Origin of the sequence: Pusillimonas caeni, from assembly GCF_003545815.1 — a bacterium.
Lineage (GTDB): Bacteria > Pseudomonadota > Gammaproteobacteria > Burkholderiales > Burkholderiaceae_B > Pusillimonas > Pusillimonas caeni.
Genome location: NZ_PDUW01000010.1, coordinates 112,478 through 168,324, shown reverse-complemented (window position 1 = coordinate 168,324; position 55,847 = coordinate 112,478). Strand labels below are relative to the sequence as shown.

53 protein-coding genes (2 of these 53 running past the window's edge) are annotated in these 55,847 nt (G+C 63.6%); 36 read left to right on the top strand and 17 right to left on the bottom strand.

All coding sequences use genetic code 11. The annotated features are described in order from the left end of the window. On the bottom strand, window positions 1-578 hold the 5' portion of the coding sequence (locus CSC67_RS18930) for a VOC family protein (RefSeq protein ID WP_118996016.1). Its footprint begins 46 nt before the window's first position; only the first 578 of its 624 coding nucleotides appear in the window; it begins with the start codon at window positions 576-578; its stop codon lies beyond the left edge, outside the window. Window positions 579-837: 259 nt separating this feature from the next. Here CSC67_RS18930 and CSC67_RS18925 point away from each other — a divergent pair, with 259 nt between their 5' ends. Further along, window positions 838-2,481 carry an FAD-dependent monooxygenase gene (locus tag CSC67_RS18925; RefSeq protein ID WP_245220294.1) on the top strand — a complete coding sequence of 548 codons (1,644 nt, stop codon included), beginning with the start codon at window positions 838-840 and terminating at the stop codon, window positions 2,479-2,481. Window positions 2,482-2,519: 38 nt separating this feature from the next. Here the strand turns inward: CSC67_RS18925 and CSC67_RS18920 are convergent, their stop codons facing one another. Continuing rightward, window positions 2,520-2,852, bottom strand: coding sequence for a putative antibiotic biosynthesis monooxygenase (locus CSC67_RS18920; RefSeq protein ID WP_118996014.1), 333 nt, complete (start codon window positions 2,850-2,852; stop codon window positions 2,520-2,522). Window positions 2,853-3,032: 180 nt separating this feature from the next. Between CSC67_RS18920 and CSC67_RS18915 the strand changes: the two genes are divergently transcribed. Beyond that, complete coding sequence (locus CSC67_RS18915; RefSeq protein ID WP_118996013.1) at window positions 3,033-4,211, top strand: ABC transporter substrate-binding protein; 1,179 nt, start codon at window positions 3,033-3,035, stop codon at window positions 4,209-4,211. 45 nt (window positions 4,212-4,256) lie between these two features. On the opposite strand, the gene CSC67_RS18910 is transcribed toward CSC67_RS18915, so the two are convergent. Continuing rightward, window positions 4,257-4,721 carry an Lrp/AsnC family transcriptional regulator gene (locus tag CSC67_RS18910; protein ID WP_118996012.1) on the bottom strand — a complete coding sequence of 155 codons (465 nt, stop codon included), beginning with the start codon at window positions 4,719-4,721 and terminating at the stop codon, window positions 4,257-4,259. Window positions 4,722-4,877: 156 nt separating this feature from the next. Between CSC67_RS18910 and mdeB the strand changes: the two genes are divergently transcribed. Further along, complete coding sequence (mdeB, locus tag CSC67_RS18905) at window positions 4,878-7,553, top strand: alpha-ketoglutarate dehydrogenase (protein WP_118996011.1); 2,676 nt, start codon at window positions 4,878-4,880, stop codon at window positions 7,551-7,553. 68 nt (window positions 7,554-7,621) lie between these two features. Here mdeB and CSC67_RS18900 read toward each other — a convergent pair whose 3' ends face one another. The 3 genes from CSC67_RS18900 to CSC67_RS18890 are packed head-to-tail and all read right to left on the bottom strand — an operon-like array spanning window position 7,622 to window position 11,322. Further along, complete coding sequence (locus tag CSC67_RS18900; protein ID WP_118996010.1) at window positions 7,622-8,776, bottom strand: iron-containing alcohol dehydrogenase; 1,155 nt, start codon at window positions 8,774-8,776, stop codon at window positions 7,622-7,624. After that, complete coding sequence (locus CSC67_RS18895; protein WP_118996030.1) at window positions 8,773-10,248, bottom strand: aldehyde dehydrogenase family protein; 1,476 nt, start codon at window positions 10,246-10,248, stop codon at window positions 8,773-8,775. Before CSC67_RS18895 ends, CSC67_RS18900 begins: the two co-directional genes overlap by 4 nt. Window positions 10,249-10,293: 45 nt before the next feature. After that, window positions 10,294-11,322, bottom strand: coding sequence for an amidohydrolase family protein (locus tag CSC67_RS18890; RefSeq protein ID WP_118996009.1), 1,029 nt, complete (start codon window positions 11,320-11,322; stop codon window positions 10,294-10,296). Window positions 11,323-11,645: 323 nt separating this feature from the next. Here CSC67_RS18890 and CSC67_RS18885 point away from each other — a divergent pair, with 323 nt between their 5' ends. After that, complete coding sequence (locus tag CSC67_RS18885; RefSeq protein ID WP_118996008.1) at window positions 11,646-12,482, top strand: fumarylacetoacetate hydrolase family protein; 837 nt, start codon at window positions 11,646-11,648, stop codon at window positions 12,480-12,482. A 43-nt stretch (window positions 12,483-12,525) separates the two neighbouring features. On the opposite strand, the gene CSC67_RS18880 is transcribed toward CSC67_RS18885, so the two are convergent. The 6 genes from CSC67_RS18880 to CSC67_RS18855 all read right to left on the bottom strand — a co-directional run bounded on the left by CSC67_RS18880 (window position 12,526) and on the right by CSC67_RS18855 (window position 19,064). Next, window positions 12,526-13,452, bottom strand: a complete 927-nt coding sequence (locus CSC67_RS18880; protein WP_118996007.1) for a LysR substrate-binding domain-containing protein — start codon at window positions 13,450-13,452, stop codon at window positions 12,526-12,528. A gap of 10 nt (window positions 13,453-13,462) precedes the next feature. Beyond that, window positions 13,463-14,275 (bottom strand): ABC transporter permease, encoded by an 813-nt coding sequence (locus tag CSC67_RS18875; protein ID WP_118996029.1) that lies wholly within the window; start codon window positions 14,273-14,275, stop codon window positions 13,463-13,465. A 112-nt stretch (window positions 14,276-14,387) separates the two neighbouring features. Then, the gene (locus CSC67_RS18870) at window positions 14,388-15,632 is read right to left on the bottom strand and encodes an ABC transporter permease (RefSeq protein WP_118996006.1); all 1,245 of its coding nucleotides are present in this window, start codon (window positions 15,630-15,632) and stop codon (window positions 14,388-14,390) included. Continuing rightward, entirely contained in the window at window positions 15,617-16,684 is a 1,068-nt protein-coding gene (locus tag CSC67_RS18865) for an ABC transporter substrate-binding protein (RefSeq protein ID WP_118996028.1), read from the bottom strand. The genes CSC67_RS18870 and CSC67_RS18865 overlap by 16 nt, the downstream gene beginning before the upstream one ends. Then, the gene (locus tag CSC67_RS18860; protein ID WP_118996005.1) at window positions 16,681-17,802 is read right to left on the bottom strand and encodes an ABC transporter ATP-binding protein; all 1,122 of its coding nucleotides are present in this window, start codon (window positions 17,800-17,802) and stop codon (window positions 16,681-16,683) included. Before CSC67_RS18860 ends, CSC67_RS18865 begins: the two co-directional genes overlap by 4 nt. Window positions 17,803-18,011: 209 nt before the next feature. After that, entirely contained in the window at window positions 18,012-19,064 is a 1,053-nt protein-coding gene (locus CSC67_RS18855; protein WP_118996004.1) for a porin, read from the bottom strand. 256 nt (window positions 19,065-19,320) lie between these two features. On the opposite strand from CSC67_RS18855, the gene CSC67_RS18850 reads away from it, so the two are divergent. The 12 genes from CSC67_RS18850 to ptsP all read left to right on the top strand — a co-directional run bounded on the left by CSC67_RS18850 (window position 19,321) and on the right by ptsP (window position 31,139). After that, a complete protein-coding gene (locus CSC67_RS18850) occupies window positions 19,321-20,256 on the top strand; it encodes an ABC transporter substrate-binding protein (RefSeq protein WP_118996003.1) in 936 nt (311 codons plus the stop codon). Window positions 20,257-20,297: 41 nt separating this feature from the next. Beyond that, window positions 20,298-21,311, top strand: coding sequence for an ABC transporter substrate-binding protein (locus CSC67_RS18845; protein WP_167752963.1), 1,014 nt, complete (start codon window positions 20,298-20,300; stop codon window positions 21,309-21,311). Next, on the top strand, window positions 21,308-22,066 hold the full coding sequence (locus tag CSC67_RS18840; protein WP_118996001.1) for an ABC transporter ATP-binding protein: 759 nt from the start codon (window positions 21,308-21,310) through the stop codon (window positions 22,064-22,066). Before CSC67_RS18845 ends, CSC67_RS18840 begins: the two co-directional genes overlap by 4 nt. Further along, window positions 22,063-22,860 (top strand): ABC transporter permease, encoded by a 798-nt coding sequence (locus tag CSC67_RS18835; RefSeq protein ID WP_118996000.1) that lies wholly within the window; start codon window positions 22,063-22,065, stop codon window positions 22,858-22,860. The genes CSC67_RS18840 and CSC67_RS18835 overlap by 4 nt, the downstream gene beginning before the upstream one ends. Then, the gene (locus tag CSC67_RS18830; RefSeq protein ID WP_118995999.1) at window positions 22,857-24,209 is read left to right on the top strand and encodes a cytosine deaminase; all 1,353 of its coding nucleotides are present in this window, start codon (window positions 22,857-22,859) and stop codon (window positions 24,207-24,209) included. Before CSC67_RS18835 ends, CSC67_RS18830 begins: the two co-directional genes overlap by 4 nt. A 1-nt stretch (window position 24,210) precedes the next feature. After that, window positions 24,211-24,714 carry a MarR family winged helix-turn-helix transcriptional regulator gene (locus CSC67_RS18825; RefSeq protein ID WP_167752962.1) on the top strand — a complete coding sequence of 168 codons (504 nt, stop codon included), beginning with the start codon at window positions 24,211-24,213 and terminating at the stop codon, window positions 24,712-24,714. 377 nt (window positions 24,715-25,091) lie between these two features. After that, window positions 25,092-27,029, top strand: coding sequence for a threonine--tRNA ligase (gene thrS / locus CSC67_RS18820; protein ID WP_118995997.1), 1,938 nt, complete (start codon window positions 25,092-25,094; stop codon window positions 27,027-27,029). 35 nt (window positions 27,030-27,064) lie between these two features. Further along, window positions 27,065-27,613: a translation initiation factor IF-3 gene (infC, locus tag CSC67_RS18815; RefSeq protein WP_118995996.1), complete on the top strand. Its 549-nt coding sequence runs from the start codon at window positions 27,065-27,067 to the stop codon at window positions 27,611-27,613. 58 nt (window positions 27,614-27,671) lie between these two features. Continuing rightward, the gene (gene gshB / locus CSC67_RS18810; protein WP_118995995.1) at window positions 27,672-28,628 is read left to right on the top strand and encodes a glutathione synthase; all 957 of its coding nucleotides are present in this window, start codon (window positions 27,672-27,674) and stop codon (window positions 28,626-28,628) included. 1 nt (window position 28,629) lies between these two features. After that, window positions 28,630-29,031, top strand: coding sequence for a PTS sugar transporter subunit IIA (locus CSC67_RS18805; RefSeq protein WP_118995994.1), 402 nt, complete (start codon window positions 28,630-28,632; stop codon window positions 29,029-29,031). 60 nt (window positions 29,032-29,091) lie between these two features. Then, window positions 29,092-29,364: an HPr family phosphocarrier protein gene (locus CSC67_RS18800; RefSeq protein WP_118995993.1), complete on the top strand. Its 273-nt coding sequence runs from the start codon at window positions 29,092-29,094 to the stop codon at window positions 29,362-29,364. A 20-nt stretch (window positions 29,365-29,384) separates the two neighbouring features. Beyond that, window positions 29,385-31,139, top strand: a complete 1,755-nt coding sequence (ptsP, locus tag CSC67_RS18795; protein WP_118995992.1) for a phosphoenolpyruvate--protein phosphotransferase — start codon at window positions 29,385-29,387, stop codon at window positions 31,137-31,139. A gap of 251 nt (window positions 31,140-31,390) precedes the next feature. Here ptsP and CSC67_RS18790 read toward each other — a convergent pair whose 3' ends face one another. Then, window positions 31,391-32,617, bottom strand: a complete 1,227-nt coding sequence (locus CSC67_RS18790; RefSeq protein WP_118995991.1) for an ammonium transporter — start codon at window positions 32,615-32,617, stop codon at window positions 31,391-31,393. A gap of 11 nt (window positions 32,618-32,628) precedes the next feature. After that, the gene (locus CSC67_RS18785; RefSeq protein ID WP_118995990.1) at window positions 32,629-32,967 is read right to left on the bottom strand and encodes a P-II family nitrogen regulator; all 339 of its coding nucleotides are present in this window, start codon (window positions 32,965-32,967) and stop codon (window positions 32,629-32,631) included. A 569-nt stretch (window positions 32,968-33,536) separates the two neighbouring features. On the opposite strand from CSC67_RS18785, the gene CSC67_RS18780 reads away from it, so the two are divergent. Both CSC67_RS18780 and CSC67_RS18775 read left to right on the top strand, forming a co-directional pair. Next, window positions 33,537-33,944 (top strand): hypothetical protein, encoded by a 408-nt coding sequence (locus CSC67_RS18780; RefSeq protein WP_118995989.1) that lies wholly within the window; start codon window positions 33,537-33,539, stop codon window positions 33,942-33,944. Window positions 33,945-34,070: 126 nt separating this feature from the next. Beyond that, window positions 34,071-34,331: an accessory factor UbiK family protein gene (locus tag CSC67_RS18775; RefSeq protein WP_118995988.1), complete on the top strand. Its 261-nt coding sequence runs from the start codon at window positions 34,071-34,073 to the stop codon at window positions 34,329-34,331. Between the two features lie 70 nt (window positions 34,332-34,401). Here the strand turns inward: CSC67_RS18775 and CSC67_RS18770 are convergent, their stop codons facing one another. Beyond that, window positions 34,402-35,319 (bottom strand): LysR family transcriptional regulator, encoded by a 918-nt coding sequence (locus CSC67_RS18770; RefSeq protein WP_118995987.1) that lies wholly within the window; start codon window positions 35,317-35,319, stop codon window positions 34,402-34,404. Window positions 35,320-35,496: 177 nt separating this feature from the next. Here CSC67_RS18770 and CSC67_RS18765 point away from each other — a divergent pair, with 177 nt between their 5' ends. The 11 genes from CSC67_RS18765 to CSC67_RS18715 all read left to right on the top strand — a co-directional run bounded on the left by CSC67_RS18765 (window position 35,497) and on the right by CSC67_RS18715 (window position 46,861). Then, window positions 35,497-36,564 carry an aromatic ring-hydroxylating dioxygenase subunit alpha gene (locus tag CSC67_RS18765; RefSeq protein ID WP_245220292.1) on the top strand — a complete coding sequence of 356 codons (1,068 nt, stop codon included), beginning with the start codon at window positions 35,497-35,499 and terminating at the stop codon, window positions 36,562-36,564. Window positions 36,565-36,583: 19 nt separating this feature from the next. Beyond that, window positions 36,584-37,639, top strand: coding sequence for an apurinic/apyrimidinic endonuclease family protein (locus CSC67_RS18760; protein ID WP_245220291.1), 1,056 nt, complete (start codon window positions 36,584-36,586; stop codon window positions 37,637-37,639). Window positions 37,640-37,739: 100 nt separating this feature from the next. Next, window positions 37,740-39,131 carry a nucleobase:cation symporter-2 family protein gene (locus CSC67_RS18755; protein WP_209304352.1) on the top strand — a complete coding sequence of 464 codons (1,392 nt, stop codon included), beginning with the start codon at window positions 37,740-37,742 and terminating at the stop codon, window positions 39,129-39,131. Window positions 39,132-39,286: 155 nt separating this feature from the next. Then, entirely contained in the window at window positions 39,287-40,807 is a 1,521-nt protein-coding gene (locus CSC67_RS18750) for a YifB family Mg chelatase-like AAA ATPase (protein ID WP_118995984.1), read from the top strand. Window positions 40,808-41,120: 313 nt separating this feature from the next. Continuing rightward, window positions 41,121-41,318 carry a 50S ribosomal protein L35 gene (gene rpmI, locus CSC67_RS18745; protein ID WP_118995983.1) on the top strand — a complete coding sequence of 66 codons (198 nt, stop codon included), beginning with the start codon at window positions 41,121-41,123 and terminating at the stop codon, window positions 41,316-41,318. 22 nt (window positions 41,319-41,340) lie between these two features. Further along, window positions 41,341-41,700 carry a 50S ribosomal protein L20 gene (rplT, locus tag CSC67_RS18740; RefSeq protein WP_118995982.1) on the top strand — a complete coding sequence of 120 codons (360 nt, stop codon included), beginning with the start codon at window positions 41,341-41,343 and terminating at the stop codon, window positions 41,698-41,700. Window positions 41,701-41,775: 75 nt separating this feature from the next. Then, entirely contained in the window at window positions 41,776-42,798 is a 1,023-nt protein-coding gene (gene pheS / locus CSC67_RS18735; protein WP_118995981.1) for a phenylalanine--tRNA ligase subunit alpha, read from the top strand. Between the two features lie 46 nt (window positions 42,799-42,844). Continuing rightward, window positions 42,845-45,259 carry a phenylalanine--tRNA ligase subunit beta gene (pheT, locus tag CSC67_RS18730; protein WP_118995980.1) on the top strand — a complete coding sequence of 805 codons (2,415 nt, stop codon included), beginning with the start codon at window positions 42,845-42,847 and terminating at the stop codon, window positions 45,257-45,259. Between the two features lie 14 nt (window positions 45,260-45,273). Further along, entirely contained in the window at window positions 45,274-45,600 is a 327-nt protein-coding gene (locus CSC67_RS18725; RefSeq protein WP_118995979.1) for an integration host factor subunit alpha, read from the top strand. Between the two features lie 77 nt (window positions 45,601-45,677). Continuing rightward, on the top strand, window positions 45,678-46,070 hold the full coding sequence (locus CSC67_RS18720; protein WP_118995978.1) for a MerR family transcriptional regulator: 393 nt from the start codon (window positions 45,678-45,680) through the stop codon (window positions 46,068-46,070). Continuing rightward, window positions 46,070-46,861: a ferritin-like domain-containing protein gene (locus tag CSC67_RS18715; protein ID WP_118995977.1), complete on the top strand. Its 792-nt coding sequence runs from the start codon at window positions 46,070-46,072 to the stop codon at window positions 46,859-46,861. The genes CSC67_RS18720 and CSC67_RS18715 overlap by 1 nt, the downstream gene beginning before the upstream one ends. Window positions 46,862-46,927: 66 nt before the next feature. On the opposite strand, the gene CSC67_RS18710 is transcribed toward CSC67_RS18715, so the two are convergent. Beyond that, window positions 46,928-47,992, bottom strand: a complete 1,065-nt coding sequence (locus CSC67_RS18710; protein WP_118995976.1) for an anti-sigma factor domain-containing protein — start codon at window positions 47,990-47,992, stop codon at window positions 46,928-46,930. Further along, window positions 47,989-48,507: a sigma-70 family RNA polymerase sigma factor gene (locus tag CSC67_RS18705; RefSeq protein ID WP_118995975.1), complete on the bottom strand. Its 519-nt coding sequence runs from the start codon at window positions 48,505-48,507 to the stop codon at window positions 47,989-47,991. Before CSC67_RS18705 ends, CSC67_RS18710 begins: the two co-directional genes overlap by 4 nt. An 87-nt stretch (window positions 48,508-48,594) precedes the next feature. Here CSC67_RS18705 and CSC67_RS18700 point away from each other — a divergent pair, with 87 nt between their 5' ends. The 7 genes from CSC67_RS18700 to sufU form a co-directional block, all read left to right on the top strand. Next, window positions 48,595-50,391 carry an ABCB family ABC transporter ATP-binding protein/permease gene (locus tag CSC67_RS18700; protein ID WP_118995974.1) on the top strand — a complete coding sequence of 599 codons (1,797 nt, stop codon included), beginning with the start codon at window positions 48,595-48,597 and terminating at the stop codon, window positions 50,389-50,391. 129 nt (window positions 50,392-50,520) lie between these two features. Then, window positions 50,521-50,988, top strand: coding sequence for an SUF system Fe-S cluster assembly regulator (locus CSC67_RS18695; protein WP_118995973.1), 468 nt, complete (start codon window positions 50,521-50,523; stop codon window positions 50,986-50,988). 48 nt (window positions 50,989-51,036) lie between these two features. Beyond that, complete coding sequence (sufB, locus tag CSC67_RS18690) at window positions 51,037-52,485, top strand: Fe-S cluster assembly protein SufB (protein WP_118995972.1); 1,449 nt, start codon at window positions 51,037-51,039, stop codon at window positions 52,483-52,485. A gap of 12 nt (window positions 52,486-52,497) precedes the next feature. After that, window positions 52,498-53,268, top strand: coding sequence for a Fe-S cluster assembly ATPase SufC (gene sufC, locus CSC67_RS18685; protein ID WP_118995971.1), 771 nt, complete (start codon window positions 52,498-52,500; stop codon window positions 53,266-53,268). Next, complete coding sequence (sufD, locus tag CSC67_RS18680) at window positions 53,265-54,575, top strand: Fe-S cluster assembly protein SufD (protein WP_118995970.1); 1,311 nt, start codon at window positions 53,265-53,267, stop codon at window positions 54,573-54,575. Before sufC ends, sufD begins: the two co-directional genes overlap by 4 nt. Then, a complete protein-coding gene (locus CSC67_RS18675; RefSeq protein ID WP_118995969.1) occupies window positions 54,572-55,831 on the top strand; it encodes an aminotransferase class V-fold PLP-dependent enzyme in 1,260 nt (419 codons plus the stop codon). The genes sufD and CSC67_RS18675 overlap by 4 nt, the downstream gene beginning before the upstream one ends. Continuing rightward, window positions 55,828-55,847 carry the 5' portion of a Fe-S cluster assembly sulfur transfer protein SufU gene (sufU, locus tag CSC67_RS18670; RefSeq protein ID WP_118995968.1) on the top strand. 436 nt of this gene lie beyond the right edge of the window, so 20 of the gene's 456 nt are visible here — the first part of the coding sequence; its start codon is at window positions 55,828-55,830; its stop codon lies beyond the right edge, outside the window. The genes CSC67_RS18675 and sufU overlap by 4 nt, the downstream gene beginning before the upstream one ends.

The following is a 55,847-nucleotide window of genomic DNA, read 5'->3' as shown; positions in this document are numbered from 1 at the left end:
TCGCGCCACTGCGTATAGGGCTCGAACCCTTCGCTGTCTTCGCACAATTTTTTGGTGAGCTCGAAGATGTCGTCGTCGGCCTGGGTCAGATCGAGCGGAATCAGGAAGGGCTGGGTGATGTACCAGTCGGTGTCGACGAAGAATTCCAGGTTGTTGCCTTCGGGATCGTGCGCATAGATGCTCCAGGCGATACCGTGATTGGCGGGGAAAATGCTTTCGCCGCCCGCTGCGAGCAGGCGTTTGTGGATGTCGCGCAGGTCGGACAGCCCGCCCAGCTTGAATGAGATCTGGTTGATGCTGGGCCCGAACTGGGGATTGGCCGTATTGGCGGGAAGTTCGGGCGGGCGGCCGGACGCCAGAACGATCTGGTGATGGTCGAGCGGGTCGCGGGAAAGAAACACCAGTTGCATGCCGCCGGCGTGGCCGCGATCGGTGACGGTAAAGCCCAGCACCTTGGTGTAGAACTCTTCCATGGCCGGTATGTTCTTGACGCTGAGCCCCATATGGCTGAACTTCAGGTTGACGGCGGGCTCTTTCACTTCGGCGGAAGCGGCGTGATGTTGGGTTGCCACGTTCATGGTTGTGTCTCCTAATGTATTGCCCATGCGTCTCGCGCGGGATGCGGTTTCTTTTTTAGTATGGTGACGATACCAGTTGCCCCTGTCAATCCATTTTGGCCCGTTTTGGCGGCCTGGGGCGCAACCGGTTTTGTCCGGCTGATTACGGTTCGGCATCACCCGGATGGAATTGCCATCTTATGCCGCCAGGGTCGGCTCAGTAAATTTTCTCGCAGGGAAAGGCGGCAGCCGACGCCGGAAAGAACCGTGGAGAAAATACGTGAATACAGCCAAGATCAGCCGCACATCAACACAGGTGCTCGTGGTCGGGGCCGGCCCTGTCGGCCAGGGGCTGGCCATCGAGCTCGGACTGCGTGGCATCGATTGCCTCGTCATCGACAAAAACGATCGGGTAGGCGTCGCACCGCGGGCCAAGACCACCAACGTCCGGTCGCGCGAGCACTTCAGGCGCTGGGGGATTGCACAGGCGTTGCGCGACGCATCGCCGCTGGGTATCGATTACCCGTCGAATATTGTGTTCACCACCCGACTGTCGGGTTATCGGCTGGCGAGATTCGACAATGCGCTGTATTGCGCTCCGGGCCGCAATCCCCTGTATTCCGAGCATGCGCAATGGATTCCGCAATATACGGTCGAGCAGGTCATGCGCGACAGGCTGCATACCCTGCCTTCGGTGAAGCTGCAGCTGCAGTGCGAATTGCAGGGCTTCGAGCAGCGGGACGATTCCGTCGTGGCGCGCTTGAGCAATCTTGCGACCGGCGATCGATTCGAGATCGAGGCGCAGTTTCTGGTCGGGTGCGACGGGCCGCGCAGCCTCGTGCGGGATGCCATCGGCGCCCGGCTCGAGGGCAAATATGGCTTGTCCAGAAACTACAACTTCGTATTCCGGGCGCCTGGCCTGGCCAAGGCGCACATGCATGGCCCCGCCATCATGTACTGGCAGATCAACAGCGATGTCCCCAGCCTGATCGGCCCCATGGACACCGGCGACCGCTGGTTCTTCATGCCCACCGGCCTGGCGCCCGACGTCCGACTCACGAAGGAGGACGCGCCCGCCCTGATCCGCCGCGCGACCGGCGTCGACGTTCCCTACGAGATCCTCAGCGCCGATGAATGGGTCGCCAGCCGCCTGCTGGCAACCCATTATCGCGACCGCCGGGTCTTCCTGGCGGGCGACGCCGCCCACATGCACCCGCCATTCGGCGGCTTTGGCATGAACATGGGCATAGGCGATGCGGTCGACCTGGGCTGGAAGCTTTCGGCCGTACTGAAAGGCTGGGGCGGGCCGGCGCTGCTGGACAGCTATGAACGCGAACGCCGCCCCGTGCACATACACGTCATGGGCGAAGCGACCGCCAACCATAATCTCATGAGCAACGCCTTGCTCGAAGGCGATATCGAGGCGGACAACGAGCTGGGCGAAGCCGCCCGCAGGCGAGCCGCCGAACATATCCAAAGCGGCAAGCTTTCCGAGTTCTATACCCTGGGAACCATATTGGGCGACTGCTATGCCGACTCGCCGGTCATCGACCGGGCCGGCCGCGCCGACCCGCCACGCGATTTCCTGAACTACATACCCAGGGCCGAGCCCGGATGCCGGGCGCCGCATGCGTGGATGCACGACGGCAGTTCGCTGTTCGATCACTTCGGCCTGGGCCTGACCTTGTTGGTGTCATCGAAAGAGAAGCACGCCGGGGTGGCGGCGGCCGAGGCCGATGCGCGGCGCCTTGGCATACCGCTGGCGATAATACGGCCTGACGAGGCCGGTGTCCGCGGCCTGTATCCCCAAGCCCTGACGTTGGTCCGGCCTGATCAGCACATCGCCTGGACGGGCGACGTCTGGACGGACGATGTGCTTCCCATGGTCAGCGGCATGAGGGTTCTCGCCAACGCCGAGGCATGAAGGCATGGCCCGGCGCTGGATGCGCGCGGAGCCGCTCTTCAGCGCAGGTGTTCATCGGCGCTGTAGTTGATGTGCGTCACGACGCCCTGGAACAGAGGCAGCACTTGCTCGACGAACTGCTGCCTGAGTTGCTGGCGTTCCGGTGTCGCCAGCGCCGCATCGATGTCTTCGGGACGATCGAAGCTGAGCCTGATCGCGGCATAGACGTCGAGGGCCTCCGATTCGAAAAAATAGGGCCGCTCCAACTGGGCGGATCGGACGCCCGGCAAGGTTGCAAAGCCGGCTGCGACCGCGTTGAGCGCCTGCATGAACTGTTCGGATTTTCCTTCGGCCGGCCGACCGATGAAATAGGCATATCTTGTCGCGGGCATTGATGTCTCCTGGGGTTGAAGGCGCTTAAGCGCGCAATTGCGCCGGCAAGTGTATGCGCTGCGGCGGACTTCGGAAAGGGCGATGCGATTCGGGTATCGAGCTGGGCTTATTGTCATCTTCCCGAGCGATTGCGGCAGAGGTAGAGTGAAAACAAATATTTACACAACGGAGACAACACGATGGCGAACTGTTTCATACGCAATGCGATGGCTGCAGCAGCCATCATGGTGGGCGCTACGGCTTCCTCCCATGCGCAACAGCCCCTCAAGATCGGCTTCATGAATACCTTTTCCGGAGCGGTGGCTGTTCCGGGCGAAGAGCAATACAGGGCGTTCATGCTGGCGATCGAGCAGCGCGGAGGCAAGCTGGGCGGCGTGCCTGTGCAGGTTCTCAAGGAAGACGACCAGTTCAAGCCCGAGGTGGCGACGCAGGTCGTGCAAAAGCTGATGGAGCGCGACGAGGTTCCCATCATTGCCGGCATCACGGGATCCAACGTGATGATGGCCGTGGCCAAGCCGATCACCGATAAAGGGGTGTTCCTGATCAGCACCAACAGCGGCCCGTCACCCCTGGCCGGCGCCGGATGTTCGCCCAATTTCTTCTCCACTTCGTGGCAGAACGACAATATCGCCGAGGTGGTCGGCCAGTACGCCACCGATCAAGGCTACAAGAAGGTCGTGCTGATGACCGCCAATTTCCAGGGCGGGAAAGACCTGCTGGAGGGTTTCAAGCGTTTCTACGACGGCCAGGTGCTGGACGAGGTCTACACGCCCCTGAACCAGCTCGATTTCTCCAGCGAACTGACCCAGATCGCATCGCAGAAACCTGACGCGGTCTATGCCTTCTTTCCCGGAGGCATGGCGGTGACTTTCGTGCGCCAGTATCAGCTTGCGGGCCTGCTCGGATCCATCCCCTTGCTTTCCAGCGGCATTCTGGAACTGCCCATGCTCCGGGCACTGAAGGACAGCGCCGTGGGCGCGTTCGGCGGCCATTTCTGGGGCCCCGACATCGACAACGAGGCCAACAGGAAGTTCGTCAAAGCGTACGAAGAAAAATACGGCGTCATTCCATCGACGTGGGCGGCTCAAGCTTATGACGCCGCACAGCTGCTCGATTCGGCCATCGCGAAGGTAAAAGGAAACGTCGCCGACAAAGATGCGTTCAGGGCCGCCCTGAAAGAGGCCGACTTCGACTCAGTGCGAGGCGACTTCAAGTTCAACAACAATCACTTTCCCATCCAGAATTTCTCCATATACAAGGTGATCCAGGACGAGCAAGGGCGTTACACGGTGCGTACGGAAGCGACGCCGATGAAGGCCCACAAGGACGCCTATTACGAGCAGTGCCCAATGAGCTGACAGGCGGCTCCGGCGTTTTGCCGAGCTTCGATGCACAAGACAGCGCTACGAGTCCATCGGCAGCGCTGTCTTGTATTTGACCTGTTTCAGCGCGAAGCTGGAGCGTATTTTCTTGATGCCGGGGATCTTGGTCAGATGGTCGAGGATGAAGTGCTCGAGCGCCTGGATGTCGGGCACGACGATGCGCAATAGATAGTCTTCGTCGCCTGTCATCAGATAGACCTCCATGACCTCGCCGAAACGGCTGACTTCGTGTTCGAAGCGGTCCAGAGCGGCCGATTCCTGCCGGTCCAGGCTGACCTGGATGAAGACATTCATTTTCAGCCCCAGCGCGGCGGGATCGACCAGCCCCACATAGCGTGAAATGACCTTGTTCTTTTCCAGGTTCTTGACCCGCGCCAGCGTCGGCGAGGCCGACAGATTGATTTTCCGGGCCAGCTCTATATTGCTGATCTTGGCGTCGTCCTGCAGCACTCGCAGGATACGCAGGTCGGTTGCATCGAGCTCCATTTTTTCGTTCTCGCAAATTCAGCATGGATATGCCGCATTAAGTTCTTGTTTCGACATTTTATGCTGTTCCGTATGTTTTCTGAAGGCTGATTCAGTTACCTATTCGGCGTCTTCGGAATTATCCTATTCGGTACAAATTGAACCAGGAGAGAGGTCATGGAGATGTCGTCGATCAACTATCTGAGCCCCGCGGATGACGATGCGCAGGAAACGGCGGAGTGGCTGGACGCCTTGCGTGGCGTCGTGCAGGCCGCTGGACCCGCGCGGGCCCGGTATCTGATGACGCAATTGAGCGAGACCGCCAGAAGGCTGGGACTGCAATGGCGGGACTCACGCAACACTCCCTACGAAAACACCATTCGCGTCCAGGACGAACCGCCGTTTCCCGGCGGATCGGACGCGTTGGAGATCGAACAGAATCTGGCCAACATCATCCGCTGGAACGCGCTGGCGATGGTGGTGCGCGCCAACCGGGCGTATGGCGAGCTGGGCGGGCATATCTCCAGCTATGCGTCCGCCGCGGATCTGTTCGAGGTGGGCTTCAACCATTTCTTCCGTGCCCGCAGCGACGACTTCGGCGGCGACCTCGTGTACTTTCAGCCCCATTCCGCGCCGGGCATATACGCGCGCGCCTTTCTCGAAGGTACCCTCGGGGAACGGGAGCTTGCGCTTTTCCGGCAGGAAATCGAGGCCAGGAAACAAGGTGCGCGGGGCCTTTCTTCTTATCCGCACCCCTGGCTGATGCCCGATTTCTGGCAGTTCCCCACGGGCTCCATGGGTATCGGCCCCATCAGCGCCATTTATCAGGCCAGGTTCATGCGCTATATGGAGCATCGAGGCCTGCTGGCTGCGCAGGACCGCAAGGTATGGGGCGTGTTCGGCGACGGCGAGATGGACGAGCCTGAATCCCTGGCCGCCCTGAGCCTGGCCGCGCGCGAGCATCTGGACAACCTGGTGTTCGTGGTCAATTGCAACCTGCAGCGCCTGGACGGCCCGGTGCGGGGCAACGGCAGCATTGTGGACGAGCTCGAAACCTTGTTCGCGGGCGCCGGATGGAACGTCGTCAAGTTGTTGTGGGGCTCCGACTGGGACCCTCTTTTCGCCCGGGATCCGGCCGGCGAGCTGATCGAGGTGCTGGGCCGCACGGTGGACGGCCAGTTGCAGACTTTCGCCGCCAACGACGGGGCTTTCAACCGAGAGCATTTCTTCGGCCAGACGCCCGGCATGCGCGCCATCGCCTCCATGCTGACCGACGACGAGATCGATCGCCTGAAACGGGGCGGCCATGACATGAAGAAGATCCATGCCGCTTATCATGCGGCAGCCAATCATCGGGGACAGCCGACCGTGATTCTGGCGCAGACCAAGAAGGGCTTCGGCATGGGTGCGGCGGGCCAGGGCAAGATGACCACCCATCAGCAGAAAAAGCTGGATACCGACAGCCTGCTCGAGTTTCGCGATCGCTTCCGCCTGCCGATTTCGGATCAGGAGTGCGAAGCGCTGGCGTTCTACAAGCCCGCGCCGGACAGCGCCGAAATGCGGCATCTCATGCGGCGCCGCGCCGATTTGGGCGGTTTCCTGCCACGCCGCAACACGCGGCCCGCGACGCTTCCGGTTCCTGATATCCATTCGTACGCCCGCTTCGCGCTGGAGGCGCAGGGCAAGGAGATGTCCAGCACCATGGCGCTGGTGCGCATGCTGGGCGGCCTGCTGAAGGACGATGGCATCGGCAAGCATGTCGTGCCCATCGTGGCCGACGAGGCCCGCACCTTCGGCATGGCCAATCTGTTTCGCCAAGTGGGCATTTATTCTTCCCAGGGTCAGTTGTACGAACCGGAGGATATCGGTTCCATCCTGTCCTACCGCGAGGCCAAGGACGGACAGATCCTCGAAGAAGGCATCACCGAGGCGGGCGCTATCTCGTCGTGGACGGCCGCGGCCACCAGCTACTCGGTGCATGGCGTGCCCATGCTGCCGTTCTACATCTACTACTCGATGTTTGGCTTCCAGCGCATCGGCGACCTGATCTGGGCGGCGGCCGACCAGCGGGCGCGCGGCTTCTTGATCGGCGCCACGTCGGGCCGCACGACCTTGGCGGGCGAAGGGCTGCAGCATCAGGACGGAGCCAGCCACTTGATGGCGTCCACCATTCCCAACTGCATCGCCTATGATCCGGCCTACGCCTACGAGGTCGCCATCATTCTGCAGGACGGCATGCGCCGCATGGCGCACGAGCACGAGGACATTTTCTACTACGTCACGGTCACCAACGAGAATGATGCCCAGCCCAGCATGCCGGCAGGGGCGGAAGAGGGCATCCGGCGCGGCATGTACTGCCTGAACGCGCTGCCCGATCCGCAAGTGCGGCTGCTTGCGTCCGGCCCGGTACTGAAGGAGGCCATCGGCGCGGCGGCATTGCTTAAAGAAAAGCTGGGCATCGAGGCCGAGGTATGGAGCGTCACCAGCTATACCGAGCTGGCCCGCGACGGCGTCGCCTCGCAGCGCAATCAGCGCCTGGGGCATTCGGCCGCCCAGCCCTATGTAACGCAGGTTCTGGGAGACGGCGGCGCGCCGGTGATCGCCGCCAGCGACTATGTGCGGGCCGTGGCCGAAGGCATTCGCGCTTTCGTGCCGGGATCCTATACCACGCTGGGCACGGACGGATTCGGCCGCAGCGATACGCGCGCCAACCTGCGCGACTTCTTCGAGGTGGACGCGCGCTGGATAGCCTATACCGCCTTCAGCCGGCTGTCGGCGGATCCGGACGGCCCGCGCGCTTTCGCCCGGGCACTGGAACTGGATCTGGACAAGCCCATGTCGACCGAACTGTAATCGGTCTGTTGCGTCTAGCTCATGCCATGCGGCGCGCATTCGCCCGCGCGCCGGCTATTCCACCTGCCTCAAGGCTGAGGCACGGCCAACGATGCCGCCAGCATGCCGGCATACTGCTCGGATGTCGGTCTGAAGGGCGCAAACAGATTGAAATGGCTGCGCTGCGCCGCATCGGCAAGCGTCTGTATGCTGCCCGCCGAGTAGTCCAGCTCGGCCAAGGTGGCCGGCAAGCCCAGCTCGCGCATCAAGCCGGCGATCTCGTCCGCCAGCGAGGCGGCCGGCGCCAGGCCGAACGCCCGGGCTACGGCCTCCATGCGCTCCGGAACCTGCGCCGCGGTCGCATCCAGCGTGGCGACCAGCCCGATGCCGCTCAATACCCCGTGGTGGAAGCCCTGGTCGCTGCACGCCAGCGCCACGGCATGCGCCGGCCCCAGGCCCATGCCGATCGACACGCCCCCGGCATAAGCGGCAAGCATCATCGCCATGCGCGCGTCGGTATTCTGCGGATCAGCGACGGCGCACCGCAAAGAGCGGGCGACACGCCCGATGCCATCGAGGGCGATGGCCTTGCCCAGCGGCTGATCCTTGGTCGACAGATATCCTTCGATGCAATGGGATAGCGCGTCGATGCCGGTGGCGGCGGTGAGGCGGGCCGGCAGGCCCATGGTCAGGACGGGGTCGAGGATGGCGACGCGGGGAATGAGGTGGCGTGAACTCATTCCCAGCGCGGGCGCGGCGGCGTCGGGATGGATCGCGGCGGAGTGCGAGGCTTCGCTGCCCGTGCCGGCCGTGGTGGGAATGGCGAGCAGCGGCGCGGAAGCCTTGTGCGGCGTTCCCGGTTTGCCCGCATAATCGGCGATGTGCCCTGTATTGCCCGCCAGCAAGGCGATGAATTTGGCCGTGTCGATCACCGATCCGCCGCCCAGCGCCACGACGCCGTCGCATGATTGCCGCGCGTACAGGGCAATACCGCGGTCCACGTCGGAGAACAATGGATTTTCGGTGACGTCGTCGAAGACGATCATGGCGTCCGCATCGCCGTAGGCTTCGATGACTTTGGCCGCCAGGCCCGCGGCCAGTATGCCCTTGTCCGTGACCAGCAAGGGACGCCTGACGCCCAATGCGTCCAGCTCGGCAGCTAGGGCCGAAATGGCGCCGGCCGCGCACAATGTACGCGGAAGATGAAGGACCAGGGGGGCGGCGCCGGTGTCGGGGCGCATCATAATGGATACCTGCGCTTGTCGTTGCTGACGGTGATCAGGTTCAGGTCGCTGAATGTATCGATCGCCCACCTGCCGAAGCGCGCCCAGCCACTGTCCTTGACGCCGCCGAACGGGATCTGCGGTTCCCCGCCCATGGTGGGGCCGTTGACGTTGACCATTCCGGCCTGTACCCGGCCGCCCAGGGTGATGCCTTTCCAGACATCCGTCGTCATGATAGAGGCCGACAGGCCATAGTTGCTTCCATTGGCCTTGTCCACCGCCTCCTGTTCGGAGTCGAAAGGTTCGACGATCACCACCGGTCCGAATACTTCCTCGCAATAAATGGGTGCGTCTTCGGGCACATCCACCAGCACGGTCGGTTCGACGCAGCGGCCTTCGGAACCGCCGCCGGCCATGACGCGGGCGCCCTTGTCCACTGCCTGCTCGATGGCCCGCTTCATTTTTTCCACCGCCGCGTCGTTGATCAGGGGGCCGATCTTGCTTTGCGGATTGCTGGGATCGCCGGCCTTGATGTCCCGGGCGCGTGCCGCGAAACGCGTCAGAAAATCGTCGTAGCGCGAGCGTTCGACCAGGATCTTGCGGGTGTTCATGCAGATCTGGCCCTGGTGGAAGAAGGCGGCGAAGATGCCGGTATCCACGGCGTAATCGAGATCGGCGTCTTGCAGGACGACCATGGGGTTGTAGCCGCCCAGCTCCAGCGCGATGCGTTTGAGGTGCTTGCCCGCGCGGGCGGCCAGCAGCGCGCCCGTGGCCGAAGAGCCGGTGAAGTTGTACGCCCGGACCTTGCGGCTTTCGAACAAATGGTCCGCGATGGGGCCCACCGCGCCCGGCGCGTGCGTAATCACATTGACGACTCCCGGAGGAAAGCCGGCCTCGGTCATGATCTCGCCCATCAACAGACCCGCGGACACCGGGGCTTCTTCCGACGGCTTCAGGACTACCGTATTGCCGCAGGCGAGCGGCGCCACAATGGTGCGAAAGCCCAGGGCAAGGGCGCCGTTCCACGGCGAAATGCCTGCGACGACTCCCAGGGGCCTGCGTACCGCCATGGCGAAAACCCCCGGCGTGTCCGATTGCACGATCTCGCCTCCCGGCAGATAGGGATAGCCGGCGGCCTGGCGCAGCAGCCCCGATGCCCACTGAAGCTGAAACCGTGCGAACGGGGCGGCGGTGCCGGTTTCCTCCGCCATGATGAGCACCACTTCGTCCGCTCGGCGCTCCAGAATATCGGCGGCTTTCAAAAACAGCGCCTGGCGCTCCCGGGCTCCCATCGCGGCCCAGGCCGGGAAGGCCTTGTCGGCCGCCTCGATCGCGCGCTGCACGTCGGCGTCGCCGGAGGCGGGTATGCGGGCGAAGACCTCACCGTTGTAGGGATTGAGGTCATCGAATGCGGTGCCGCTGTCCGCGTCCACCCATTCTCCGGCTATCAACTGGCGGTACCGGCGGGTTTGGGTCGCTATCGCATGAGTCATTTCAAGTTCCTCGTTCATCATGTTGCCGGGAGCGGCTCCGGCCGCTCATTGCTTGCCGGTGCGCCGCATGCGCATCAGCCTCAGTGCGTTGCCGAAGTAAAGTTTGTCGGCGTCCTCCGGGCTCAAGTCCAGGCTTTCGATGGAACGTATGCCTTCGCGAATGAACATGGGGCCGCCTTCGGGGTCGAATGGGCAATCCGAAGCGAAGACAACATGATCGGCACCGAAGAAATCCAGGCCGCAGCGCAGCGCCGACGCCGAGCCGCCAAGCACCGTGTCGCCATAGAACATCTTGAAGTACTCGATGGGCGGCTTGGACAAGCGCTTGAGCACCTCGGCCTCGCCGCCATCGGCGCTGCGGCTGCCGAGCTGCGCCCAAAGTGTTTCGGCTCGGCCGGAGAAGTAGGGCAGCATGCCGCCGCAGTGGTGCGTGATGATGCGCAGACTGGGAAGCTTTTCGAGCATGCCCGAGAAGACGATGCGGGACATCGCCACCGATGTCTCGAAGGGCCAGCCCAACACTTGCCAGACTTCGTACTTCGAGCGCTCTTCGCCCTGGTAGTCGTTGACGGTACCGGGTCGGAACGGATGCATCCAGACCGGCAGGTCGTGGCGCGTGGCCATGGCCTCGAAAACAGGAAAGAACTCGGGGTCGTCGAGCGGCCGGCCATTCACATTGGTGACGACCTGGACGCCCCGCGCACCCAGGTCATTGATGGCGCGATCCATTTCCTTCAACGCCTCGGGCACATTGTTCATGGGCAGCGCCGCCACGAAAGCGGGAAACTGGTCGGGCCAGCGCCCGCAGATTTCCGCCATGCCGTCGTTCGCCACGCGGGCGAACTCCGGCGATTGCTCCGGCCCGCCCAGCATTTCAGGCGAGGGCTGGCTCAAGGTCAGAACCTGGACCACGTCGGGAAACTTCTCCGCCATCATGGCGGCGCGCGCTTCCAGGTCCCAAAGCATGCGCAGGCTCACCATGCGCTTGACGATACCCGCGTCCTTGGAGTGTGTCTTGACCAGTTCCAGATACTCTGGCGGAAGCACATGGTTGTATATATCGATTTTTTTCATGCTGGACTCATTGATCGGGCTTGTGGGCCGTATCGCCGAACGCGGCGGTGCGGTAAAGGACGAGCCGGCGCAACTTCGGCGCTGTTGTCTCACGGATTTTCTTTGCTCGAGTGTAGGCAAGAGGGATGTATCGCGACAGATGAGAAAAACATGCCGTTGATCTACTGAACGCATCATTGCCCATGCCCAACTGGAATCGATCTCTATAAGCGCTTGATTGATGGGGAAATTCTCGGCCCATTGGAGCAATCGACAATTTGTTGGCTTTGTGAAGCGCTATGTGTACGATGCAATGACTTTCAATCATTCACTAGGAAACCGCCATGAAACTACTCCGCTACGGCCCGGTTGGACAGGAAAAAGCCGGTGCGCTCGACGCGCAGGGGCGTATTCGCGACCTTTCTCTTCTGGTGCCCGACCTGACTCCCGACTGGCTGGCGCCGGAGCGTCTACGGGCCCTGGCCGCCATCGATCTGGAGCGTCTGCCTCTGGTCGACGAGTCGGTGCGCATCGGCGTGCCGGTCGCGGGTTCGCGTCAGTTCGTCGCCATCGGCTTGAACTATCGCAAGCACGCCGAAGAGGCCGGCATGGACATTCCCAAAGAGCCCGTTATCTTCACCAAGGCCATCACTTCACTGAGCGGGCCCAATGACGACATCATCCTGCCCGATGGCGCTCAAGAAGGAGACTGGGAGATCGAACTGGGTTTCATCATCGGCACGACGGCGCGCCAAGTGCCGGTTGAAAAAGCGCTTGAGCATATCGCCGGCTATTGCCTGGCGAACGATGTTTCCGAGCGCAACTGGCAGACCAAGCGCGGCGGCCAATGGAGCAAGGGAAAGAGCTTCGATACCTTCGGGCCCATCGGCCCATGGCTGGTCACCACCGACGAGATTCCGAACCCGCAGACTCTGGAGATGGAGCTCAAGGTCAACGGCGAAACCAGGCAGAAAAGCACGACGGCCGACATGATTTTCCCGGTTGCGGAAATCGTTTCGCATCTGAGCCAGTTCATGACTCTGCTGCCTGGAGACGTGGTCATCACAGGCACGCCTTCGGGAGTCGGCCTGGGCATGAAACCGCCGCAGTTTCTCAAGAAAGGCGACGTCATCGCGCTGCGCATGGACCAGCTCGGCACCCAGACGCAGAAGGTGGTGTAGTTCGAGCCACGGCGAACGGCAACGCGCCAGGTCGACGCCGGATTCACCGGGCCGTTCTGGCGGCGTTTCTTTCGTGTTCGATGTGGCCGCTGGCGCGCCGGATCATGTCGCAGAAGTACTCCGCCGCGGGGGTGAGCAGGATGTCGTTGCGGCGCACCAGGCAGAGCGGGGGTTCGGGCAGGGGCTCGGCTATCTGGATGACCTCCAGCTCGGCCCCGGCCATGGTCAGCTCGGCGAACTGCACGGGAAGCATGGCCAGGGCGTCCGAGGACACCATGGCCGTGACGAAGGACAAGGCGGAGTGGGCGCGGAATATCAGCCTGGGCTTGGGCAGGCCGTGCTGCGCAAACAAAGGCCCGAGTTCCTCTTCCGCTTTGAACGTGACGGACGTGGTGACCCATCCCGCGTCGACGAGCTCACTCAGTGACTTGGCCCCGGCCAATGGATGGCCCTTGCGGCAGATGATCCCTCGGGGATTGTCCAGCAGCTTTTCCACCGTCAGGTCGGGCGCCGACTGGTGATTGAGGATGGGGCCGATATACACGTCGAGCGTGCCGTTCTTCAAATGGGGCTCCATCGTGGGATACAGGCCGTCGCGCACGTGCAGCACGACGTCGGGATAGCGGGCGCGAAAGGCCTTTGCGGCGTAGGGAAACAGCGCAATCTGGGAAACCGTCGACACGCCCAGATGAATCACGCCCTTGGTAAGGCCGCGCATCTGTTCTATTTCTTCCTGGGCGCGCCTGACTTCATTATGAATGGCGTGGGCCCGGACAATAAAGCGTTTGCCGGCTTCAGTCAGGCGGACGCCCTTTGCCTGGCGCTCGAACAGAACGATGTCGAGCTCACGCTCGAGCTCTTGTATGCTGCGCGTCAAAGCCGACTGCGCAATGCCCAGGTGGCGCGCGGCGGCGCGCACACTGCCTTGTTCCGAAATCACCAGCAGATTGCGCAACTGTACGAGTTTCATGGCGTCTCCCTTATCGTCCCGCCTTGATTCGCTCCGAACGGCGGCGAAGAAGCTCCAGCGCGAGCAACAGGCAGATCGACATCAGGATGAGCAAGGTAGCCACTGCCAGGATGCTGGGATTGATCTGTTCGCGCAGCCCCGAGAACATGCGGCGCGGAATGGTGTTCTGCTCGGGGCCCGCCAGGAACAGCACTAGCACGACTTCGTCGAACGAGGTGACGAAGGCCAGCAGGGCGCCCGAGATGACGCCGGGCCGGATGACAGGCACCACCACGTCGAGGAAGGCGCGCAGGGGTGAAGCCCCCAGGTTGAGGCCGGCATGATAAAGGGAGCGGTCGAAGCCGGACAGCGTGGCCGTGACGGTCATCACCACAAAGGGCACGCCCAGCGTAGCGTGCGCAATGATGATGCCGCTGAAGGTGGCCACCAGGTTGAAGCGGGTGTAGAAGAAGAACATGCCCGCGGCGACGATGATCAGCGGCACGATCATGGGCGCCAGCAGCACGGCGGTAATGGGCCGCCGCCATGGCATGTCGGCGCTGGCCAGCCCCACCGCGGCCACCGTTCCCAGCACGGTGGCAATGACGGTCGAGCATACGCCGATGACGAGGCTGTTGCGTATGGCCATCATCCAGCTTCCGCTCGCGAAGACGGCGTCATACCACTTGGTCGAATAGGCGTCGGGATCGAGCCGCAGCATGCCGGAGGTGAAACTGAAAAAAGGCTCTGCATTGAATGACAGGGGGATGACCACGAGTATGGGCAGCATGAGGAAGGCCAGCGCCCCCCATGCCGCGACCCGAAGCGCCCATTGCCCCAGCATGCCGTTCCAGTCGGCCGCGCCGGCGGCGCCCGTCGGCGTTTCTTTCCCATTGCGGCCTGGATTGCCTTGATCGGCTGTTCGCGGGTTCATGCGCATGTCTTTTGTACCTGCCTCATGCCAGCCGAAGGTTGCGTGCGCCGACCAGGCGGTCGTACACCCAGTAAAGAATCACGATGACGATGAGCAGCAGCGTGCCCAGCGCCGCGGCCAGGCCCCAGTTGTTGGAGCGCTGCATGTGGAAAGCAATGATGTTGGAGATCATCTGTCCGTCGGTGCCGCCCACCAGCGCCGGAATGATGTAGTAGCCGATCGAGATGATGAACACCAGCAGGGCTCCGGCGCTGAGCCCCGGCATGCTCAAGGGCAGGAACACCCGCCAGAACGCCGACCACGGCGTGCTGCCCAGCGACTGGGCGGCGCGCGCATAGGCCGGATCGATGCCGCGCATCACGCTGTACAGCGGCAAAATCATGAAGGGCAGCAGGATGTGCGTCATGACGATGACCGTGGCCAGGCCCGTGTACAGCAGCTCGAGCGGCTGCCGGATGATTCCCAGCGAAAGCAGCACGGAATTGACGATGCCATGAGGCTGCAGCAGCGCGATCCAGGCGGTGGTGCGCGCCAGCAAAGAGGTCCAGAAAGGCAGCAACACCAATATCATCAGCATGCCCGCCATGCGCTTGGGCGCGCGGCAGAGATAGTAGGCAAGGGGATAGCCCAGGGTGACGCACATCAGCGTGATGGCCAGCGCCATGCCCAGGGTGCGGCTGTACAGCTGCACATAGATGCGCGCGGATTCGCGCGGTACGATGTCGCCTTGCTGATTGCGCTCCAGGTCCAGGGCCGTCAGGTAGTGGGTCAGCGTATACAGCTGTCCGCTGCGCTCGATGGCCCGCCATAGATCGGGCTCGTTCCAGCGGCCGTCGGCCTGGCGCAAGGCATCGGCCGCCTGGTCCGGCGCGATGCCTTCTTCGAGATTGCGCATGCGGCGCGCCGACGAGTTGATCAGGCTGGAGGCGCCCGGATAGGCCTGGTTGACGGCCGCGGCCAGGACACCGGCCTTGCGATCGGCCGAGAGTTTCTTGAGCTCCACCGCCATCGAGGCATAGGTCTCGGTGGACGGAAGCGCTGCGTCGCCCCATTGGCTCAATTGCTCCAGCGTCTCGGGAATCAGCTCGGCCAGGGTCGGGTTGTAGGCGCTGCGATACAGCATGTTGGCGATCGGCGCAAAGAAGGCGAACAGCACGAAGGCCAGCAGCGGGGCCACCAGCAGCAGGGCGGTGCGCCGGCGCCGCCGCAGCTCGCGCCGCTCGGCGCGGGCCTCGTCGGGGGTCAGCGCGCCTATTTCAGCAGCCATTCGTTGAACTTCTCGCTGAGGCTCTCGCCGTAGTCGGCCCAGAACACGCTGTCGACCTGCACGCCCTCATCCATGTGGGCACTGGGCAGGTGCCGGACGACGTCCTTGTCGACCAGGGCCAGGGACGACTTGCGCGGCGGGCCGTAGGCCACGTCCTGGAAGCCGGCCAGGGCCTTGGTGCTGGTGGTGTAGGCCACGAACTCGAGCGCCTGCTTCAGCTTTGGCGTGCCCTTCAGTATGGTCCAGGCGCCCAGGTCGTACATATTGCCGTCCCACACGATGGTGAAAGGCTTGTTCTCGTTGCGGATGGCATCGAAGATGCGGCCGTTGGCGACCTGCACCATGCTGACCCCCCCGTCGTTGAGCATCTGCGGCGCCTGCGACCAGCTGTCATACCAGACCACGTCGTCCTTGATGGTGTCGAGCTTGGCGAAGGCGCGGGCCTGGCCTTCCGGCGTTGCAAGCACCTTGTAGATGTCCTGGTCGGGCACGCCGTCCGCCATCAGCGCCCATTCCATGACGAATTGCGGCCTCTTGCGCAGCCCGCGCTTGCCCGGAAACTTCTTGGTGTCGAAGAAGTCCTCGACCGTGGCGGGACGGTTGTCGCCTATGGTCTTGTCGTTGTAGGCGTAGATGGTGCTGTAGACGATTTCCGCTACCGCGCACTCGCTTGCCAGCCCTTCGGGGATGAAGTCCTGTTCGGCCGGCGTGCCGTCGTCCCCGGGCAGGAGAATATCGCGCGGAATGATCTCGAGCAGGCCTTCGGAGCACGCGCGTTCCAGGTCGATGGTCTCCATGTCGACCACGTCCCACTGGAGATTGCCCGACTGCACCTGCGCTTTCATTTCGGCAATGCCGCCGCTGTAGGTTTCGAAGATGACCCGCTTGCCTGTTTCGGCCACGTAGGGATCGATCTGGTGTTTTTTCTGGGTGGCGCCGTACGCACCGCCGAAGGACACTACGGTCAAGGCCTCCTGCGCCGCGGCGGCGCCCGCCAGGCCCAGCGCCAGCAAGGCGCCCGTGATCAGTGGCAGGGCTGTTTTCTTCTTCATATGGCTTCTCCTTGAAGCGGTACGTCGGATTGGAATGCGAAGCTGTCGGCGGCGGACCAGCCCAGCGCGGCGGGCTGGCCATCCCGCAGCTGCGGCGCGCGGGTGTCGTTCAGCAGCTTGACGACGGCGCGTCCGCCGCCGGGCAGCTGGAAGTAGTAGCGGATGAAGTCCCCGACGTAATGGCGGGTGAGGAAGCCCACCGTCACCTGATTGTCGAACGCCTGCCCGGGCTGGACGATGGCGAGTTTTTCGGGACGGATCGAGAGCAGGCACCGCCGTGTGGCGGCGTGGCAGTCGCCGTTGCGCGCTTGCAGCGGGGTGCCGTCCGGCAGGGTGGTGCGGACCATGCCGGCGTCGTCGAGTTCGGGGCGTCCGGCCGCGATCAGGTTGTTCTCGCCGATGAAGTTCGCCACGAAAGCGTTGGCCGGCTGCTCGTAGAGCGCGTCGGGACCGGCATACTGCTGCACCTTGCCCGCGTTGAAGACGGCGATGCGGCTGGACATGGTCAGCGCTTCGGACTGGTCGTGCGTGACGTAGATGACGGTGAAGCCCAGCCGCCGGTGCAGGCGGGTGATCTCGAACTGCATCTGTTCGCGCAGCTTCTTGTCGAGCGCCCCCAGAGGCTCGTCCATCAGGACGAGGGCGGGTTCGAAGATGAGGGCGCGCGCCAGCGCCACTCGCTGGCGCTGGCCGCCCGACAGCTGGCCCGGATGCCGGTCGCCAAAAGGCTCCAGTTCGATGAGCTTGAGGTATTCGGCCACGCGCTGCCTGATCTGGGCGCCCGGCATGCGTCTTACCTTGAGCGGATAGGCCAGGTTCTCGGCCACCGTCATGTGCGGGAAGAGGGCGTAGTTCTGGAACACCATGCCGATATTGCGCTTGTGCGGCGCAATGCGCGTGATGGGCTGGCCGTCTATGGTGATATGGCCGCTGGTGACGTTCTCGAAGCCCGCCAGCATCATCAGTACGGTGGTCTTGCCCGAGCCCGACGGGCCCAGAAGCGTGATGAATTCGCCCTTGTCTACGGCCAGATTGAAATCGTCGACGACCAGGGTCTTTTGATCATAGGTTTTGCGGACATGGGAGAACTTGAGAAACGCTTCTGCGGTGTTTGGCATCTTTGTCCTGGTCGAAGGCTGCTGCGGATATTCCTCCAGGAAAGGCCCCGACGCTGCGCCTCTGGCTTACTTTTTAGCCGCTAGAGCATAGCAGTTTCGCCCTTGCCAGATAAGCGGGGTTTTCCCGCAAGGCCCAGAGCGAAACGGATCTGCCGCGCCGGAAGATGCTCTTTCGTCGCGGGAGATCCAATCTGCTTGCAGACGCCGGTTCAGAACCGATGGCGTATCCCCGCGACTACGCTCGTGCCCTCGTCCATGCCGGTGACCTTGTCGTACATGCCCAATAAATAGACATCGGTCCGTTTGGAAATGAAGTAGTCATATCCGGCCGTGGCGGTATTGCGCTTCAGCGTGTCGGTGCCGGTGTCCCGGCGGGTATTGGCCCAACTGATCATTACCTTGCCTTTCCCCAGCGGAGCGCTGGCCCCCAATTGCCAAGTCTTATCCTGCAGCGCCGTGTCGTGCTTGGCCTGCTGGTAGGTTGCAAACAGCTTGACGAAGTCAAAGTCGTAGCTCAAGCCGCCGAACCAGCTTGTCTCTTCCCTGTAGACGCCCGTGAAGGGCATGCCGCTCGGGTTGTTCAGTTTGACCTTCTGGCCGAACACGGTCGCTGCGAAGGGGCCGTTGCGATAAATGATGTTGGCTCCGACGTTGCTTCGGCTGTGTTCCGCCGAACCGAACTGGTATACGAGGTTGGCCGTGAGGCCGGCCATGCGCGGCGTCTGATAAGAAACGCTGTTGCTCCAGCCTGTGTCGCCATTGATGGAATTGGCCCACTTGACGCCGCGGTCTATGGTGGGGGAATACGAGTGCAGGAAGAGCGGCGAGAAGTTGAATGACGCGCCCAGCGGGTTGAAGAACAGCGAGGGAAAGAAGTTGGGCGCGGTGTTGCGGCCGAGCCTGATCGTTCCCCAGTTGCCCTTGAGGCCCACCGAGGCCTGGCGGGAAAAGAAAGTGTCGCCGGGCCGGGCACGAGACACCTCGCCGGTGTTGACGCGGAAAAAACTTTCCAGGTCGAAGACGGCGCTCAGGTCCGCTTTGAGCTGCTCCTCGCCGGACAGTCCGAACCACGAGGTCGTCAACCCGCCGTTGCCTACCGAGTTTTCCCGTCCCGACATGCCGCTGTATTTCACGCTGCCCACGTAGGCATCGACGAGTCCATGCAGGGTCACGCTGGTGTCGGCCTGGGCGCCCGTGCCCGAAGCAAGAAGCGCCGAGGCTGCCGCGGCCTTGGCCCAAAGCATGCTGCGCTTTGTCTTCATGAAAGTCTCCTGGTTGTTGATTTGAAGTATTCGCGTATGGATATGGATGATTTGTCCGCTCAGCGCATTACCTGTCTCGCTCTTCGTAATTGAGTGACAAAATCATGCAATAGTTTATGCATTATTGTTATTCCGCAAATATGCGGGTATTCCCGGCCTTATTCTTCAATAAAAAGAATGATAAAGTCATCCAAATTGAGAAATAACGGCGGCGATTTCGTCGTTTGAAACAAACCAAAAGAAGGATGGAATTTCCATGCAGCTCAGAATCGATGCTCACCCGGACCCCATGATGGGCCTGCTCCCCATGTTCACAGCCATTGAAATGGGGCTTTTCCGCAAACGGGGAATCGAGCCGATGTTTGTGCGACGAACCGCTGTGCAGGCCGTCGAGCAAATGCGGGATAATCTCATGGATCTTTCCTTCTCCGGCCCCACCTTCACCATCATGGCCAAAGCGCGTTTCGGACTGGCGACCAAGTTCATTTCCGCGGGTGCCCTGCGCGGCAGCCTTGGCGGCCGAAGCGGCGATTTCATGAACCTGATTGCCGCCAATCACGTGAAGATCGACAAACCGGCGGATTTTGAAGGAAAGACCCTGGGAGCCTTCGCCCTGGACGGCGGCATTACGCACTGCGCACCCATCTATCTGTTCCGGAAGTTCGGCGTGGACGAAACCCGCATCAAGTGGAAGACCATGCCTTTTCATCAGATGCCCGAGGCCTTGGAGGCGGGCGAGATCGACATCGCGATCTGCGTGGAGCCTCTGGTGACCGAAATGCAGCGGCGCGGCCTGGGCCATGCCGTGGACGAGGTGCTGGGCGGAACCTCGGTGGCGCTGGCCGCAACGGGCAACCCCTCGCTGGTTTCCAACTGGTGGGCCACCGCCGACAGCGTCGAGCGCCATCCCGAGCTCTTCGAGCACACGGCCGAAGCCCTGGCCGAGGCCGTCGATGTCATCTATGAGGACCCCAAGGCCGCCATGGACGCCATGGCTGTGCACACGGGCAAAGACTCATCCCTCTTGCGCGAGATCGGCTTCAGGACGGTATTCTTCCACGCCTTTGCCGCCAACGCCCCCGAGCTGCGGTCCATGTACGAGGCATGGGTGAAGGTGTTGAAGGGAGCAAGTCTTTTGGACGGCGACGTCGACGTCGAGGCTTTTTTTACGCAGGCGCAGGTATCCGGTTGAACCCCCTATGGCCTTGTAAGCTGATAACAACAGGAGGAGATATGTTAGGAAAACGTTATGTGGCGACGCTGCTGGCGGGCACAAGCCTGTTGGCCGGCGGCATCGTCGCGCCCTTGGCGCATGCGGAACAAGCCGAAGCCGACAAGGCAGTGCTGTATATCGGCTGGCGGGCCGAGGCCGAGTTCGGGGGCTTTTTCCAGGCCGTGGCCGACGGCACTTATAAAAAGCACGGGCTGGACGTCACCTTGCAGTTGGGCAGCCCTCAAAGCAACCCCACGCAAATGCTGCTGGCCGGACGCGCCGACTTCTCCACCGGCAGCAGCGGCACGGCCTTGAATGCCGTACGCGAGGGCGCGCCCCTGGTGACGGTGGCCGCCATTTTCCAGAAAGACCCCCGCATCCTCATCGCGCATCCGGGGCAGGGTATCGAGAAATTCGAAGACATCAAGAAGCACACGGTGCTGGTCGGCGCCCTGGGCAAAGCCACATTCTGGCCTTATCTGCGGGAGCGCTATGGGTTCGCGGACGAACAGACGCGCCCCTACACGTTTTCGCTGGCGCCTTTCCTGGCGGACAAGTCCCTGGTGCAACAGGGGTACGTCACCAATGAACCCTATGCCTTGAAACAGACCGGCGTGGACAATCCCGTCACCTTCCTGCTGGCCGACTATGGCTACAACCCCTATGCCGTCACGATCGCCACCACGCGCGATGCCATCGAGAAGAAGCCCGACTATGTCCAGCGTTTCGTGCAGGCGTCGGCGGAAGGGTGGCGCAACTACCTGTTCAAGGATCCGTCTTTGGGCAATGCGCTGATCCAGGAGAAAAACCCCGAGATGACCGATGAGGAGATCGCCTTCGCCATCGAAACCATACGCGAACGGGGCCTGGTCGCCGGAGGCGATGCGAGCCGGGACGGCATAGGCGCCATGTCCGACGAGCGCTGGAGGGACTTCTATGCGTCCATGGTCGATTCGGGCGTGCTGCCCGGCGGGCTCGAGGTCGAGAAGGCGTATACCTTGCAGTTCGTCAACAAAGGGCCCGAAGCAGAATGAGCGTTCCGACTTCCTCTCCCGTCGTCGCGCTGAGCAATGTAAGCAAAAGCTTTGCCAACGGTACGTTGGCAGTGCGCGACGTGACGCTGGCGCTCCAGCCAGGCAGCTTCACTAGCTTGTTGGGGCCCTCTGGCTGCGGCAAGAGCACCTTGCTGCGCTTGATGGCGGGCCTGTCCGAGCCCACGACCGGCTCGGTAACCCGCCCGCAAACAGTGGGCACCACCAGCTTCGTCTTCCAGGAACCGACCCTCATGCCGTGGGCCTCCGCGCTGGACAACGTGACCTTGCCGCTTGATCTGGCCGGCGCGCCCAAGGCCGAGGCCGCGGCCAAGGGACGCGAGCTGCTGGCCAGAGTCGGGCTCAAGGGCTTCGAGGGCTCCTACCCGCGCGAGCTTTCCGGCGGCATGAAGATGAGGGTCTCCATTGCGCGCGCGCTCGTCACCCAGCCGCAGGTGCTGCTGCTGGACGAGCCTTTTGCGGCCCTGGACGAGATCACCCGCTTCAAGCTCAACAACGACTTTCTGGAACTGTGGAAAGAACAGCGTTTCACGGCGATATTCGTCACACACTCCGTGTTCGAGTCCGTGTATATGTCCGAGCGTGTCCTGGTGCTCGCCGCGTGTCCCGGGCGGCTTGCGGCCGACCTGGCCATCCAGACCGAGCACGAAAGGGGAGAGCAGTTCAGAACGTCCGCCGACTACGCCCGGCTGTGCCGGCAAACTTCCGAGGCTCTTGAAAAGGCGATGAAGACATGAGTTCAGTCGATTCACAGAAATTGCTTCGCGTCCTGCTGCCGCTGGGCATGGGGATACTGGCCCTGGTGTTATGGCAGGCCGTTGCGCGCCTGGCGGGCTTTTCGCCCTATGTGCTGCCCGCGCCGACGGACGTGGCGCATACCTTGCATGAAGACTGGGGACTTCTTTCGGGGGCCCTGCTGGTCACCCTCAAGATCACGCTGACCGCCTACATCTGCGCCATTGTCGGAGGCGGCCTCATTGCTTTGCTGTTCAGCCTCTCCCGGTGGGTGGAGATCGCCTTCTTCCCCTACGCGGTCATCATGCAAGTGACGCCCATCGTGGCCATTGCGCCGCTGCTCATCATCTGGGTCGACAATCTGTACGTCGCCTTGCTGATCTGCGCCTGGCTAGTGGCCTTCTTTCCCATTTTGTCTAATACGGTGGTGGGGCTGAACAGCGCCGATCACAATCTGCGCGATCTGTTCAAGCTGTACGGCGCCACCAAGATGCAGACGCTGCGGCGCCTGCGCATCCCTTATGCCATGCCGTACTTCATGGCGGGTGCGAAGATCTCCGGCGGCTTGTCGCTGATCGGCGCGGTCGTCGCCGAGTTCGTGGCAGGTACCGGCGGGGTGGGGTCGGGCCTGGCCTACCGCATCCTGGAGGCGGGCTATCAATTGAAGACGGCCAGGATGTTTGCCGCGCTCTTGCTGATTTCGGTCACCGGCATCATTATCTTTCTGCTTACCACTTACGTTTCGCAGCGCATACTGAGCCGCTGGCACGAAAGCGCCCTGGAACGAGAATCATGAGGGAGGCGGCTGCGTATATCGACGCGAGCTATGGAAGCTATGTCCTGGCCAACGCCAGCGTGCCGGGTCCGCTTCTGGCGCAGCAGGCGGTACGGGGCGATGCCAAGGCCGAGATGGCGCGCGTCAACCTGGAAGTCGCCGACGGCTGCATAATCGGCATCCTGCCCGCGGGCCAATCCGGTGAACAGGCACGTCCATCCTTCGACCTCAAGGGTGCGCAAGTATGGCCGGTGTTCTCCGACCTGCACACGCATCTGGACAAGACCGGCACCATCCCGCGCATCTTTCCCGGCGGCTTCACCCTGGTCGAGGCCGTCATGGTGACGATGCGGGACAAAGCGCACTGGACGCGCGAAGAGTTATGGGCCCGGGCCGAGTTCGCCCTGACCTGCGCCTGGGTGCACGGCAGCGCAAACATGCGCACCCATGTCGACATTCTCGGTCCGCAGGCACAGGCCTCCTGGCCGGTGATGCAGGACATGCGCGAGCAGTGGAAGGGCAGGGTAACCCTGCAGACGGTCGCCATGGCGCCCATAGAGTTCTATCTTGAGCCGGCCGCGCGCGAGCTCATAGAGTGCGTGGCGGCCGATGGCGGCTTGCTGGGCGCAGTGACCAAGGTCGTGAGCGTGCAGGGAGAGCAGGCCGGGGCGCGCCTCAACGAGGCGCTTGCGGCCCTGTTTGGCTATGCCCAGGAGTTCGGCCTGGATGTGGACCTTCACGTGGACGAGTCCGGAGATCCGCAGGCCTGTTCCCTCGAGCAAGTGGCACGGCTGACGCAAGAGCACGACATGGGCGGGCGTGTCGTATGCGGGCACTGCTGCAGCCTGTCGGTGCAGACCGAAGAAAGGCAGGCGCAAACCTTGCAGCTGTGCAAAGAGGCGGGCCTGGCCATCGTCAGCCTGCCTCTTCTTAACACCTTCCTGCAGGACAGAAACCCCGAGTGCGCGCCGCAATGGAGGGGGCTGCCTCCATTGCAAAGAATCGCCGACATGGGGCTGCCCATAGCCCTGGCAAGCGACAACTGCCGCGACGCCTTCTACCCCTATGGTGACTACGATTTGCTCGAGGTGCTGCGCGAGACCGTGCGCGCGGGGCATCTGAACCGGCGCGCCTTCGAGTGGCTGGGAAGCGTCACGACCACGCCGGCCGGGTTGATGGGTGCTAATATTGGCCGACCCTTGAAGGCCGGGCAGGCGGCAGACTTCGTCGTCTTCAATGCCCGCAGCCTTGAAGAACTCTTTGCCCGGCCCCAGGCCGACCGCATCGTCGTGCGGCAGGGGCGCCGCATCAGCCAGCCGCTGCCGGCGTTTTCAGAGCTTGACAGCTTGTTCGACCTCGGTACTTCTTAATATGGCGACACGGAAACCCACGAAGACACGCAGCGCCGAGAGCCTGCCCTCGGGCCCGGCCCTGCCGGCCAATCTGCTCGCCCCCCGGGTCAATACACTCAGCAAGTTCCTCATCCGGAATGCGGTCAAGTTCGCCAAGGAAGAGTTTGCGCTGTCCCAGACCGAATGGCAGGTGGTGGCTTTGCTGGGGGTGCTTCAGCCCATCTCCATACGCGAGCTGGCTTATCAGGCTTTGCGGGACGCGGCGCAAATCAGCCGGGCCATCGCCAGCTTGGCCGAGCGCGGATATATCGAGCGCAAGCGCAGCGAAGCCGACAGCCGCGAAGCGCAGGTGTCGCTTTCCCAGGAGGGCGCGTCCGTGTACCGGCATCTGGCGCATGCCGCCATTGCGCGCAATGCGCTGCTGATCGAGGGCTATTCGCCCAGGCAGATCCAGCAGTTTGTATCGATGATGGACGTCTTCATCGAGCGGGCCCGGCAGGCCGTCGAAGAAGACGGCTTTTGAATCGCCGCATCCTCGCGCCCGAAAGGCCGCGGCGCCACGCCTCGTGTGCGGCAAGCATCGTTCAAGTCCGGCGATGCCCGCCTGTGTCGCGGGCCGTCATCGGAGCCCCGAGACTGTTGCGAGGTGGGGTTTTCACAACAGAAGGCCGCCCGCTGCGGCGGGAAGCGGTTCGCCGATGCCGATTTGGCCGGAGGAAAAGCCGTTAAGTGTTACACTGTGTAGATCATGAAAAGGGGTCCGCAATCCATGCACATTCCATTCGAGCGAACTACGACAACGGCTTGTTAGTCGTCGCCGCGTATCGATCACCAACAGACCCCAGCAGTGCATTTCCATAAAACGCGGCATAGGCCGCGTTTTTTGTATTAGGACGATTTATGCTTCAGATTACCCTGCCCGACGGTTCCAGCCGCGAGTTTCCCGGCCCGGTGTCCGTCCACGACGTAGCCAGCTCCATCGGAGCGGGGCTGGGACGCGCCGCGCTTGCGGGCCGCGTCACGCTGCCCGGCCAGGAGCCCAAGCTGGTCGATACCAGCTACGTCATCGGGCAGGATGCACAATTGGCCATCGTCACCGCCAAGGACTCCGACGGGCTCGATCTGATCCGGCATTCCACCGCCCACTTGCTGGCCTATGCGGTCAAAGAACTGTTTCCCGACGCGCAGGTCACCATCGGCCCGGTGATCGACAACGGCTTTTACTACGATTTTTCCTACAAGCGTCCGTTCACCCCGGAAGACCTGCAGGCCATCGAGAAGAAGATGGCTGAACTGGCCCGCAAGGACGAGGTCGTGACGCGCGAAGAATGGCTGCGCGACGACGCGGTCGAGTTCTTCAAGAGCATAGGCGAAGACTACAAGGCCGAGATCATCGCGTCGATTCCCTCCAACGAGCCCATCAGCCTGTATCGCGAGGGCGACTTCATCGACCTGTGCCGCGGGCCCCACGTGCCGTCCACCGGCAAGCTCAAGGTGTTCAAGCTGATGAAGGTGGCCGGCGCCTATTGGCGCGGCGACAGCAAGAACGAGATGCTGCAGCGCATCTACGGCACGGCCTGGGCCACCAAGGAAGAGCAGGCCGCCTACCTCACCATGCTCGAAGAGGCCGAGAAACGCGACCACCGCAAGCTCGGCCGCGAACTCGGCCTGTTCCATTTCCAGGACGAGGCGCCGGGCCTGATCTTCTGGCATCCCAAGGGCTGGACCCTCTGGCAGCAGGTAGAGCAATACATGCGGCGCGTGTATCTCGACAATGGCTATCAAGAAGTCAAGGCGCCGCAAATCCTCGACCTGTCGCTGTGGAAAAAAACCGGCCACTGGGACAACTATGCCGAGAACATGTTCACCACCGAGTCCGAGAACCGTACTTACGGGCTCAAGCCCATGAACTGTCCCGGCCACGTGCAGATCTTCAACGCCGGCCTGCACTCTTACCGCGAACTGCCCATACGCTATGGCGAATTCGGCCAGTGCCACCGCAACGAGCCGTCGGGTTCGCTGCACGGCATGATGCGCGTGCGGGGCTTCACCCAGGACGACGGCCACATCTTCTGTACCGAAGACCAGCTGCAGGACGAATGCGCCGCCTTCACCGCGCTGCTGCAAAAAGTCTATGCCGATTTCGCCTTCACCGAAATTCTTTACAAAGTGGCCACGCGCCCCGAAAAACGCATCGGCTCGGACGAAGTGTGGGACAAGGCCGAGCAAGCCCTCATCGAGAGTCTGAACCGCACGGGCTGCGAGTTCGAAATATCCGAAGGCGAGGGCGCTTTCTATGGCCCCAAGATCGAATACACCCTGAAGGACGCCATCGGCCGCCATTGGCAGTGCGGCACCATCCAGGTCGATTTTTCCATGCCGCAGCGCCTGGGCGCCGAGTATGTCGACGCCAGCGATCAGCGCAAGACACCCGTCATGCTGCATCGGGCCATCCTGGGCTCGTTCGAGCGTTTCATCGGGATCCTGATCGAAAACTATGCCGGTGCGCTGCCTCCCTGGCTCTCTCCCGAGCAGGTGGTGGTGTGCTGCATTTCCGAGCATTTTGCCGAGTATGCCGATGAAGTCGCCCGAAGCCTGAAAAAACAAGGGTTTAGGGCCAGCGCGGATTTGCGCGGTGAAAAGATCACCCGTAAAATCAGGGAACACAGCATGCAGAAAGTTCCCTACATTTTGGTAGTGGGTGAAAAAGAACGCGACACGGCCACTGTCGCGGTGCGGGTCCGCGGAGGAGGCGACCTGGGCAGCATGCCGTTGGCACAGTTTTCGCAGCGTCTTCAAGAAGACATCGCAACCCGGCGTGACGTCGGGGCGGCCTAGGGCCGCATTCTTACAACAACTTAGGAGTCGTAGATATCGCAACCGAAAAAGCACATCGCATCAATGGTGAAATCCGTATCCCCGAGGTGCGACTCATTGGCGTCGACGGCGAGCAGCTGGGTATAGTCAAGACCTCCGAGGCTCTCCGTCTCTCAGAAGAAAACGAAGTCGATCTGGTCGAGATTGCCCCCAACGCGTCGCCGCCCGTGTGCCGGCTCATGGACTATGGCAAGTTCAAGTACCAAGAGCAAAAGCGCCAGGCCGAAGCCCGTGCCAAGCAAAAAGTCATCCAGGTCAAAGAGGTCAAGTTCCGCCCTGGAACCGACGAAGGCGACTATCAGGTCAAGCTGCGCAATCTGCGCCGCTTCATCGAAGACGGCGACAAGGCCAAGGTCACGCTGCGTTTCCGCGGCCGCGAGATGGCTCACCAGGAGCTCGGCATGCGGGTGCTCGAACGTGTGCGCGACGATCTGGGCGAGCTCATCCAGGTCGAAGCCATGCCCAAGCTCGAAGGACGCCAGATGGTGATGGTGCTGGCGCCCCGCAAAAAGGCGGGCGGCAAGCAAAGCGACTCCGCCTCCTGATCCCCCACAGCGCCGCCCGGCCGGCCCCTTGGGCGGCCGGGCGCATGCAGAGCTTTCTATGCACGTATTGTTCGTTATCGACCCGCTGCCTTCCCTGAAGGCCTACAAAGACTCGTCCGTGGCAATGATGCGTGCCCTGGCTGCCAGAGGCCACGCACTCAGCGTCGCGCTGCAGGGCGACCTGTACATCGACGCCGGCGTGGTCAAGGCGCAGTGCCGGGCCATCCAGCTCGTCGAGGGAGCCGACCTCCACCAGCCGGGCTGGTGGCGCGACGGCGCCCAGGCGGACGTGCCGCTGAACGGCTTCGACGCCGTGCTGATGCGCAAAGACCCTCCATTCGACATGGAGTATCTCTATTCCACCCATCTGCTCGAATTCGCCGAGAAGCAGGGCGCGCGGGTCTTCAACACGGGCGCGGCCATACGCAACCATCCCGAGAAGCTGGCCATCACCGAGTTCGCCGAATTCACGTCGCCCACGCTCGTCAGCCGCGACATGGCGCGCCTGCGCGCCTTTCATGCCGAGCACCAGGACGTCATCGTCAAGCCGCTGGACGGCATGGGCGGCATGGGCATCTTCCGGCTTCAGAAGGCCGAAGCCAATCTGGGCGCCATCCTCGAGACGCTGACCGACAACGGCCAGCGCACGATCATGGCCCAACGCTATATCCCGGAAATCGTGGCCGGCGACAAGCGCATCCTCATCATCGGCGGAGAGCCCGTGCCCTATGCGTTGGCGCGCATTCCGCTGGCCGGAGAAACCCGCGGCAACCTGGCTGCGGGCGGCCGGGGCGTGGCACAGCCGCTGTCTGCGCGCGACGAGGAAATCGCCCGCTCGCTCGGCCCGAAGCTGGCCGGACGGGGCCTGTTGCTGGTGGGGCTGGACGTCATCGGCGACTACCTGACCGAAGTCAATGTCACGAGCCCCACTTGTTTCGTTGAAATCACCGAACAGACCGATTTCGACGTTGCCCAGGCTTTTGCCGTGGCGCTCGAACGGGCGGTGGGTGGCTGAAATGGTTCGGCTGGCCCTCGTCATGCACGCGCCGCTCGGAAGCGCCTTTGCCGATTGCGCCGCCCATATCCTGGGCCGCCAGCCCGACATCCTGGTGTTCGACGTGCATGCCGACGAGCCGCCGGACGACTCGGCCCAAAGGCTGGAAGGCCTGCTGGCCCCGCACCGCGAAGAAGGCGCCCTGATCCTGTGCGACATCTACGGCGCAACGCCTTTCAATATCGCGAGCCGGGCCGTGCGCGCCCTGACCGCCCGCGGCATGAACGTGGCGCTGGTCACCGGCACCAATCTTTGCATGGTGCTCAAGGCGCTTACCGACAACCAGGACAATCCCGAGGAACTCAGCGAGAAAGTCCGCCAGGGTGCCCTGAGAGGCATCGTGCGGGCCGACTGTATTCCCTGAGTCCTGGCTTGCTTTCGTTCAACGCCAGTCCATCATACGAACACTTCAAGTAGAACAAACATGCCGGCAGTCGATATCGTCATCAGCAATAAATTGGGGCTGCACGCGCGCGCGGCGGCGAAACTCACCCAACTGGCCTCCAGCTTCGCCAATTGCGAGATCTTCATCGCGCGCAAGGACAAGCGGGTCAACGCCAAGAGCATCATGGGCGTCATGATGCTGGCGGCCGGGCTGGGCGTGACGGTAACCGTCGATGCGGAGGGGCCCGATGCGGACCGGGCCCTGGCCGAGATACAGGCCTTGTTCGCCAACAAGTTCGGCGAGCACGAATAGCCGCCCTCCAGGATCGCCTCATGACCGCTGCCGAATATGCGCCCGCTGCCCTGAACGCCACCCTCTGCATGCGCGGGCAGGGCGTGGTCAAGGGCTACGCGATCGGGCGGGCGGCGGTGATGGGAGCGGCCGCACTCGAGGTGGCCCACTACCGCATACAGCCGGACGACGTGCCGGGCGAATGCCGGCGCCTGATCGAGGCCCTGGGCGCGGCGCGCGACGACCTGCAGAACATGGTGCGCAATCTGCCGGCCGACGCGCCCCGCGAGATGGCGGCGCTTCTGACCGTGCACAGCCTCTTGCTGGACGACCCGATGCTGGCCCAGCAGACCTGCGATCTCATCGCCGAGCGGCAGTACAACGCCGAGTGGGCGCTGACCACGCAGGGCCAGCTCCTGGCCGAGCAGTTCGCCGCGATGGAAGACGAATACCTGCGCGAGCGCGCCGCGGACATCCGCCAGGTCATCGAGCGCGTCCTGCGCGTGCTGTCGGGCAGCACGGCGCTCCTGCCGCAGCTCGACGCCGGCCAGGACGGCGAACCCCTGATCGTGGTGGCGCGCGACATTTCCCCGGCCGACATGCTGCGCCTGCGAGGCGCTCGCTTCGGCGCCTTTCTGACCGATCTGGGCGGCCCTACCTCGCACACGGCCATCGTTGCCCGCAGCATGAACGTTCCGGCCGTGGTGGGCATCGGCAATATACGCGCCCTGGTGCGCGACGGCGACGTGCTGGTCGTCGACGGCATGACCGGCGCCGTCATCGTGAACCCGCCCGACTTCGTGCTGCACGAATACATACGCCGGCAAAGCGCCTATGCCGATGCGCGCGCCGAGCTGACCCTGCTGCGCGATGCCGAGGCGCTGACGCTGGACGGCGTGGCGGTCAAGCTCGAGGCCAACATCGAGCTGCCCGAAGAGGCGGAGGAAGCCATGCGGGCGGGCGCCGACGGCATCGGCCTGTTCCGCAGCGAGTTTCTTTTCATGGGACGCAGCACGCTGCCGACCGAAGAAGAGCAATACCAGGCGTACGCCTCGGTGGTGCGCACCATGCAGGGCAGGCCGGTCACCATACGCACGCTGGACATCGGCGCCGACAAGACGCTGGACGGCGAGATCGCCGTGGCCACCAACCCGGCGCTGGGCCTGCGCGCCATACGGTATTGCCTGGCCAATCCGGAGATATTCGCGGCCCAGCTGCGCGCGCTGCTCAGGGCGGCCGTCCATGGGCCGGTGCGCATACTCATACCGATGATCTCCCACATGCACGAGGTGCGTGCGGTCAAGCAGGCCATCATCGCGGCGGGGCGCGAACTCGACGCCCGCCATGTGCCCCATGACAAGAACGTGGCGCTGGGCGCGATGGTGGAGATCCCGGCGATCGCCATCGCCATCGAGCCTTTCGTCGAGGCGCTGGATTTCCTCTCCATCGGCACCAACGATCTCATTCAATACACCCTGGCCATCGACCGGGGGGACAGCGACGTGGCCGACTTGTACGACCCCATGCATCCGGCGGTGCTGCGCCTGATCGCCCACACCATCAACGCCGCCGACCGCGGCGGCAAGCCGGTGGCGGTGTGCGGGGAGATGGCGGGCGACTCCAGCATGACGCGCATGCTGCTGGGACTGGGCCTGAAAGAGTTCTCGATGCACCCGCAGCAGTTGCTCGACGTGAAGAAAGAGATCCGCCTGGCCCATTCCAACGCCCTGCGGGTCAAGGTGGCGTCGGCGCTGAACCGCGCCGAGCGCATCGATCTGGCGTCGCTCGAGGGCTGATAGTTCTGTGTTCTTGAGCGCCGCTGGGGGTGGGCGAATCTGGGCTGGGCGTTGGAGGGCGCTGCCTCGGACCGCCCGACCGCCCGGCCTAAAACAGTTGCGCCTTCGGCAGCGCTCAAGAACCCAAACACGAACCGACAAGAAACCAAGGCCTACGTTAAGAACTCAAACACGATCCGTCCTCAAAAACCAAACCCCAAAAGCCGGACGCCAATCCGGCCTTTGGGGCGTATTACCTTATAACGACAGCATCAACGCTGATAAGCCGTCTCCCCGTGTTCGTGAACGTCCAGCCCCTGGCGTTCCGCGTCAATGTTGACGCGCAGGCCGCAAAGCTTGTCCGCGATCAGATAGGCCAGCCACGACACGATTCCGCACCATACGACGGTGATCAGGATGCCTTCCAGCTGTATCCACAGCTGATGAGGCACCTCGCTCATCGAGGCCAGGCCGGGGCCGCCCAGCGCCTGGGCGTTGAACAGACCCGTCAGCATTGCGCCCACGATGCCGCCCACCCCGTGGATGCCGAACACGTCCAGCGCGTCGTCCGCGCGCAGCAGGCGCTTGAGGCCGTTGACGCCCCACACGCAGGCCGCGCCGGTGACCACGCCGATGATCAGCGCGCCGCCCGGTCCCACCAGGCCCGCAGCGGGCGTGATGCCCACCAGGCCGGCCACGGCGCCGGACACCCCGCCCAGCAAAGAGGGCTTGCCCTTGTCCAGCCACTCCACGACGGTCCAGGCCAGTACCGCGGCGGCGGTCGCCAGCAGCGTGTTGAAGAAGGCGAGGGCGGCGGTTTCGTTCGCGCCCAGGGCCGAACCGGCATTGAAGCCGAACCAGCCCATCCACAGCAATGAAGCGCCGACCATGGTCAGGGGCAGGTTGTGCGGCGGCATGGCTTCCTGCCCGTAGCCGAGGCGCTTGCCGACATAGTAGGCGCCGACCAGGCCGGCGACGCCGGCATTGATGTGGACCACGGTGCCGCCGGCGAAGTCCAGAGCCCCGCGCTCGAACAGCCAGCCCCCGGGGGCCCACACCATGTGGGCGATGGGCAGGTAGGCGAAGGTGAGCCAAAGCGCCGTGAACAGCAGCACCGCGCCGAAGCGAGCGCGCTCGGCAAAGCCGCCCACGATGAGGGCGCAGGTGATGCCGGCGAACGTGGCCTGGAAAGCGGCGAAAGCCAGTTCCGGGATGCTGCCCGCCAGCTCGAAATTCATGGTGCTCAGGTCGGCCATGCCGCTGAACAGCACGCGCGAGAAGCCGCCGATCAGCGCGCCGCCTTCGGTAAAGGCCAGTGAATAGCCGTAGACGAACCACAGGATGATCGCCAGGCAGAACACGCTCAGCACTTGAGCCAGCACCGACAGCACATTCTTGGCGCGCACCAGGCCGCCATAGAACAGAGCCAGGCCGGGCACGACCATCAAAAGCACCAGAGCGGTGGAAACGCTCACCCAAACAAAATCCGCTTTATCCATGTTGTGAACTCCTATAGCGCCGCGTCGTCGTATTCGCCGGTGCGGATGCGCACGGCCTGTTCAAGAGGGGTGATGAAGATCTTGCCGTCGCCGATCTTGCCCGTGTGGGCCGCCGCGCACAGCGTTTCGATCGCCTGTTCGAGCATGGCTTCGGAGACGGCCATGTCGATGCGCAGCTTGGGCAGAAAATCGACGGTGTATTCCGCGCCCCGGTACAGTTCGGTGTGGCCCTTTTGCCTGCCGAAGCCCTTGACTTCGCTTACGGTCATGCCCTGGATGCCGATCGCGCCCAGGGCTTCGCGCACTTCGTCGAGCTTGAACGGCTTGATGATCGCGGTGATGAGTTTCATGTGAGGTGGTCCTTTTCAAAGGGTGGCTCTTGGCTGAACGCAACATCCATGCCAGTTTTTTCAGCCGAGGCAGGCCTGCGTCGAACCCGGTGCAAATACTGGATGTCGCGGTCGCGGGGCGCGCGGGCAGCCGCCCGGGACATGGTCCAGGGTTTCCGGCCGCATGGCGGCTGTAGGACCCCAGACATCATGAATGTCGCGTCCGGGCGTTTCCGCTGCCCCGTTGTGGTGCGTCGAGGACCATGGCGGTGCAATTTGCGTGATTGTCGCGAAGGGGCCCAAGCGGTGTAACAAGAGGTGGATGGCGTGCGGGTTTTGTGTCCTGATGTATGCCGACGAAAGGACCGGCGGCGGCCGCGGATGCTGTGTCGGCGCGGTTCGAGGCGCAAATGAGAGGCTGTTTCGCCAGCGACCGCTGTAATCACGATTTACACTAGCTTTAGGTGGTTTCCCGAATCGGTGGATAGACTTGTAACCAAGCCAGTTGTTACAAGCTCGCTACTGAACCGCTAGTCGCACCGGGATCAGTGTCAATCAAAACCGCGACTCTGGACAAAGTGAGGAAATCCATGAAGAAAACCCGTACCTACGTTGCTGTTCTGGCCATGGCCGCTTCCGTCAGCTTGCTGGCTGCATGCTCGAACGAGGACGACAACGCACCGCCGGCCGATACCGGCACCCCGCCGGCCGCCGCGCCCGCCGATCCGATGACGCCTGATGCGCAACCGGATACCGGCACCCCGGCCACGCCGGCTCCCGCCACTCCCGCCCCCAGCAACTCGATGAACGACACCGGTTCTACCGACGGCGCCGATAATTCGTTGAGCTCCGCGGGCACTACCCTTGCCGCCAAGGGCAGCGAACTGAAGGCCGACGCCGCGGATGCGGCCGAACGCGCCCGCCAGGCCGTTGCGGACGGCGCCGCCAAGGCCGATGCCGCCATCCAGGACAAGGTTGGCAACGGATCGTCCAACTAAGCCGTTCAGGCGCATGAAGAAACAGGCGGGCCGCCTTCAGCGGCCCGCCTGTTTTTATTCTGGGCCGTCCGAATTTAATTAAACTAGGGGTAGTTTCGAATCCGATTATTTTTCCTGGAGCGCATCATGGCCAACCGCAGCGATTTTTTTGAAGAATTCCAAAAAAACATCTCCGAGCTGATCGCAAAAAGCCCCGCGGCCGACATCGAGCGCAACGTCAAGGCGATGATGGCGCAGACTTTCTCGCGGCTGGACCTGATCACGCGCGAAGAGTTCGATACCCAGTCCGAGCTGCTGGAACGGGCCCTGGCCCGGATCGCGGTGCTGGAAGCAAAGGTGCAGGCCCTGGAGACTTCGGCCAGCCTCGGTGCGCCGCCGCAGGAATAGGGCGCAGGCCAGCCCGCAGCGCCCGCCTGCGACACCGGCCGGTGCGGCTGCCCCTTTAGCGTCAACAGCCCTAGAGCACGGGCGCGGGCGCCCAGTCCCTTCGCTTTACATAGTCGTGCAGAAAGCGCGCAAAGGCTTGTGCCGCCGGCGACAACGCCCGATGGCCGGGCTTGAAGATGGATATCTTGCGTGTAATGACCGGATCGACCAGCCGGCTGCCGTGCACCTGGAAGGCCGGCAGCGAGGGATGATTGTTCATGGGCAGCACGCTGACGCCGATTCCCGCGCCGACCAGGCTGAGCACGGTGGTGGCGAATGAAACCTCGTTGACGATATTGAGCCGCAGGCCGGCTCTTTGCACCGCGTTGTCGATGAGCTTGCGGATCGGGCTTTTGGACGCCAGGGCGATGAAGGGCAGCCCCTGCAGTTCAGACCAGGCGATGCGCCGGCGCTGTGCCAAGGGATGGTTCTGATCGAACAAGGCAATGAAGCGGTCGTCGAACAAATGCTCTTCGTCCAGGCCATGCTCCAGCTCGTTCGACGTGCCGATGCCGAAATCCACGCTGCCCGACAATACCATGCGCATGATGTCTTCCTCGGCCACGTCATGCAGGACGAACTGCATATTGGGATGCAGTTCCTTGAACTCTTTGAACGCCCTGGCCAGCAGGCCCGACGAAATGACGGTAGACGCCACCACGCGCACGCGGCCGGCCCTCAGCGAGGCCAGGTCGTGCAGGTCTGCCACGGCGCTGTCCAGGCTTCGCAAGGTCTTGTCGGCCTCTTGATGAAAGCGCATGCCCGCTTCGGTCAATTGGACCATGCGCGTATGGCGGTCGAACAGCCGCAGGCCCACGGCGGCTTCCAGCTCTTTGATCAAGGTGCTGAGCGCTGATTGCGTGATGTGCATATGCTGGGCCGCCTGAGTGAACTGGCCGGTCTGCGCCACCAGGATGAAGGCGCGCAATTGGCGCAGGGTCAGATCCATATTGCCTCCTAGATTTATCGTAATTTTCTATAAGTCTATCGAAATTAACAATTTGTGTGATGAGTTGGCTTCCTATTTAATAAAAAAACGGATCGCGAGCGGGACGCATGTGCTTTGCAGGAGCATGGCTTGGCGGCGGCGCGATCAGCAAGAGCAATGAGAACGGAGGACGCAGCAGTGAAAATCGAATCCGAAGCGCGCGACTACAGCCGCCATCCCTTGTACCTGACCATGCACCGGTTCTGGCATCCGGTGGCTTATTCGTCGGAGGTGGCCGACAAGCCCATGCAGGTCACCCTGCTGGACCAGCATATTGTGCTGGCGCGCATCGAGGGCCGCGTGGTGGCGCTGGCCGACCGCTGCGCCCATCGAGGCGCGGCCCTGTCGGTCGGCATGATCGTCGACGGGCAATTCGAATGTCCCTATCATGGCTGGCGCTACGACGCGGCCGGCCACTGTACGCGGATTCCCGCCCGCAACGAAATGGTGGCGGTGATGAAGCCGCGCATCCCCGCCTTCCATGTGTGCGAGTCCGCGGGCATCGTATGGGTCTGTCTGGACCCCGAGCCGAAATTCCCGGTGCCCGATTTTCCCGAGTTCGACGATCCCGCCTACCGCCTGCAGCAGGGGCCGGCCTACGACTGGGAAACCAGCGCGCCGCGGCGGCTCGAGAACTTCGTTGACTTCTCGCATTTCGCCTTTGTGCACGATGGCAGCATCGGCAGCCGCTCCAGACCCGAAGTGGACACGGTCGAGCCGTGGCGCGAGGGGCATGTCCTTCGTTTCGAGCGCCCTCCGATCAAAGAGCCCAGCGTGGGCCAGAAGCGTAAGATGCTGGGCATCGAAGGCGACGACTGGATCGCCGTGGCCAATTCCTATCGCGTCACCATGCCGCACACCGTGCACCTGCGTCGCAGTTTCGAGAACGGCAAGCATTATGTGCTGATGATGGCCGCCTCGCCCATTTCCGCCGTCAAGACGCGAAGCTTCTGGTGGATCGCCCGCGATTTCGCCACCGAGCCCGAGAACGACGACTTCCTGCTCGATTTCGAGCGCGTCGTGCTCGAACAGGACAAGCCCGTCATCGAGTCCCAGCAGCCAAAGCTGGCACCCATGGTGGGCGAGGAAGTCCGGCTGGAGCTGCCGGTGGGCGGCGCCGATGCCGTGACGCTGGCCTACCGGCGCTGGTATATGGAGCTGATCAAAGAAACCCAGAGCGGCGCCGTCGCGGCGACCGTGGCTTGAGGAAGAGGAAGACATGCACATGCAAAGGAAGGACCGGCGCGTCAAGCTGGGCTGTGCCGGGCGGGGCGTGCAGAATTCCAGCCCGTCCAATCCTGTTTCACTGCAGGAGCTGCCGGTCGACACCCAGTTTCGCATGGTCGTTGAGTCGGGCGTGTTCGACTTCTTCGATCGGCTGCCCCTGAGCGACAAGGTGGACGACTACATACGGGCGGTCGAGAAATACGACTTCCCGGTATGGGGCTCGGCCTGGACCTACCGCATCGGCGAGGAACCGCTCAAGGTGCTCAAGGGCCATCTCGTCAATTGCGCCGCCACCGGCGTGCGCTATCACAACATGATGGTGCTGACCCACCATGCCGACGGCCATGTGGTCAGCGACGAGGAAGTGGTCGATCTGTATCTGCGCGCCTATGAGCTGGGCCAGCGGTACCGGGTCGAGATCGGCTTCGAAGTGCACATCCTGATGTGGTCGGAAGATTTCCGGCGCGTCTCGGCGGTTGCCGAGAAAGTGCGTGGCCGGGGGGTGCGCTTCAATTTCGTCATGGACTACAGCCACTGCATATTCAAGATCGGCAATCCCGAAGAACAGGACATTTCCGGCATACGCGAAGATGTGGCGGCCGGCAAAGTGGTGCTCGACCCGTTCGAAGAAGGCAATCTGGCGGACGAGTGGCTGTCCATGAACATGGTCTGGTGGCAGCAGAACCGGCCCGCCGTGCCGAACGGACCCAAGAACATATGGGCCAAAGGAGACGACGGCAAGCCGGGACGAGGCGTGCAGTATCCTTTCGTTCGGCCTCGAAAAGGCGAATGGTATGACGAATGGCACGCCTATCTGCTCGAGCCCACGAAGGAAGTGGTGCGAAAGACCTTGCGCCATCACTTCGAGCATGACGACAGCCCGCTCGAGCTGATGACCGTCGACTACATCAACCTGCCGGACTATGGCCTGGGAGTTTGCTACGACACGTTCGAAAGCAGCGTCGCCGTGGGCCGATTCATTCGCCGGACATACGACGAGCTCGAACGCGAATATGCGGCGCGCGAATCGGCCCTGGCACAGGAAGGAGCTTGACCGCCGACGCATAGCAAACACCAAAAAAACACCACTACCCGAGACAAGACGCGACGAGCTCCGCCATGAAGAGCGGGCCGGCGCAACAAGGAGGATCATTATGGAAGCAATTGCCAGTGGGACCCGGGCCGGCATGGCCGAGCAAGCGGGGCAGCAGCCCAAGGTGGCGCCGGTGGATGAGGTGCTGCCGGCCAACAGGCTTTTCTTTTTCGGCTTGCAGCACGTGCTGGTGATGTATGCCGGCGCCATCGCGGTACCCATATTGATAGGAGGCGCGGCAGGGCTTTCCACCGAGGAGATCGGGCTGTTGATCAGCGCCGATCTTTTTGTCTGTGGCATCGCTTCCTTCATCCAGTCCGTCGGAATATGGAAGTTCGGCATCCGCCTGCCGCTCATGATGGGCTGCACCTTCGCCGCCGTGCCGCCGATGATGGCGATGGTGTCCAGTCCCGACATAGGCTTGCGCGGCATGTTCGGCGCGATCATTGCCGCGGGCGTCATTACCATGCTCCTGGCTCCGCTGGTGGGCCGCATGACCAAGCTTTTCCCGCCGGTGGTCACGGGCACGGTCATTACGGTCACGGGGCTCAATCTCATTCCGGTCGGCGTGGGCTGGGTGGCGGGCCGCGGGCCCAACGCGGGTGACCCCGTCAACCTGGGCATCACGTTTTTGGTGTTGTTCGCCATCATTGCCATCAACAAGTATGCACGCGGCTTCCTGCGCAACATCGCCGTGCTGCTGGGCATCGTCATAGGGTTCATCGTGACGGCGCTGCTGGGCAGGGTCGATTTCTCGCGAGTGGGCCAGGCGCATTGGTTCGAATTCATCGCGCCCTTTCATTTCGGCGCCCCGGAGTTCCATATCGCACCCATCGTCGCCTTGTCCATCGTCATGATCGTGGTCATGGTCGAAACCACGGGCATGATGCTGGCGGTGGCCGAAATGGTCGGCAAGAAGGTGACGTCTCGGGACGTGACGCGCGGCTTGAGGGTCGACGGCCTGGGCACTTTCATCGGCGGCGTCTTCAATACCTTTCCCTATGTCACGTACTCGCAGAACGTCGGCCTGGTAGGTGTCACCGGCGTCAAGAGCCGCTGGGTCTGCGCCACGGCCGGCGTCATCATGATCGTGCTGGCGCTGTTTCCCAAGCTGTCCCTCATGTTCGCCCTGATTCCGCAGGCCGTGCTGGGCGGCGCGGGCATCGTCATGTTCGGCATGGTGGCCGCCACCGGCATCAAGATGCTGGCCGGCGTTGACTACAAGCGGGACGAGAGCCGCCACAATCTGTTCATCGTCGCCGTCAGCGTGGTCGTGGGCATGATCCCCATGGTCAACGACAAGGTGTTCAGCGCCTTGCCCCAGTGGATGTCGGCGTTCACGCACAGCGGCATCGTCCTTGCCGCGGTCACGGCCCTGCTGCTCAACCTCTTCCTCAACGGCTACCAGGGCTCGCTGGCGGAAGACACCATCGCCAAGAAGGTGGGAGGCTGATTCAGCGCCGGTCGGTTTTGTGCGGGACAGGTGCAAGCCGGCCGATAGACTCGGGCGGACTACTACGGATGGGCAACTTCATCCGGCGGTGGTCCGCCTGAAAGCATTCCTGCCGCATACTGCCGCTCATCATCATTGCAGCGGAGTATGCGTCCATGTCCTTAGCGGTATTGGCCAGCCAGGCGCTGTGCGGACTGCAAGGCTTTGCCGTCCGGGTCGAGGTGCACGTGGGCCCCGGTCTTCCTTCCTTCGGCCTGGTCGGCCTGCCCGACACCGGGGTGCGCGAAAGCCGCGAGCGGGTGCGCTCGGCCATCATCAGCAGCGGCTACGAGTTTCCCGCCGGCCGCATCACGGTGAACCTGGCGCCGGCCGACCTGCCCAAGGAGTCCGGGCGCTTCGACCTGTCCATCGCGCTCGGCGTGCTGGCGGCCTCGGGCCAGATCGCCGCGCCGGCGGCTCGAGGCGGCGGGGCGCCTCCGGAGCTGGACGGATATGTATTCGCGGGCGAGCTTTCCCTCACCGGAGCCGTGGTGCCGGTGGCGGCGCCGCTGGCCATTGCGCTGTCCGTCGCCCGCAGCCAGCCCGGCGCGGCCCTGGTGCTGCCGGTCGCTTGCGCCGGGCTGGCCGCCCACGTGCCCGGGCTGCGGGTTTTGGCGGCAGGCTGCCTGCGCGATGTCGTCGAGCATTTTTGCGGCGGCGATCCCCTCGCGCCGGCGGCGGCGTCGCCGTGGGCGGTTCAGCACCCGCCATTGGCCTGCATGTCCGAGGTGCGAGGCCAGCCGGCTGCGCGCCGGGCGCTCGAAATAGCGGCCTGCGGCGGGCATAGCCTCTTGATGTCGGGCCCGCCGGGCGCGGGCAAAAGCATGCTTGCACATCGCCTGCCGGGCCTTTTGCCGGCGCTGAGCGACCCACAGTCCCTCGAGGTGGCCGCGCTGGCCAGTGTCGGCGGCAAAGAGCCGCGCTTCAGCTCATTGGCGCCATTTCGGGCGCCGCATCATTCGGCCTCCATGCCCGCGCTGGTGGGCGGAGGAGCGCGTCCCAAGCCCGGCGAAATCAGCCTGGCCCACCACGGCGTGCTCTTTCTGGACGAGCTGCCCGAATTCCAGCGCCACGTGCTCGAGGCCTTGCGCGAACCGCTCGAAACCGGCTGCGTATCCATAGCCAGAGCCAGCGTGACCTTGCAATTTCCCGCCGAGTTCCAACTCGTCGCGGCCATGAATCCTTGCCCCTGCGGCTGGCTGGGCCATGCCCGCATGCGATGCGCCTGCACGCCCGATCGCATCGACAAATACCGCGGCCGCATCTCGGGACCGCTGCTCGACCGCATCGATCTGCAGATCAGCCTGCCGGCGGCCGAGGCTGATTGGCTGGACGCGCCTCCCGGCGAGGCGTCCGGGCCCATACGGACCAGGGTGGAGCGCTGCCGCGCAAGACAGCTTGAAAGGCAGTCCGGCCTCAACGCCAAGCTGGACGTCGAAGCCATAGAACGCCACTGCGGCCTGAAGGACGATGCGCGCTCGCTGCTGCGCGAGGCCATGCGGCGCTGGAGCTGGTCCGCCCGGGTGGTGCATCGCGTGCTGCGCGTGGCGCGCACGCTGGCCGACATGGCGGAAGAAGATTCGATCGACGGCGGCCACCTGGCGGAGGCGGCCCGCTATCGGCAGCCCTGGGGCTGACCGCCTATTGCGAGACGCCCACCGCTTGCTCCAGGCCCGGCGCCACCGCAGCCTGCTGGCGCTTGCACGCCATGGCGGTCATGCACAGGGCGGCGATCCCTATGCAAAAGGCCAAGAATTATCTTATAATCAAGGGCTTTTCCCAGTTGCGCACCTTTTGCAAGTCGGGAAGAAACCCAAAAAATGGCTAAAAACGGGGCGATGCCTTGGCAGCGGCTTTTTGCTGTCCAGGCCGAGTTACCCCGGTGGGTTTGTCAAGTGCTGCCTTAGCGGGCAAGCCACCTGCGGCCATAAATCACAACAGAGTTTTATCATGCCAAAAATGAAGACCAAGCGAGGCGCTGCCAAGCGCTTCGTGGTTCGTGGTAGCGGATCCATCAAGCGCGGACAGGCGTTCAAGCGCCATATCCTTACTAAGAAGACCACCAAGAACAAGCGCCATCTGCGCGGTTCGGCGGCCGTGCATAAAGCCGACGTCGCCTCGGTCAAGGCCATGATGCCTTTTGCTTGATCACTAACGGAGATTCCCTACCATGCCACGCGTAAAACGCGGCGTTACCGCCCGCGCCCGTCATAAGAAAGTCATCAGTGCCGCCAAAGGCTACCGCGGTCGCCGCGGCAACGTCTTCCGCATCGCCAAACAGGCGGTCATGCGGGCCGGCCAGTACGCCTACCGCGACCGCCGCAACAAGAAGCGCACTTTCCGCGCTCTGTGGATCACCCGCATCAATGCCGGCTGCCGCGAACTGGGCATCACGTACAGCGCCTTCATCGCCGGTACCAAGAAGGCCTCTATCGAACTGGATCGCAAGGTGCTCGCCGACATGGCGGTGAACGACAAGGCGGGCTTCGCCGCCGTCGTCGCCCAGGCGCGCGCCGCTCTGGCTGCCTAAGCCGCCGATCACGATATTGTGTTGCTGCGAACGGGGCTCTTTGTGGGCTCCGTTTGCTTTTGGAAGCGATGATCCATGACCTTACCGGCTGATGACCTGATATCCCAGGCAAAAGAACTCTTCGCCCAGGCCGCCGACCCGGCCGCGCTCGAGAACGCCAAGGCGCGCTTTCTGGGCAAGCAGGGCGCGCTTACCGCCTTGCTCAAGGGGCTGGCCCAGCTCGACCCGGAACAAAAGCGCGAGCAGGGCGGACGCATCAACCAGGTCAAGCAGCAGATCGAAGGGCTGCTCAACCAGCGCCGCGCCGAGCTTGTACAGGCCGAACTGGACAAGCGCCTGGCCGCCGAAACCATCGATGTGACCCTGCCCGGTCGAGGCCGGGGAGCCGGCGGCATCCATCCCGTCATCCAGACATGGCAGCGGGTGCAGGCCATCTTCGCGTCGATCGGCTTCGACTCGGTCGAGGGGCCTGAAATCGAGAACGACTGGACCAACTTCACCGCCCTGAACAATCCCGAGAACCATCCCGCCCGGTCCATGCAGGACACCTTCTACGTGGACATGAAGGATGAAAGCGGGCTGCCGCTGTTGCTGCGCACGCACACCAGCCCCATGCAGGTGCGCTATGCGCGCATGAACAAGCCGCCGATCAAGGTCATTGCGCCGGGCCGCACCTACCGCGTCGACAGCGATGCCACGCATTCGCCCATGTTCCACCAGGTCGAAGGCCTGTGGATCGCCGAGGACATCTCCTTTGCCGATCTCAAGGGCGTCTACACGGATTTCCTGCGCGCCTTCTTCGAGACCGACGAACTGTCAGTGCGCTTTCGCCCCTCTTTCTTTCCCTTCACCGAGCCCTCGGCCGAAATCGACATGATGTTCTCTTCGGGCCCCAACCAGGGACGCTGGCTCGAGATCTCGGGTTCGGGGCAGGTGCATCCCCAGGTGGTGCGCAACTTCGGCCTCGACCCCGAACGCTATATCGGCTTTGCCTTCGGATCGGGGCTCGAACGCCTGACCATGCTGCGCCATGGCGTCAACGACCTGCGCCAGTTCTTCGAAGGCGACTTGCGCTTCCTGCGTCAATTCAATCGCTGAGCGCCGTCTGGACGCCAGCCGTTGCAAACGGATCTGACAATACATCATGCAATTCCCGGAATCTTGGCTACGCACGTTCGTTAATCCCGACCTGTCCACCGACGAACTGTCCCATCGCCTGACCATGGCCGGTCTCGAAGTGGAAGAAACCGAGCCGGTCGCGCCGCCTTTCAGCGGCATCGTGGTGGCCCATATCGTCGACGTCGAGAAGCATCCCGACGCCGACAAGCTGCGTGTGTGCCGCGTGGACGACGGTTCCGGCCAGCCGCTGCAGATCGTCTGCGGCGCGCCCAATGCGGCCGCCGGCCTGAAGGTTCCCCTGGCGCGCCTGGGCGCCGTGCTGCCCGGCGGCATGAAGATCGGCAAAGCCAAGATGCGCGGGGTCGAGTCCTTCGGCATGCTGTGCTCGGCGCGCGAACTGGGCCTGTCGCAGGACCACGCCGGGCTGCTCGAACTGGACGCGGGCGCCACGGTCGGCCAATCGCTGCGCGAGGCGCTCGATCTGGACGACACGCTGTTCACCCTCAAGCTCACGCCCAACCGGGCCGATTGCCTGTCCATCCTGGGCGTGGCGCGAGAGGTGGCGGCCCTGACCGGCGCGCCGCTGGCCTTGCCCGAGGCCGCGCCGGCAGCGGTCGAGATCGATGACCGCCTGCCGGTCGACGTGCAGGCGCCCGACCTGTGCGGCCGCTTCGGCGGGCGCGTCATCCGGGGGGTGAACGCGCGCGCCAGGACGCCGGACTGGATGGTGGCGCGGCTCGAGCGGGCCGGCCAGCGCTCCGTCTCTGCCCTGGTGGATATTTCCAACTACCTGATGCTGGAACTGGGCCGTCCGACCCATGTCTTCGATCTGCAGCGCATACAGGGCGGCCTGACGGTGCGCTGGGCGAAACAGGGCGAGAAGCTCGAGTTGCTCAATGGCCAGACGGTGGAACTCGCCCCCGACGTGGGCATCATCGCCGCGGGCGAGATCGTAGAAAGCATGGCCGGCATCATGGGCGGCGAAGCCACCGCCGTGACGCTCGACACCACGGACATCTACGTCGAAGCGGCGTTCTGGTGGCCCGACGCCATCATGGGCAAGGCCCGCCGTTATAAATTCAGTTCGGAAGCCAGCCATCGCTTCGAGCGCGGCGTCGATTTCCAGAACGTGGTGCGCGACCTCGAGCGCATCACCAGCCTGATTCTGCAGGTCTGCGGCGGCAAGGCAGGCCCCATCGACGACCAGGTGATCAATCTGCCCGAGCGCAAGCCGGTGCAGATGCGCCTGCAGCGCTGCCATCGCGTGCTGGGCGTGCCGGTCGAACAGGCCGAGGTCGAGCGCATCTTCGACAGCCTCGACCTGTCGTGGGAATGCCGGGACGGCATCTTCAGCGTGGTGCCGCCCTCGTACCGTTTCGACATCGAAATCGAAGAGGACCTGATCGAAGAGGTGGCGCGTATCTACGGCTTCGAGCGCCTACCGGACGAGCCGCCGCGCGCGCGCGCCCGGATGCGCGTCGACGCCGAGAATCTGCGCGGACCCCACGCCTTGCGCCATGCCATGGCCGCCATGGACTATCAAGAGGTCGTCAATTTCTCCTTCGTCCAGGAAGACTGGGAGCGCGAGTACGCCGGCAACGCCGATCCCATCCGCCTGCTCAATCCCATCGCCAGCCAGCTTGCGGTCATGCGCTCGAGCCTGATCGCCGGCCTGGTGGACAACATCCGTCACAACGCCAACCGCAAGCAGCCTCGGGTGCGTGTATTCGAGCTGGGCCGCGTCTTTTACCGTGACGCCTCGGTGCGTAACGGCGAGCTTGCGGTCGCGGGAGTGGCGCAGCCGCAGCGCCTGGCCGGCGCCGCCTGGGGGCCCGCCCTGGAAGAGCAGTGGGGCGTTCCCACACGCCAGGTCGATTTCTACGATGTGAAGAAGGATGTCGAGACTCTGTTGGGAGGGCGCGCCGCGCACTTGCGCTGCGAGTCGGCCGAGCATCCGGCCCTGCATCCCGGCCGCAGCGCCCGCCTGGTGCTGGAAGGGCGGGCCGTGGGCTGGATAGGCGAACTGCACCCGCGCCTGATACAGCAGGCCGACCTGGCGCATGCGCCCGTGGTGTTCGAAGTGGACGTACAGGCCATCGAAACCCAGCTCATGCCTCATCCGCGCGAGCTTTCGCGCCAGCCCGTGGTCGTGCGCGACCTGGCTTTCTGGGTCGGCGCCAACGTCTTGTATCAGGATTTACTGAACACGCTTACCCAAACCATTGAATCTGATGCTACTCTTGGCATTATCCAGGACATCAGGCTGTTCGACGTATGGCGCGATCCCGCCCAGGCGGCCGGAGGCGGCGACAAGAGCATGGCGCTGCGGTTCTGGCTGCAGGACGACCAGGTCACTCTGGATGACGCCCGGGTCGAGCAATGCATGAACCGGTTGCTGCAGGCGCTCGTCGACGCCCACGGGGCGCGCCAGCGCGCTTAAGGAGCTTATCAAGTATGAACTCAGACTCGCGTACCTTGACCAAGGCCGAACTGGCCGAGCTGCTGTTCGAGCGGGTGGGGCTGAACAAACGGGAAGCCAAAGACATCGTCGACACCTTCTTCGAAGAGATCCGCGAATGCCTGGCGCGCGGAACCGAAGTCAAGCTGTCGGGTTTCGGCAATTTCCAGGTGCGCGACAAGCCGCCGCGCCCGGGCCGCAATCCCAAGACCGGAGAAGTGATTCCCATCGAAGCCCGGCGCGTTGTTACTTTCCACGCCAGCCAGAAGCTCAAAAGCGTGGTCGAACAGGCCGGGGCCGCCCCGCAGCGCCAGTCCGACTGAGCTGCGAAAGCCGGCCGCGCCTTCGCGCCGGTTCGTCCCGATCGAGCCCCGCCATCAAAACCACATAACTTCCGCCCATGAGTTCCACTGAAACTTCCGTCACCTTGCCGCCGATTCCGGCCAAGCGCTATTTCACCATCGGCGAGGTCAGCGAGCTGTGTTGCGTCAAGCCGCATGTACTGCGGTACTGGGAACAGGAGTTCACGCAGCTCAAGCCGGTCAAGCGGCGCGGCAATCGCCGCTACTACCAGCATCACGAAGTCCTGCTCATCCGCCGCATACGCGACCTGCTTTACGAGCAGGGCTTTACCATCAGCGGGGCGCGCAATCGCCTGGGCGACGCCCAGGCGCCTTTCGACCAAGAGGCCGCGGTACGCCTCAGCGGCCACGAACTGCAGACGCTGCGAGCCGAACTGCAGGCCGCGCGCGACGAACTGGCTCAGGTTCTGGGCGCCTCCGGCGGCAACTGATGCGGGCGCAAGCCCTGGCGGCGCTGCTTTGCCAGGCGCCGGCCGACAAGGTGGCGGCCGTGGCCGCCATCGATTCATCGCAGAACGTGGACGCGGCGTGGCGCGCGGCCGAACCGCCCGGCATACCGGGGCGTCCGGCCCGCCCCGAACTGGTGGGGCCGTTCAAGGTCAAGCAGCGTTCCGCGCACACCGCGGCGGGCAGGGCGGCGCTGATCCACTCATTGGCCCATATCGAATTCAACGCCATCAATCTCGCCCTGGACATCGTCTGGCGCTTTGCCGGCATGCCCGCGCGGTTCTATCACGACTGGCTGCGCGTGGCGCGCGAGGAGGCCCATCACTTCAGCCTGCTGGCCGGCCATCTGCGCGGCATGGGCCACGAGTACGGTGATTTTCCGGCCCATGACGGCCTGTGGGAGATGGCCCAGCGCACCTCGGACGACCTGTTGGCGCGCCTGGCCCTGGTGCCGCGCACGCTCGAAGCGCGGGGACTGGATGCCTCGCCGCCGATCCGCGCCAAGCTGGCCGAGGCGGGCGACGAGCAGGCAGCGGCCATCCTGGACGTGATCCTGCGCGACGAGATCGGGCATGTGGCCATAGGCAACAAATGGTATGGGCATTTGTGCCGGCAGCGCGGGCTCGATCCGGTGGCGCAGTACCGCGATCTGGCGCGGCATTATCGCGCGCCGCGCCTGCGTGGCCCTTTCAATATGCAGGCCCGCCGCCAGGCGGGGTTCAGCGAAGCGGAGTTGCAAGCCTTGCAAGAGCAGGATGCGGCCGCTCCGCACTGAAGCGCCGCCGCGGGAAAGGCGGCCGGCCTGACGAGGGAGTTCCGCCTGCAAAAGATGCGAAGGCCCTCAACCGAGACTGACCGTGCGTCCGATGAACAGTATCGGCCCGTCGGGCTCTTGGGGCGGGGCGATGCTGGGCTCTTGGGTCATTTCAAAGATCTGCCCGGGTCTGACTTCGCCGGTCACGTCCACGGGCAGGGTCAGTGAGCGGGCGGGGTCGACCACGCCCAGAAGCCGCGGATGAGGCGATTGCTCGGTGTAGGTCCATAAGTACACGGATTCCGATTCGGGCACGACGATGTCCACCTGGGGCGCCAGGACGAGATTCTGCCGGCTGTCCACCGTCAAGACCCAGCCCGGAGTGGAGCTGAGGCCCGGCGCCTGCATGATGGCGATCTGGACGATCTTGGGCGCCGGCGCCGTGGGCGGTTGAAGCGAGGCGCTCAGCGCGGGATCGTGCTTGAAGGTGTCCTTGGGCAGCACCAGCACGGCGGCGAGTATCGCCAGGGCCGCGCTGAGGGCGCGCCAGAACCACAGGCTGCGCCAGATCGCCCGTCGGGACGGGACACGTGCGCCGGCCTCGGGCCTGAAGGCCTCGATGGGATCCGGCGGCGCGGCGCGCACCCTTGCGGGTTCGGGTGCCGGCGCGTCGGAAACGGCCGGAGCTTCACGGCGGGCGGTGGCGGCGCCGGGCGCTTCCGCCGGGCGCGCGGATCGGGGCGGCCGGGCGGCCTCCGGGGGCTTCGAGGCGGCGTCCGGCCTGATGAGCCGGGGTTCGAAGTCCATGGCCATCCCCGATTGCGCGGTGGAGGCGGGCGGCGCCGATGGCGGCGGAGCAGGCGCGCGGGCGGGCCGGGCCGCCGGCTCGGGTGCGGGCCGCGGTGGCGCCGCGGGGACGCTGCGCGGCAGGCCCAGGGTGTCCTGAATGCGGCCCAGCAGCGCGCCGGGAGGATTCAGCGGGGTGAGCGCGTCGGTCAGTTCGAGCAGCCGGGCTTCCCATTGCAGGGCCGATACCACGGCGTTGTCGTCCGCCCCAAGCAAGGAGTGGGCTTGCGCGACTTCGTCCGGATCGAGCAGGCCAAGGGTATATTCGGCGATGAAAAAATCGTCTTTGTGATGCAGCGCAGTCATGCCGGTTCGCACTCCCGCAAGGCGCGCAGGCAGGAGCGCACGCGATTGCGCAGCTCCGCCACCGAACATCCCAGCCGGGCGGCGATGTCGGAGTAATTCATGCCGTTGTAGAAGGCCATCAGGACTGGCTTGCGAGAGCCGTCGGGCTGCTGCTGCAGCGCCGCCGCCACGCCGGCGGCACCGTCTTCATGAGCAGGCAGGACGCTGGGCGTGACCGGCGCGGAGGCGGCCGGCGCCGGGCTGCGCCGCAGCATGCTCAGGGTGCGGTAGCGCATGATGCTGTAGATCCAGGCGCGGGCGCTGCCGGTGCGCGAATCGTAGCTGCCGGCATTCTTCCACACCAGCACGAAGGCGTCATGGACGGCGTTTTGCGCGGCGGCCTGGTCGCCCAGCATGATGTTGGCCAGGGCCAGCATGCGTGGGGCTTCCTGGGCGTACAGCCGCTGCAGCGCCGCGGGATCGCCTTGCGCGCAGGCGGACAGCGCGGCGTGGTAGTCGAAGGACGAATCGACCATGAGTTCTCCGGTTTCTTGATTGCGGGTTTATTGTATAAGGTGTTGCCTGCGCCGCCGTGCGCAGCCCTTCATTTTTCATCATTGTTCATGAGCAGAATCCACTACCGGGGCCCGGCCCCTTCCAATCGCGACGACATCAAGACGATACGTTCGCTTCTTCCCTTCGTATGGCAGTTCAAGTGGCGTGTCGTGTTCGCCATGACCTGTCTGATCGCGGCCAAGGTCGCCAGCGTGATCACGCCGCTCTATCTCAAGGAACTGGTCGATGGCCTGAGCCTGCCGCAGACCCTGCTGGTGCTGCCTGTGGCCGCGCTGCTGGGCTATGGCTTTGCCAGGCTGGCCACCAGCGTGTTCGGCGAATTGCGCGACGCGCTTTTCGCACGCGTCACGCAGGGCTCGATCCGGCGCATCGCCACGCGCCTGTTCGAGCATCTTTTTGCGCTGTCGATGCGGTTTCATCTGCAGCGCCAGACCGGCGGGCTGAGCCGGGACATCGAGCGCGGCACGAAGGGCATCGGCTTCCTGCTGAACTTCATGGTGTTCAATGTGCTGCCGACCTTGCTCGAGATAGGCATGGTGGCGGCGATATTGCTGTGGCGCTACGACCTTCTGTTTGCGCTGGTGACATTGGGCACCATCGCCTCGTACATTGTCTTTACGCTGCTGGTGACCGAGAAGCGCATGGTGTACCGGCGCAGCATGAACGACCTGGACAGCCAGGCCAACAGCAAGGCCATCGACGCGATCCTCAATTATGAGACAGTCAAGTATTTCGGCAACGAAGCCTATGAACTGGACCGCTACGATCGCAACCTGAACCGCTGGGTCGAATCGGCGGTCAAGAACCAGGTGTCGCTCAACCTGCTCAACATGGGGCAGGGGGTCATCATCACGGTGGGCGTCACGGCCTTGCTGTGGCTGTCCGCCAGCGGCGTGGTCGAACAGACCATGACGGTGGGCGACGTGGTGCTGGTCTCGGCCTATCTCACGCAGCTGTATGCGCCATTGAACTTCCTGGGCTTCGTCTATCGCGAGATCAAGCATGCCCTGGCCGACATGGAGCGCATGTTCGGCTTGCTGGACCAGAACCTGGAAGTGGCCGACAAGCCTTCGGCGCGAGTGCTGAATACACGCAGCGCCTCGGTGCGATTCGAACACGTGGACTTCGGCTACGAGCTGAACCGCCAGATATTGTTCGATGTCAGCTTCGAGATTCCCGCCGGCCACAGCCTGGCGGTGGTGGGCGCCTCCGGCGCGGGCAAGTCGACCTTGTCGCGCCTGCTGTTCCGCTTCTATGACGTGACGGAAGGCGCGATCGAGGTCGACGGCATCGACGTCCGCGATCTCGAACAGGCGAGCCTGCGGCGCCATATCGGCATCGTTCCACAGGACACGGTGCTGTTCAACGACACCATCCTGTACAACATCGCCTACGGCAATCCGGACGCCAGCCGCGAGGACATCGTCGAGGCAGCCAGGGCGGCCCGCATCCATGATTTCGTCATGAGCCTGCCCGAAGGCTATGACACGCAGGTGGGGGAACGAGGCCTGAAGCTGTCGGGCGGCGAGAAGCAGCGCGTGGCGATCGCGCGCACGCTGCTGAAGAACCCGCCCATACTGGTCCTGGACGAGGCGACCAGCGCGCTGGACACCCGCACCGAACGGGCCATCCAGGACGAGTTGCGCCAGATCGCCCGAGACCGCACGACCCTGATCATCGCGCACCGCCTGTCGACGGTGGTGGACGCCGACGAGATCCTGGTGCTGGACCACGGCAGGGTGATCGAGCAGGGCTCGCATCGCGAGTTGCTGCTGCAGGGAGGGCGCTATGCGCAGATGTGGATGCTGCAGCAGGCGGGGGACGACGAGATTTCTTCAGGTTGAGCCTGTTGCAACCCCATCGCCCGTAGGGTCATGCTTGACTGATACAGTACCGCAGAGGTACGGTATACGAAACGGTGGAAAAAGCCGGGTACGAGCTGCCCGCCATCGAGACATTGATTGGAGCCCATCATGTTGCGCATCAGCAAGATCATGGATTACGGCACCCTGGTGCTTACCTATATGGCCGGCTGCCCCGAACGCCTCTGCAGCGCGTCCGAGCTGGCCAGGGCCCTGGGCCTCAATCCTCCCACCGTCAGCAAGGTACTGAAGCTGCTGGGCCGGCACGGCCTGGTGCGCAGCGTGCGCGGCGTGCAGGGCGGCTATGCCCTGGGGCGTCCCGCAAGCGAGATATCGATCGCCCAGGTCATCGACGCGCTCGAAGATCAGCCCTTCGGGCTGACGGAGTGCACGGCCATCCCCGGAAGCTGCGATTTCGAAACCGGCTGCACGCTGCGCGAGAACTGGCAGCGCATCAACGCCATCGTGCGGCGCACGCTCGAGGACGTCTCGGTGGCCGACATGGCGCGACCCCAGCCGATGCCGCTTTCCCGCTCCGGCGGAGCGCAGGCCGTGGTGCGCAGGCAACCGGTCGTTTGAATGGTTTGACGATGCGCGCGCGGCGCGCTTTCTCTAGAGGGATATCAAATGGATAATGCTTCTCCCAACATCGGATCGTTTCTCGATCGCGAGTACGAAGCGGGCTTCGTGACCGAAGTCGAGTCCGTCTCCTTGCCCAAAGGCCTGAACGAAGAAACCATCAGGCAGTTGTCGGCCCGCAAGCGCGAGCCGGAGTTCATGCTGGAATGGCGGCTGCAGGCCTATCGGCGCTGGCTCGAGATGGAAACCCCCGAGTGGGCCATGGTTCACTTTCCGCCCATCGACTTCCAGGACATCGTCTATTATTCCGCGCCCAAGAGCAAGGCCGACGGCCCCAAGAGCCTGGACGAGGTCGACCCCGAACTGCTGCGCACCTACGAGAAGCTGGGCGTGCCGCTGCACGAGCGCGCGCGCCTGGCGGGCGTCGCGGTCGATGCCGTGTTCGACTCGGTGTCGGTGGCCACCACCTTTCGCAAGCAGCTGGCCGAGGTCGGAGTCATCTTCTGTTCTTTCTCCGAGGCGGTGCAAGAGCATCCGGAACTGGTGCGCAAGTACCTGGGCACGGTGGTGCCGCCCGGCGACAATTTCTACGCCGCGCTCAACTCGGCGGTGTTCTCGGACGGCTCCTTCGTGTTCATACCCAAGGGGGTGCGATGTCCGATGGAGCTGTCCACGTATTTCCGCATCAATGCGCGCGATACCGGGCAGTTCGAACGCACGCTCATCATTGCCGAAGAGGGCGCCAGCGTCAGCTATCTCGAAGGCTGCACCGCGCCCATGCGGGACGAGAACCAGCTTCACGCCGCGGTCGTCGAACTGGTTGCGCTGGACGACGCCAAGATCAAGTACTCGACGGTGCAGAACTGGTATCCGGGCGACAAGGACGGCAAGGGCGGCATCTACAACTTCGTCACCAAGCGCGGCGATTGCCGCGGCGCCCGTTCGCGCATTTCGTGGACCCAGGTGGAAACCGGTTCGGCCATTACCTGGAAATACCCGAGCGTGGTGCTGCGCGGCGACGATTCAGTGGGCGAGTTCTATTCCGTGGCCCTGAGCAATCATCGCCAGCAGGCCGACACCGGCACCAAGATGATCCACATGGGCCGCAACACCTCCAGCACCATCATCTCCAAGGGCATCTCCGCGGGCCACGGCAGCAATACCTACCGGGGCCTGGTGCGCGTCACGCCTAAGGCCGAGAACGCGCGCAACTACACGCAGTGCGACTCGCTGCTGATAGGCAAGGAATGTGCTGCCCATACGTTTCCGACCATCGAGGCGCAGAACCCCAGCGCCCACGTCGAGCACGAGGCCACCACATCGCGGGTCAGCGAGGACCAGCTGTTCTATGCGATGCAGCGCGGCTTGTCGGCCGAGGATGCGGTGTCGATGATCGTGAACGGCTTCTGCAAAGAGGTCTTCAAAGAGCTGCCCATGGAGTTCGCGGTGGAAGCACAGAAATTATTGGGCGTCAGCCTTGAAGGCAGCGTCGGCTAAGGAGAAACGTCAATGTTGGAAATCAAGGATCTTCACGTCAAGATCGGTCAAAAGGAAATACTGCGCGGGCTCGACCTATCGGTCGGAGCGGGCGAGGTCCACGCCATCATGGGTCCGAACGGATCGGGAAAGAGCACCTTGGCCCAGGTACTGGCGGGGCGTGAAAACTTCCGGATCGAAAGCGGCTCCATCAGCTGGAACGGGCGGGACCTGACCTCGATGCCGATCGAAGAGCGCGCCCGAGAGGGCCTGTTCATGGCCTTCCAGTATCCCATCGAGATACCGGGCGTATCCAACGCCTATTTCCTGCGGGCCGCGGTCAATGCCGTCCGCCGCCATCGAGGCGAAGCCGAGTTGGACGCCATGGACTTCCTCACCCTGGTCAAGGCCGAGATGAAGCAGGTGGGCATGAAAGAAGAATTCCTCTACCGTTCGGTCAACGAGGGATTCTCGGGCGGCGAGAAAAAGCGCAACGAGGTGCTGCAGATGTCGCTGTTGCAACCCAGCCTGGCGGTGCTCGACGAGACCGACTCGGGCCTGGACATCGACGCCCTGCGAGTCGTGGCTGAAGGCGTGAACCGCCTGCGCTCTCCGGATCGCGCGCTGATCGTCATCACCCATTATCAGCGCCTGCTCGACTACATCGTGCCCGACCACGTCCACGTGCTGTCCGGCGGACGCATCGCCCACTCGGGCGGGCGCGAACTGGCGCTCGAGCTTGAAGAGCGCGGCTATGGCTGGATCAAGAAGGAAGCCGTCCAGGACAAGGAGGCCAGTGCATGAGCGAGCTGCTTCAACCCTGGTTCGAGCGGGCGCAAGCCCAGCGGCCCGGCTTGCCGGGCGCGCGCGCGCCATGGCTGGCGAGCGCGCGCCAGCGGGCCCTCGATCGTTTCATGGCCGAGGGGTGGCCGACGACGCGCCACCCGGATTGGCGCCATACCTCGCTGACCTTTCTGCAGCAGCAGAAGTTCGATGGCGCGCGCGGCGCTCCAACAGGATTCGATCTCGAGACGTTGCGTCAGGGGCAGAAAGGGCATTGGATGGTCTTCGTGGACGGACGGTTCGAAGCCGGCCTGTCCCGCATCGGCAACCTTCCCGATGGAGCGCGTGTTGCGCCGCTGGCCCAGGTCCTGGCCGGCGATGCGGCGCGGCTCGAAGCCAGCTTGGGAGAGGCCGACGAAGGCGGAAGCCCGGCGGCCCTGAATCTGGCCCTGGCCGCCGACGGCGCCTATGTCGAGTTGTCGGCGCGCACATCCCTGGACGAACCTCTGCATGTCGTGCACATTGCAGCCGGCGCCGGCACGGCCAGCTTCCCGCGCAGCGTAGTGCTGCTGGGACAAGGCGCCCGCGCCACGCTGGTAGAGCACTATATCGGGCATGCGCAGTCGTCCACGCTGACCAACACCGTACTGCGCGGCAGACTCGAGCGCGATGCAAGCCTGATCCACCTGAAAGTGCAGCAAGAGCATGCAGAAGCCTTTCATCTGGCATCGGTCGACATCCAGCAGGACGAAGGCTCCGCCTACGAATCGCATTCCATATCGTTCGGCGCGCGGCTGGCCCGCAACGACATCTCGACCCGGTTCAACGGGCGCCGGTGCCATGCCTTGCTCAATGGCTTGTTCTATGCAGACGGGCGGCGCCACGTCGACCATCACACTTGCATCGACCATGCCCAGCCCGACAGCACCAGCCACGAATACTACCGAGGCATCTTGTCGGATGCCGCCCAGGGCGTGTTCACCGGTCGCATCCAGGTCAGGCAGGGCGCCGACGGCACCGACGCCGTCCAGCGTTCCGACAACCTGCTGCTGTCGCGCACCGCCCGCGTCGCCTCGCAGCCCGAGCTGGAGATCTATGCCGATGACGTCAAGTGCGCGCATGGGGCGACGGTGGGGCAGATAGACGAAGAAAGCCTGTTCTATCTGCGTTCGAGGGGCCTGTCCGAGGCGCACGCCCATGGCGTGATGACCTACGCCTTTGCGGCGCAGGCCCTTCAGCGCATTGCGCTCGAACCCATGCGCCGCCGCGTCGCCGGCACAGTGCGGGCGCTGTTGCCCGGCGGCAGCCTGCTAGGAGACATCTCATGAGTGCGAACGCATCCAGCACGATTGCGGACACGGTCCTGGACCTGGCGCACGACTTTCCCATTCTTGCGCGCCCCGTCCATGGCAAGCGCCTGGCCTATCTCGACAATGGCGCCACCACCCAGAAGCCGCTGCCGGTGATCCAGGCCGAGTCGCGCTTCTACGAGCAGTCCAACGCGAACATCCATCGCGGGGTGCATTGGCTGTCCCAGCATGCCACCGACCTGTACGAAGCAGGGCGCGCCACCGTGCGGGATTTCCTGAACGCAAGCCGCGATGACGAAATCGTCTTTACACGCGGCACCACCGAGTCCATCAATCTCGTGGCCCAGAGCTGGGGCCGGGCGAATCTCAAGGCCGGCGACGAAATCCTGATCACGGCCATGGAGCATCATTCCAACATTGTTCCGTGGCAACTGCTTTGCCATCAGACCGGCGCGCAGATCAAAGTGGCGCCCATCGACGACCGCGGCGAGCTGCTGATGGACGAATACGAAGCGCTGTTGAGTCCACGCACGCGGCTCGTCTGTGTCGCCCATGTGTCGAACGCGCTGGGCACGATCAACCCCGTAGACGAAATAGTGCGCCTGGCGCATCGGGCCGGCGCGCTCGTGTTGGTCGACGGCGCGCAGGCGGTGGCGCACCAGCCGGTGGACGTGCACGCCATGGCTTGCGACTTTTATGCGTTTTCGGCTCACAAGCTGTATGGCCCGACCGGCATCGGCGTGCTGTATGGCCGGCGCGAACTGCTGCAGGCCATGCCGCCCTGGCAGGGCGGCGGCGACATGATCCACACCGTCAGCTTCGAAGGCTCGACCTATGCCGATGCGCCGCAGCGTTTCGAAGCGGGCACCCCCAATATCGCCGGCGTGATAGGCATGGCCGCCGGCATCGACTATGTGCGGGCGGTGGGGCTGGAGCGCATCGCCGCGCACGAGCAGCGCCTGCTCGACCTAGCCACCGACGAAATATCGGCCTTGCCCGGCGTCAGGCTGATCGGAACGGCGCGGAACAAGGCGGGGATACTGTCTTTCGTCATCGACGGCATCCATCCGCACGACCTGGGCACCATCCTGGATTCCGAAGGCGTGGCCATACGGGCGGGCCATCATTGCGCCATGCCCATCATGACCCGCTACGGCATACCCGGCACCGCACGGGCCTCGTTCGCCCTGTACAACAGTACTGAAGACATCACCGCCCTGATCGGCGCCGTGCGCAAGGCGCAGGCCCTGTTCGGCATCACGGAGGCGCCATGAGCGACATGCAGCCCGA

Excerpts from the sequence above, each read along its gene's own strand:
- CSC67_RS18920 (WP_118996014.1), bottom strand. The coding sequence starts at position 2,852 with ATGCCCGCGACAAGATATGCCTATTTCATCGGTCGGCCGGCCGAAGGA.
- CSC67_RS18915 (WP_118996013.1), top strand. The coding sequence starts at position 3,033 with ATGGCGAACTGTTTCATACGCAATGCGATGGCTGCAGCAGCCATCATG.
- CSC67_RS18910 (WP_118996012.1), bottom strand. The coding sequence starts at position 4,721 with ATGGAGCTCGATGCAACCGACCTGCGTATCCTGCGAGTGCTGCAGGAC.
- mdeB (WP_118996011.1), top strand. The coding sequence starts at position 4,878 with ATGGAGATGTCGTCGATCAACTATCTGAGCCCCGCGGATGACGATGCG.
- CSC67_RS18900 (WP_118996010.1), bottom strand. The coding sequence starts at position 8,776 with ATGATGCGCCCCGACACCGGCGCCGCCCCCCTGGTCCTTCATCTTCCG.
- CSC67_RS18895 (WP_118996030.1), bottom strand. The coding sequence starts at position 10,248 with ATGACTCATGCGATAGCGACCCAAACCCGCCGGTACCGCCAGTTGATA.
- CSC67_RS18890 (WP_118996009.1), bottom strand. The coding sequence starts at position 11,322 with ATGAAAAAAATCGATATATACAACCATGTGCTTCCGCCAGAGTATCTG.
- CSC67_RS18885 (WP_118996008.1), top strand. The coding sequence starts at position 11,646 with ATGAAACTACTCCGCTACGGCCCGGTTGGACAGGAAAAAGCCGGTGCG.
- CSC67_RS18880 (WP_118996007.1), bottom strand. The coding sequence starts at position 13,452 with ATGAAACTCGTACAGTTGCGCAATCTGCTGGTGATTTCGGAACAAGGC.
- CSC67_RS18875 (WP_118996029.1), bottom strand. The coding sequence starts at position 14,275 with ATGCTGGGGCAATGGGCGCTTCGGGTCGCGGCATGGGGGGCGCTGGCC.
- CSC67_RS18870 (WP_118996006.1), bottom strand. The coding sequence starts at position 15,632 with ATGGCTGCTGAAATAGGCGCGCTGACCCCCGACGAGGCCCGCGCCGAG.
- CSC67_RS18865 (WP_118996028.1), bottom strand. The coding sequence starts at position 16,684 with ATGAAGAAGAAAACAGCCCTGCCACTGATCACGGGCGCCTTGCTGGCG.
- CSC67_RS18860 (WP_118996005.1), bottom strand. The coding sequence starts at position 17,802 with ATGCCAAACACCGCAGAAGCGTTTCTCAAGTTCTCCCATGTCCGCAAA.
- CSC67_RS18855 (WP_118996004.1), bottom strand. The coding sequence starts at position 19,064 with ATGAAGACAAAGCGCAGCATGCTTTGGGCCAAGGCCGCGGCAGCCTCG.
- CSC67_RS18850 (WP_118996003.1), top strand. The coding sequence starts at position 19,321 with ATGCAGCTCAGAATCGATGCTCACCCGGACCCCATGATGGGCCTGCTC.
- CSC67_RS18845 (WP_167752963.1), top strand. The coding sequence starts at position 20,298 with ATGTTAGGAAAACGTTATGTGGCGACGCTGCTGGCGGGCACAAGCCTG.
- CSC67_RS18840 (WP_118996001.1), top strand. The coding sequence starts at position 21,308 with ATGAGCGTTCCGACTTCCTCTCCCGTCGTCGCGCTGAGCAATGTAAGC.
- CSC67_RS18835 (WP_118996000.1), top strand. The coding sequence starts at position 22,063 with ATGAGTTCAGTCGATTCACAGAAATTGCTTCGCGTCCTGCTGCCGCTG.
- CSC67_RS18830 (WP_118995999.1), top strand. The coding sequence starts at position 22,857 with ATGAGGGAGGCGGCTGCGTATATCGACGCGAGCTATGGAAGCTATGTC.
- CSC67_RS18825 (WP_167752962.1), top strand. The coding sequence starts at position 24,211 with ATGGCGACACGGAAACCCACGAAGACACGCAGCGCCGAGAGCCTGCCC.
- thrS (WP_118995997.1), top strand. The coding sequence starts at position 25,092 with ATGCTTCAGATTACCCTGCCCGACGGTTCCAGCCGCGAGTTTCCCGGC.
- gshB (WP_118995995.1), top strand. The coding sequence starts at position 27,672 with ATGCACGTATTGTTCGTTATCGACCCGCTGCCTTCCCTGAAGGCCTAC.
- CSC67_RS18805 (WP_118995994.1), top strand. The coding sequence starts at position 28,630 with ATGGTTCGGCTGGCCCTCGTCATGCACGCGCCGCTCGGAAGCGCCTTT.
- CSC67_RS18800 (WP_118995993.1), top strand. The coding sequence starts at position 29,092 with ATGCCGGCAGTCGATATCGTCATCAGCAATAAATTGGGGCTGCACGCG.
- ptsP (WP_118995992.1), top strand. The coding sequence starts at position 29,385 with ATGACCGCTGCCGAATATGCGCCCGCTGCCCTGAACGCCACCCTCTGC.
- CSC67_RS18790 (WP_118995991.1), bottom strand. The coding sequence starts at position 32,617 with ATGGATAAAGCGGATTTTGTTTGGGTGAGCGTTTCCACCGCTCTGGTG.
- CSC67_RS18785 (WP_118995990.1), bottom strand. The coding sequence starts at position 32,967 with ATGAAACTCATCACCGCGATCATCAAGCCGTTCAAGCTCGACGAAGTG.
- CSC67_RS18780 (WP_118995989.1), top strand. The coding sequence starts at position 33,537 with ATGAAGAAAACCCGTACCTACGTTGCTGTTCTGGCCATGGCCGCTTCC.
- CSC67_RS18775 (WP_118995988.1), top strand. The coding sequence starts at position 34,071 with ATGGCCAACCGCAGCGATTTTTTTGAAGAATTCCAAAAAAACATCTCC.
- CSC67_RS18770 (WP_118995987.1), bottom strand. The coding sequence starts at position 35,319 with ATGGATCTGACCCTGCGCCAATTGCGCGCCTTCATCCTGGTGGCGCAG.
- CSC67_RS18760 (WP_245220291.1), top strand. The coding sequence starts at position 36,584 with ATGCAAAGGAAGGACCGGCGCGTCAAGCTGGGCTGTGCCGGGCGGGGC.
- CSC67_RS18755 (WP_209304352.1), top strand. The coding sequence starts at position 37,740 with ATGGAAGCAATTGCCAGTGGGACCCGGGCCGGCATGGCCGAGCAAGCG.
- CSC67_RS18750 (WP_118995984.1), top strand. The coding sequence starts at position 39,287 with ATGTCCTTAGCGGTATTGGCCAGCCAGGCGCTGTGCGGACTGCAAGGC.
- rpmI (WP_118995983.1), top strand. The coding sequence starts at position 41,121 with ATGCCAAAAATGAAGACCAAGCGAGGCGCTGCCAAGCGCTTCGTGGTT.
- rplT (WP_118995982.1), top strand. The coding sequence starts at position 41,341 with ATGCCACGCGTAAAACGCGGCGTTACCGCCCGCGCCCGTCATAAGAAA.
- pheS (WP_118995981.1), top strand. The coding sequence starts at position 41,776 with ATGACCTTACCGGCTGATGACCTGATATCCCAGGCAAAAGAACTCTTC.
- pheT (WP_118995980.1), top strand. The coding sequence starts at position 42,845 with ATGCAATTCCCGGAATCTTGGCTACGCACGTTCGTTAATCCCGACCTG.
- CSC67_RS18725 (WP_118995979.1), top strand. The coding sequence starts at position 45,274 with ATGAACTCAGACTCGCGTACCTTGACCAAGGCCGAACTGGCCGAGCTG.
- CSC67_RS18720 (WP_118995978.1), top strand. The coding sequence starts at position 45,678 with ATGAGTTCCACTGAAACTTCCGTCACCTTGCCGCCGATTCCGGCCAAG.
- CSC67_RS18715 (WP_118995977.1), top strand. The coding sequence starts at position 46,070 with ATGCGGGCGCAAGCCCTGGCGGCGCTGCTTTGCCAGGCGCCGGCCGAC.
- CSC67_RS18710 (WP_118995976.1), bottom strand. The coding sequence starts at position 47,992 with ATGACTGCGCTGCATCACAAAGACGATTTTTTCATCGCCGAATATACC.
- CSC67_RS18705 (WP_118995975.1), bottom strand. The coding sequence starts at position 48,507 with ATGGTCGATTCGTCCTTCGACTACCACGCCGCGCTGTCCGCCTGCGCG.
- CSC67_RS18700 (WP_118995974.1), top strand. The coding sequence starts at position 48,595 with ATGAGCAGAATCCACTACCGGGGCCCGGCCCCTTCCAATCGCGACGAC.
- CSC67_RS18695 (WP_118995973.1), top strand. The coding sequence starts at position 50,521 with ATGTTGCGCATCAGCAAGATCATGGATTACGGCACCCTGGTGCTTACC.
- sufB (WP_118995972.1), top strand. The coding sequence starts at position 51,037 with ATGGATAATGCTTCTCCCAACATCGGATCGTTTCTCGATCGCGAGTAC.
- sufC (WP_118995971.1), top strand. The coding sequence starts at position 52,498 with ATGTTGGAAATCAAGGATCTTCACGTCAAGATCGGTCAAAAGGAAATA.
- sufD (WP_118995970.1), top strand. The coding sequence starts at position 53,265 with ATGAGCGAGCTGCTTCAACCCTGGTTCGAGCGGGCGCAAGCCCAGCGG.
- CSC67_RS18675 (WP_118995969.1), top strand. The coding sequence starts at position 54,572 with ATGAGTGCGAACGCATCCAGCACGATTGCGGACACGGTCCTGGACCTG.